The following is a 53,337-nucleotide window of genomic DNA, read 5'->3' on the forward strand; positions in this document are numbered from 1 at the left end:
GACGGACTGGGAGGATAGGGAGTTGCCAGTTTTATATCCGGTGATGTTGCCTGTATGGTTCCACCTGTTCCCATACCGAACACAGTAGTTAAGCATGCAGAGGCCGAAAGTACTTGCCTGGAGACGGGCTGGGAGGATAGGAAGTTGCCGGTTGTGATTCCTCGATAGCTCAGTCGGTAGAGCACCTGACTGTTAATCAGGCTGTCGCAGGTTCGAATCCTGCTCGAGGAGCCATTTTGTTAATACCCTGGGGTGATTGGGGTATAGCCAAGTCGGTTAAGGCACGGGACTTTGACTCCCGCATCCGCTGGTTCGAGTCCAGCTACCCCAGCCAGATACGGTTCACTAGCTCAGTTGGTAGAGCACCTGACTTTTAATCAGGGTGTCCCGGGTTCGAATCCCGGGTGAGCCACCATTTTTTAGATATCCACTTGATTGTATTGGCGCGTTGGTCAAGCGGTTAAGACACCGCCCTTTCACGGCGGCTTCATGGGTTCGAGTCCCATACGCGTCACCATTTTATCATGACTCACTAGCTCAACTGGCAGAGCAACTGACTCTTAATCAGTAGGTTCACGGTTCGATTCCGTGGTGGGTCACCATTTCATGGGCGATTAGCTCAGCTGGGAGAGCGCTTGCCTTACAAGCAAGATGTCAGCAGTTCGATCCTGTTATCGCCCACCATATCATGGCCCGGTAGTTTAGTTGGTTAGAATGCCGCCCTGTCACGGCGGAGGTCAGGGGTTCAAGTCCCCTTCGGGTCGCCATTTTGATTGTAACACCGTAAGGTGTTATATATATATAAGCAACTTGTGAAAATGCCTCTGTAGCTCAGTTGGTAGAGCAGGGGACTGAAAATCCCCGTGTCAGTGGTTCGATTCCGCTCGGAGGCACCATTTTTTCAAGCTGGTGTAGCTCAATTGGTAGAGCAGCTGACTTGTAATCAGCAGGTTGGGGGTTCAATTCCTCTCGCCAGCTCCACTTGCTTTTTATGCGGGTGTAGCTCAATGGTAGAGCTCCAGCCTTCCAAGCTGATCACGTGGGTTCGATTCCCATCACCCGCTCCAATTAAGATTATGTTACTGCCGGGGTGGCGGAACTGGCAGACGCAACGGACTTAAAATCCGTCGGTTGGAGACAACCGTACCGGTTCGATTCCGGTCCTCGGCACCACCATTTTAGTTGCACAAAAATCAAATAGCTATCATGCGGACGTGGCGGAATCGGCAGACGCGCTAGTTTCAGGTACTAGTGGTGGTGACATCGTGGAGGTTCAAGTCCTCTCGTCCGCACCATATATTTTCTAGCACATGGATTGTAATGCGGTTGTGGCGGAATTGGCAGACGCGCTACTTTGAGGGGGTAGTGTTCACAAGACGTATGGGTTCAAGTCCCATCAACCGCACCATTACTTCTTTGTGTGTTTTCTCTTAATTACATATCATGCGGATGTGGCGGAATCGGCAGACGCGCTAGTTTCAGGTACTAGTGGTAGTAATATCGTGGAGGTTCAAGTCCTCTCATCCGCACCATGTTTTCGCGGTCGTGGCGGAATTGGCAGACGCGCTACTTTGAGGGGGTAGTGTTCACAAGACGTATGGGTTCAAGTCCCATCGACCGCACCATTTGGATTCTAAGCTCAGACAGTTGTCTGAGCTTTTCTTGTATATGTAGAGCGTGAGAGGAGGATAGTCTATGAAGATAAAGAGAGTATTGTCTGCTGTGGTTTTCTTGTTGGTTGTCTGCTTGCCAGTTACCAATGCCCATGCAACAGAGGTAAATCGTGCCGACCTGTATCTGGCGACCAGCCTCGTTTCGATGGCATCCTATAACGATGAGATGAACGTCCTGACGCGGCAATGGCTGCAAGGTATCGGCTGGAATTTTGAAGCTCAGGAGAATATCAACAGTATTGCCGAAGGACGTTTCCAGCTGGCCTCACGGGAGTTGCCGGATCATACCAAGATGTATATCTTGGTCTTTCCGGGAACGGAGCGGCTGAAGGATGCCGAGGTGGATCTGCGCTTGTCGCGGGTGTACTTTGCGGGAAATACCCCGGAGGAATTCAGGAACGCCGCCAGGGAAAGCGGCCATAATGGTTCTGAGCCGCTGGTTCATCAGGGATTCAATGATTACACGCAGGTGGCTTTATTCCAAAAGAAACTGCCGGAGTTTGGCGACAGGACAGCTGGTGAGGTGATTGCTGAGGTGCTCAGGAAAAATCCCCAGGCGGTCCTTTACCTGACTGGTCACAGCCTAGGCGGCGCTGTGGCAACGCTTACGGCTGCGCGCCTGGCAGATATGGGGGTACAGCCGGCACAACTTCAGGTTGTGACCTTCGGGGCACCGGCTGTGGGCAATCGGGCCTTTGCCCGTGCCTATGAGCATAAAATGAATCTTACGCGTATCGTTATCGACGGGGACCCGGTAAAGAGTGTTTTGCAATCCATATCCGGTGGTTTTGTGCAGTTTGGCCAGCGCATCACCTGGGAAAAGAACCATAATTCCGAGCGGTTTTCCCATGATATGGTGGTCTATCTTGACCAGGCGCTGCGCAACTATCAGGATGCTTGCAAGGAGCCCTGTCCGGCTGCTGTGATTGGCGAGCGTGCCAAGCAGGTTGCTGGGGGAATCTACGTGACGCCGATCCAGTTCATGGTAGATGAGCATATTGATGACGATATCCCCTATATGCGGCGAGTCATCCAGCGGATGCTGCAGATGGAGTACAAGCCTGTGGTTTTTGGGGATAAGAAGGCGGCAGCCTTTGCTGATTGGCAAGCTGCGGCCCGACAGGCAGGCTGCCAGTATATCCTTGTGGAGCGTTTGCAGGCGCAGCGCATCCGCGATGAGCGCTATGCCTTTCGTTTGTCCTTAGAGGAGGAGCTTTATGACGGGCAGGGCAACCTGCTGACTATGCAGACTACCAGTGCAACGACACACAGCCTTACGCCAATAGAGGTGGTTGGCTATCTGCAATACAGGTCAGCAGCGCAGCGCGATCTATATATGCATTGATGGTTATTTTTTCGTGTACAGAATACATAAAAAAGTCTGAAAACTCATTGACAATTCCTTCCTAATCGGGTATATTATAAGTAAGCTGAAGGAAAGAAGTTCAGAGCTTTCCAATAGCAGCCGGCATGTCAATAACAAAAGGGAGGAGATTCCGATGGGCCGGTAAGTACCCCAGGGGAGACTTGTACATGGAGAAAGAATTGAAACACGAGAAATAACCGCCAGCTGGTGACGAGAAAGCCGCTGGTGGTTATTTTTCTGTGATGGATAGATTTTTCAGGTATTATAGGAGGAGCTAGTAGTGGAGAAAGCAAAGGTATACTTTACAGATTTTCGTGTGCAGGTCGGGCAGAGCATCCTGACCAAGCTCAAGACACTTTGTATTGCTGCCGGTATCAAGGATATCGATATGGAAGGCAAGTTCGTTGCCATCAAGATGCATTTTGGCGAGCTCGGGAATATGGCATTTTTGCGTCCGCAGTATGCCAAGGTCATCGCTGACATCGTCAAGGAACAGGGCGGTGTGCCGTTCCTTACGGATTGCAATACGCTTTATCCGGGCAGCCGCAAGCATGCGCTGGAGCATATGGATTGTGCGAATCTCAACGGGTTCAATCCGACCACGACAGGCTGCCAGATCATCATCGGCGATGGTCTCAAGGGCACGGATGATGTGGAAGTGCCAGTAAAGAATGGTGAGTTCGTCAAGGCTGCGAAAATTGGACGGGCTGTCATGGATGCGGATATCGTCATCAGTCTGGCCCATTTCAAGGGGCACGAGATGACGGGTTTTGGCGGCGCTATCAAGAATATCGGCATGGGCTGTGGCAGCCGTGCCGGCAAGATGGAGCAGCATTCTTCGGGCAAATGCGTGGTCCGCGAGGAGCTCTGCCGTGGCTGCCGCAAGTGCGCGAAGGAATGTGGTTCGGATGCCATCACGTATGTGAACAACAAGGCTGTTATCGATAAGGACATCTGCAAGGGATGCGGCCGCTGCATCGGCGCATGCAGTTTCTCGGCTATCCGCAATGAGCAGTGGGATGCTGGCGACCTGCTCGACAAGAAGATGGCCGAGTATGCCCAGGCTGTGGTTCAGGATCGTCCGTGTTTCCATATCAACATGGCCATGGATATCTCGCCAAACTGTGACTGCCATGGCGAAAATGATGCGGCTATCCTGCCGAATATCGGCATGTTTGCGTCATTTGATCCCATTGCCATCGATCAGGCTTGTGTGGATGCTTGCCAGCAGGCAGCACCGATTGCCAACAGCCAGCTGGGCGATCATCTGGCACAGCCGGATTGGCATCATCATCATGATGTCTTCATGGACAACAACCCCAATGTGCATTGGAAAGAAACCCTGGAACATGGCGAGAAGATCGGCATGGGCACAAGGGAGTATGAGCTTATAAAACTGAAATAAGACAATCAGCGAGCACGCCTCCATTCATGGCATATTTTCCATGGATGGAGGCGTTTTGCATGTAAAGGAAGGGGAAATATCGAATATTTTGACGAATAGTAGATAAATAAGGAAAATGTGTGCATTGATACTTCAAAGGGGCCTTGCAATATGAAAAAGATCTTCAGCCTGGGCATTGTCCTCATCTTGCTGATGGCGGGGGCCATCGTGGTGTGGGGGGCTTGGCTCAACTACAGCGATGAGAATCAGATAGCAAAGCGCATGGACAGCCGGGCTTTGGAACTGACGGCGGCCCGGGCGCAGGTGCGGGATTTTGCCCCAGTGGTGACCCTCGATGCGTTGCGGCTGTCCAGTGATGCCATCGCCGATGCGGTAGCCCTTACAGATGGGCGCATTGTCAGCTGGCATGTGGGGAAAAATGCTGCCGTGGCTAAGGGACAGATCTTAGTGACTATGATGAATGAAAACATCCCCTTGCGAATCCAGCAGGCGGAAAGCGCCATCAGCAGGGCAGAAGCTGTCCTGGCCCAGGCCAACAACGCCTGGCAGCGTCAGGGCAGGCTCCTTTCCCGCCGGGCGACATCCAAGGAGAAGTACGAAGAGGCAGAGGCCCAGTTCCTGGCGGCCCAGGGGGCACTTCGTGAGGCTCAGGCCCAGCGAGACCAGTGCCTGGTACAGCAGGAGTGGCTAAGCGTGCACTCGCCGGTATCGGGACAGGTGCTGATCATCTACCAGCGGGAGGGGGCCTATGTGCAGCCTGGAACCCCCATCGCTTTGGTGGGAAGCTTTGATTGGCTGAATTTTTCCGTGAATATGACTGACCAGGATGCCAGTCATCTGGAGCTGGGAGAGGCCAGTTTCCTGCATTTCCCGGACCGCAAGCTGGCAGGAAAGGTCTATGATACCGCCTATGGTGCTGGCAATAAGGGGGGCAGCATGGAGATTCAGGCCATCCTGAAGGAAATCGTGCCGCCGCTTTCGGAGCCTGCGGATATGCGCCGCACGGTGTGGGAGGTGGACAACCGTACGGGGCTTTTGGAAGCCATGGTCTACACGGACATCACCATGCGGGCAGGCACTCCCTATAAGGCGCTAACGGTACCCTTGGCTGCCATGGCGAACAAGGCCCATGACAAGGTCTACGTGGTGGATTCCGAGGGGATCCTCCATGTTCGCCAGGTAAGGGCCGGTGCCGATGACAATAAGTACATCGAGATCTACAACGGGCTGGAGCCTGGAGAAGTGGTGGTGGTTGGCAGCGTCGAGGGGCTCGAAGAGGGCATGAAGGTGAAAGCCGAGGTGGAAGGGGATGAGGACTGATGGCTGAGGAAAGGAAAAAGGAAGGGGCAGCAGAGCGCTGGAACCGCACTGGGGACCAGATCTTCAGCAAGGAAGCCCTGGACAAGATGCACTCGCCGGAAAAGCTCGACATGACCATGACCATCACCACTCCTATTGGCTGGATGGGACTTATTGCCGTGGCTGTCATGATGCTGGCGGTGGTGATCTGGTCGGTTTTCGGCTCTTTCACCGTGAAGGCCGACGGCATGGGGCTCATTATGGATCCTTCCGGGGTGGGAAAGATTTCCACCCTTTCCGGAGGGACTTTGGATGAGCTTTATGTCCATCCAGGGGACAGGGTGGAAAAGGGAGCTCTTATCGCCCATGTGAGCATGGTGCAGGAAGAGGCTGCCACCCGTATGGCCCAGATGGGGCCGGAGATGGCTAACTCCATGCGGGATGCTGCTGCCAGGGTGCGGGAATTCGATTCCCGCCGCTACCAGCAGGAAGCCACGGCCAATATCTACTCTACCTTCAATGGCATCGTAGACGAGGTGCTGGTGGAGGAAGGCAGTGTGGTGGGCAGCGGCACTCCCATTGCCAGTGTGAGGATTGACGAGGGCCGGGGCCATCTGAAGGGCATCCTCTACATTCCCGTAGACAAGGGCAAACGCGTGGAGAAGGGCCAGACGGTCCAGCTCGCTCCCAACGGGGCCGACGTTTCCCAGACCGGGAGTCTCCTGGGCACAGTGCGTTCGGTGTCCCAGTATCCCGTTTCCATCCAGAATATGCAAAAGACCCTGGGAAATGAGCAGCTGGCCCAGTGGATCCTGTCTTCCCAGCAAAGTTCCCTGGTGGAAGTGGATTTTGACCTGGTGAAGGATGAAGCGGATAAGTCTGGCTACCTTTGGACCTCCTCGGTGGGGGAGCACAAGCCCATAACTGCTGGCAGCTTTGTCACCGGTTCCATCATCATTGAGCGGCGTCCGCCTATTGAAAAGGTTTTCTATAAGCTGAGCCAGTGGCTGAGGGGCAGGTGAGGGGCTTGGAGTGGCTGGAAAAACTGAAAAACACCTTCCATTCCTCCCGATACAGGGTGAAAGTCCCCACGGTGCTGCAGATGGAGGCTACGGAGTGCGGGGCGGCGGCGCTGGGCATGGTGCTGGCTCATTTTGGCCTTTGGGTGCCCTTGGAAAAGCTCCGGGCTGAGTGCGGGGTGAACCGGGATGGCTCTAAGGCCAGCTGCGTGATAAAGGCTGCCCGGAACCGGGGCTGCGAGGCCGACGGCTACCGCTGGAGCGCCAATGACCTCTTGGAGCTATGCGAGGAGGATCAGCCGTTTCCCCTCATCATCCACTGGGAGTTCAACCATTTCGTGGTGTTGGAAGGGATCGAGAAAGGCAAGGCCTACTTGAATGACCCTGCCATGGGACGCCGCACTGTGCCCTGGGAGGAATTTCGCACCTCTTATACTGGCGTGTCTTTGCAGATCCTGCCGGGACCGGAATTTCAAAAAGAAGGTGCCCGCTACAACGTGTTCAAGGATATGGCCAGGAAACTCCTGCAGGATCGTTGGGCCTTGCTGTTCATCCTGATCCTGGAATTCTGTGCCATTATTCCGGGACTGGCGGGGCCGGTCATGAGCCAGATCTTTTTGGACGATATCCTGACCCGCAAGCATCCTGACTGGATGACGAATTTCATGCTGGCCATGACTGTGTCCTTCATCCTCTCGGGCATTATGACCTGGCTGCGGGCCGTAGTATTGACCCAGTGGCAGCGCAAACTGACTTTGGCAGATTCCTCCAGCTATTTCTGGCATCTGCTGAAGCTGCCCATGCAGTTCTTTCATCAGCGCTATGCTGCTGAGGTGGCAGGCCGCGTGGGGTTCAACCAGTCTATTGCCGGGGTCCTGTCGGGGCCTGCGGCCACGGCAGTGCTGGACTTCTTTGTGGCTGTGTTTTACCTGCTTTTGCTGCTGCAATACAATGTGACGCTTACCCTTATCGGCGTGGCCTTCAGCTCCGTGGAAATCGCCCTGTTCTTTGCCATGCGGCGTCATCTTACGGATCTCAACATGCGTATCCAGCAGGATGCAGGCAAGGCCTACGGTGTGGCCATGAACGGCCTGCGCATGATCGAGACTATCAAGGCCAGCGGGGACGAGGCAGATTTTTTCACCAAGTGGTCAGGCTATCAGACCAAAGTGCTGATGGCCTCTCAGGAAACGGCTCTCTGGGCCATGTCTGTGAAATTATTGCCCACTTTGCTGGCGGGAGTCAATGGGGCTCTCATCATGACCATTGGCGGTTTCTCCATCATGGAGGGGGCTATGACTGCAGGTATGTTCATGGCCTTCCAAAGTCTCATGGGCAGCTTCCAGGCCCCGGTGAATGCTTTGGTGGGCCTTGGATCCACCTTGCAGACTACGGAAATGCAGATGCAGAGACTCAACGATGTGCGCTGCTATGAAGTGGACAGCCTGAATTTCCCAGCGGAAGAAGGAGAGACGACGCTCACTCGTGACAGGCTCTCTGGGGATCTGGAATTGAAAGATGTGAGCTTTGGCTACAGCCCATTGGAAAAGCCACTGCTGGAGCATTTCACTCTCCATGCCCGCCCCGGTCAGTGGGTGGCTGTGGTGGGTGCCTCCGGCAGCGGCAAGAGTACCCTGGCCAAGATTGTCACAGGACTCTATGAGGAGTGGGGCGGCGAGGTGCTCTTTGATGGCATACCCCGGCGGCAGCTGCCCCGTAAGGTAGTGGTGGCTTCTCTTGCCGCTGTAGACCAGGATATCTTCCTGCTTTCTGGCACGGTGGCAGAAAATATCGCCCTTTTCGACAAGACCGCCCGCCGCAGTGATATTGTGGAGGCTGCCAAGGATGCCTGCATCCATGAGGATATCTTGAAACTCAACGGCGGCTATGAGGCCAATATCCAGGAGGGCGGCGTAAACTTCTCCGGGGGCCAGCGGCAGAGATTGGAGATAGCCAGGGCGCTGGCGGTGAATCCCTCCATCTTAGTCTTGGACGAAGCTACCTCTGCTCTCGATCCCATTACGGAGAAACAGGTGCTGGATAATATCCGCCATAGGGGCTGCACCTGCCTTATCGTGGCGCACAGGCTTTCCACCATCAGGGACTGTGATGAGATCATCGTGCTGTCCCAAGGCAAGATCGTGGAGCGGGGCACCCACAGGCAGATGATCGAGCAGGATGGGCCGTATAGCAGGCTCATTGAGGAAAGGGAAAACGAGGAATTGGAGCAGATGGAGTGACTCTATGGATAAGAAGAAATTACTCTCAGGCGAGCGCTTCTTCCTGACGGAGGACACAGGCTTCTGGCGCCTCCTCTCCGGACGGGCAGAGGTTTATGCCACTACCCGGCGGGAGGCGGACATTTCCTTTCACCAGTGCTACCTGATCGATAGGGAGCCAGGGGAAGCTGTTTTCCCTGCTTTGGACGAGTTTGGGGAAATCCGCATGCAGGTTTACGGCCTGGAGGATGGGGAGCTGGAATTCGTGCCCTGGAGGCAGGCGGGGGTGGAGGAACTGCGCGCCCTCATGCAGGATTGGTTTGCTGCCCTGATCAGGATCAACTGGCTGCGCCTCATGGCGGACAAGGGGGACGATATGCTCCAGTTGTGGCGCAAGCCTGGGCTCTTTGCCGAGGATGGCAGCCAGGAAAAACTGCTAGACTCCTTCCGGCAGCATGAAGAAATACTGGCCATGCTCATAGGCATCCGTTTCGGAGCCAGCGACAAGCGTCTTTCCCGGCATATCCGCAGGCGGGAAATGGCCAAGAAGATGCTGGTGGAAAACGGCATCAGAAGTCTTATGGGCGAGGAGCAGCTTTTCTACGGACAAAGCGAGCAGGAAAGGAGCAGCAAGTTCCTGCTGGATGCTACCTTTGCCGTGTGTCAGGCCGCGGAGAAGCTGAAGATGCCCACAGAGGCCATCACCCTTACGGAGGAAAACGCCCGCGGCCTTGATGACGTGGCTTTGCTGCGCCGCCTCATGCAGAAGGGCAATATGCAGATGCGGCTGGTAGACCTGCCAGAGGGCTGGTATAAAAAGGATACGGGGGTCATGCTTGGCTTCTACACGCCTCCCGGCAGCCAGACCAAGGAAATAGCCGCCCTGCTGCCTGATGATCCTGAGCATTACCGGCTGGTATATGCCGGGAGTCCTCAGGGTATTGAGGTAAATGAAGAAACTGCCAAAGCTATTGCCAAAGATGCGTTCCAATGCTTTGCAGGCTTTCCGGCCAGAGCCTTGAAGCTCTGGGATCTCATCAAGTTCATGTTCCGCCAGTGCTGGCTGGCGGATTACCGCACCATTCTGGTGTGCAGTCTTTTTGCAGGACTTATACCATTGGCTACGCCTATCATCACGGAAACCATTTTCCAGGATATCATTCCCATCCTGGACAGGCAGGGGTTGGCCACTGTCACCCAGGCCCTGATGGTCACCAGCTTCACTACGGCAGCCCTGTCCATTGTGCGCTCCATTGCGGTGCTGCGCATATCAAACCGCATTGAGGTGGCGGCAGAGGCGGCCATGTGGGGGCGGCTTATGAGCCTGCCGGCCAGATTCTTCCGCCGCTTCACCGTGGGGGAACTGGCCAGCCGTATGGGCGGCATCGGCATTGCCAAGGGCCTGGCCTCGGGCGAGTTTGCCACATCCATCCTCTCATTTATCTTCTCTTTCTGGAGCATTTTCCTCATGTGTTACTACAGCCTGAAGCTGACGGCGGCGGCCATAGGCGTCTGGGCAGTGTATTCCGTTTTCGTGGCCTTAGTGCTGCGGCGGGTGCTGTTCTTCCAGCGGAAGATCATCGAGGCAGGCAATAAGTCCGCCGGCACCGTCCAGCAGATCTTTGCCGGGCTGCCCAAATTCCGGGTTCAGGGGGCGGAGGAGCAGGCCTACAGCCTCTGGACCCAGACCTTCGGGGAGCATTGGAACTGGAGCCTGAAGCTCAGATGGCAGGACAACTACACCTCGATCATCGCCAGCATTCAGCCCTTTGTGCTCACCATGATCCTCTACTGGATTGCCGTTTACGGCATGAATGAAGTAGGGCCGGACGGCAGGACGGTGCAGAATGGTATTGGCTATGCGCAGTTCATCGCCTTCAACGCGGCCTATTCCAGCTTCAACGGAGTTATCGGCGGGGTGCTGGGCCTCATCAGCCAGTACTTTGCCATCCAGCCCCAGCTGGAGAATTTGCGGCCCATTCTGGAGGCGGTGCCTGAGACCACCGGGGAAAAGCAGGAGGCAGGACAGCTTTCCGGTTCCCTGGAGGTTAGCCATCTCTCCTTTGCCTACACTCATGTGCTGCCAGATCCCAAGGGCGACGTGGTGGAGGTGGAAGGAGATGAGGTTCTGAAGGATGTGAGCTTTTCCATTGCTGCCGGAGAGCATGTGGCCATTGTGGGCAAGTCCGGCAGTGGCAAGAGCACTCTGGTGCGGCTGCTCTTAGGCTTTGAGGTTCCCAAGCGGGGCAGCATCACCTTTGACGGACAGGATCTTTCCGAGCTATCCTTGCCCTCTGTCCGCTCCCAGATGGGAGTGGTACTGCAGAATGGCCAGCTCATGACGGGCGATATCTATACGAATATTGTCGGTACCAAGATGCTTACCCAGGACGATGCCTGGGAGGCTGCTGAGGCGGCAGGCATTGCTGAGGATATTGCCCAGATGCTCATGGGCATGCAGACGGTAATCAGTGAGGGCAGCAGCAATATCTCCGGTGGGCAGAGGCAGAGAATCCTTATTGCCAGAGCGCTGGCTGGAAAGCCTGCCATCCTTATTTTTGACGAAGCTACCAGCGCTCTGGACAACCGCTCCCAGGCCATAGTGACCCGCAGTCTTGATAAACTCAAGGCCACCCGCATCATCGTGGCCCATCGTCTGTCGACCATCAGGAAATGTGACCGGATCATCGTCATGGATGATGGCCGCGTGGCAGAGACAGGCAGCTTCGACGAACTGGTGGCAAAAGGCGGGCTCTTTGCAGATCTGGTAAAGCGGCAGGTAACGGGCAGGCAGCCCAGGAAGGTGAATCTTTCATGAAAAAATCCATACTTTTGATTCCGGTAATATGCACGGCACTAGCTTTTCCTTTTTCTACCGCCCAAGCGGAAACCGTGGGCCTTACGCTGGCTGACAGCATCAAGATGGCCCTCCATAGTGATGAAAGCATCGAAGGGGCCCAGGCGGGCAGGGCGGCAGCTCTGTATGGCTGGAAGGCTGCACGCCGGCAGAAAGGGCCTACGGTGAACTGGAATTCCCAAGCCTACCGCATCGGGGGACGCAATTACGAAGCGGCGAATGAAGCCCATAGCCGTTATGGCAATCCTCATGTGGTCACGAAAAAGACTGTCACAGGCTACGTTTTTGATAACGAAGGTTTTCCAGTGGTTTCCGAGCAGTCCAATACGGTGGGCTCTTACGCATACAAGAACACCTTTGCCAACAGCTGGAACCTCAGCATTCCTATCTATACCGGGGGGCAGCTGGAAAACCAGATCAAGGCGGGGGGCTACCAGTTGAACAGGGCTGACCTCACCGTGGAGAATGCTCGTCAGACCGTGCGCTATCAGGCAGCTGAGAGCTATGCCGAGCTCCTGCATTATGAAAACCTGGCCCAGGTGGCCAGGGAGGCAGTGGATATGGGCAGAAAGCAGATGGATATCATCCGGGCGCAGTTCGAGGAAGGGGCAGTGGCAGAGGCGGATATGCTCACCATGAATGTGAGCCTGGCCAATTACCGGCAGAATCTGGTACAGGCCGAGGCTCAGGTGGCCATAGCTAAATCGGTACTAGCCAGTATCGTGGGGCTTCCCCAGGACACGGATGTGGAGCCATTGGATTATTTTTCCTATGAGCCTTACGGCAAAGATTTGCCCGACTGTGAGGCCTACGCCCTGGCCCATCGGCCTGATGGGCTGGCCGCAGACTACGATATCAAGGCAGCCCAGGCCCGGAAGGCAGCAGCCAAGGCCGGTTGGAGTCCCCAAGTCACAGGGGTGGCCAACCAGGCCATTGCCAGCAATTCCCCCTTTGCCAGCGAGCGCAGCAATGCCTGGGAGGCAGGCATTGCTCTCAGCTGGAATATCTTTGATAACGGCGTTACCTCAGCGAATGTGCAGGCGGCTGCTTCGGCAGTGAACCAATACGAGGCCGAAGCCCGACGGACGAAAAAAGCCATCCGGCTGGAAACCCGCAGGGTCTACCTGCAGATGAAGGCGGCGGAGCAGAATATCAAGGAAACCGCTCTGGTCATCCAGCAGGCTGAGGACAGTTATAAGATTGCCCAGGTGCGCTATGAGGAGGGCGTGGACATCCTGCTTTCCGTGACCGATGCCCAGGACAAGCTCACCCAGGCCAAGTTCAACTACATGACAGCCCTTTATCAGTACAATCTCTACCGGGCTTCCCTGGAAAAGGCCATGGGGGTGCCTGTAGGTTTTGACGCGCTTGCCTATACGGAGGCAGAGCAGGCAGGTGCCTCTGCCGATAAGGCGCTGCAGGCTGCCGGGCTGAGAGAGGAGGCACCATGAGCAGGTTAACTGTCATGCCGGGAAAGATGGGCATTGACCCCTGGGGGCGGCTGGCGGTGCAGGCCGTCACCGATGAAGAGGCTTTCACCCGGCTCTATGAGCATTTCTTCCCCAGGGTCTATCAGTTCCTGTTGAAGAAGACCAGGGACAGCTATTTGGCTGATGAGCTGGTGGAGTCAGCCTTCCTTCGCATGTATGAGCACCTTTCCCAGTACGACCCAGAGAAGGGGGCCTTTTCCACCTGGCTGTTCCGCATCGCCAAGAATGTGGTTAGCTCTCATTTTGCCAGCAAGGCCGTTACCATGCAGGCCCCTTGGGATGATGCGTTCGACCCTGCTGCTCCGGCCGAGGAAAATCCGGAGAAGCAGGCACTGTCTAAAGAGCGGCAGGAAGAGCTGCATGAAGCCATCATGCAGCTGCCGGAGCGCCAGCGGCAGATCCTGGAGATGACCTACTGGCTGGAAATGAAGTCGAATGAGATCGCCGCCCAGCTGGGCATGGCTCCAAGCTCCGTGCGGGTGGCCTTGAAGCAGGCCCGGGAACGGCTGAGGGAACTGCTGAAGGAGTGAGCTCACGAGTCTTGAAAAACTTGTCTCCTAAACATAACACTTTCCCATCCTCAGGAGTATAAAGGATAAAGGGAAACAAGCGAGCTACAGAAGCGTATATGGAAGGAGAGAAATACCATGATGGAAGAAAAACTAACCCAGGAGCTGCAGTCCTTTGACTTTTCCGCTTGCCACCCCGTGAAAGAACGTCTGCTGGGAAAGCTCCTGCAAATGCACAGGCAGGACAACGCCAAGGGCAAGAGCAAATGGGCCGCCGCCAAAATGAGCGAAGAGGCCTTGGATTGGGTAGCTGCTGCTGGGACACCCACGAACCAGGAGCGGCAGGAACAGAGGAAAGACGAATGATAGGCATAAAAATACCGCCATGCCAGGTTGTGGAGAACCTGCATGGCGGTAATCTTATTTTTTATCACGTACATCCATCCAGTGGAGCCGGTGTCCTTTGGTGCGTTGGGCAGCACCAAGCTCTTTGCTGAGTTCTTTCATGCGTTCGCGGGATTTGGCGATTTCGTTCGAGTTGCGCAGTGCCTGGTTGAGCAGAGCAGCGCAAGCTGGACAGTAGATGCCATGCGAGATTGGTTTACGGCAGCGGCTGCAGGGATAGAGAACCTGACCGCCGTTGGCAAAGAACTGGCCGCGCTGTACCATGGTCGAAACGAGTTTGAACGTTGCTCCGGTTTCCTTACAGATTTTCTTGATGGTTGAATGGGGATGCTGGCGGACATACTCGATGACGAGTTTTTCGTTTTCCCGCTGTTTTTCGTAGCATTTGGGGCAGACAGTCATTCTGCCGGAATTATCAACAAACACTTTGCCACATTCTTCACAGTTGCGGAGTGTCGGCTTTTTCTTCATGATCATAGGGGACACCCTCCTTCCTTGGGTCGGTATAAACGAAAAAATTGTATTATTATTATTATAACATAAATGACAAGTAAATGCGATAGAATGAGAGAAAATATGAGGCAGGAATTTCTTTTGGACGGGGCGAATATTTATATATCAAGTATGCGCAAAAGCGCAGGAAAGAATGTGTGAGATATGATCGTATTATCAGAGTTAGCAGCAATCCTGCCCGCTGAGCAGGAAGTCGAAGTAAAGGACTATTGCGGCAAGGCCACAAGGATTCCCGAAAAATATCTGTGCCTGCCGGTTGGCAGCATGCATACCGAAGCGGAGGCTTTGGTCATTGAGATTGCCGACGTGGACAAGCTGTCCATTGAGGAGATGTGTTCGCTGCTGTTTACGGGCAAGGGCAAGGAATCCGAGCTGTTCAAGCGGCGTTTTTCGGATGAAGGCTAACGCGTCAGAGAAAAGTACAGGTGGAAATAGATGAAGATTGCAGCAACAGATTTTGACGGGACGCTTTGTCCCATTGGTGAGCCGATTCCAGCAGAGAACATCAAGGCAATCAAGGCCTGGCAGGCGGCTGGCAACAAGTTCGGCATCGCGACGGGACGCGGCCTGACGCTTATCCGGGAGGCGCTGGAGCGCTATGGGGACTGGCAGCCGGATTTCCTCGTCTGCAACAATGGGGCCGTCTCCGTGGATGGCGAAGGGCAGATGATCCACTGCAAGGCCATTGCGCCAGATGTCCTGCGCGGTGTGCTCTCTATGCCCATCATGCAGGAAGACAGCCATTCGTTGCTGGTATTCACGGCCCGCAGCGTGCGCAGCATCCGGCCCAATCCTGACATCCCGTCAGAGCTTATACCGCCGATAACACTGGCGGAGGCACTGGCGCTGCCAGATGTCGTACAGCTCAGCATAAAGCTGGCGACACCGGAGGAGGCCCAGCAAGTAAGCGCGGCTATCCATGCGGCTTATCCGGGGCTGGGAGGCAATATCAACCGCAGCTATCTCGATATCAATGCCGTGGAAGCCGATAAGGGCTGGGGCCTGCAGCAGATGCTGGCCGCAAGTGAATGGAAGGGCAGTGAGCTCCTGGTCATCGGTGATGACAAGAACGACTTGCCGATGATCGAGCGGTTCGATGGTTTCACCGTGGCCACGGCCAAGCCCTTCATGCATGAGGCTGCGAGCAAGGTATATCCTACGGTTGGCTCCATGCTGCTTGATAACCTGTGACATCATCAGACAAAAAGGACCGGCAGCCATAAGCAGATTGCTTTGGCTGCCGGTCCTTCATTCATTGTGGGGTTATTCTTTGCGTTCGCCCGGGATATCCTTGATGGCATCAGCTCCGCGCTGGCCTGTGCGGATGCGGACGGCATCGGAGAGCTCGGTGACAAAGATCTTGCCGTCGCCGAAGCTGCCGGTACGCAGCACTTTCTGGGCGGTGTCGAGGACCTTCTCGACCGGGACTTCGCAGATGACGGTCTCAATCTTGATTTTCGGTACGAGATTGATATCGTATTTCTTGCCACGGTAGACTTCTTCGTGGCCCTTCTGCAGGCCACAGCCAAATACCTGGCTGACGGTCATGCCGAGGACGCCGATTTCATTGAGGGCCTGCATGAGCTCATCAAGCTTGCTGGAACGGGTGATGATTTCGATTTTCGTTATTTTCATGACGCCACCTTATCCTTTCTGTGCATTGATGTTCATGACCGTGTTGGCGAGCATCTCGCTGGAATCTTCGAAGCTGCCGAGCATCGGGCTGCCAGTCATTACCGAACGGGCATAGCCGCGCTCGCCGTGTTCGACGATATCGAGACCAGTGAGCTCCTCGGCCTCCGAGGCACGCGTCTCCATCAGAGCAGCGACGACCTTGTAGAGGACATAGGTGCCGGCAACAGCCAGGGCGTAAGCGACGACAATCGAGATCAGCTGAGCGATGAACAGATGGGACTCACCATAGAGGAGGCCATTGGCGCCATCCGGATTGATTTCAGTCGTGGCCCAAAGACCCGTGGCTACAGCACCCCAGGTACCGCCGATGCCATGGACACCGAAAGCGTCAAGGGCATCATCATAGCCGAGTTTCTCTTTGAGGACGGCGACGGCGAAGAAGCAGACAACGCCGCCTACAAGACCGATGATGACTGATGGCAGCGGGGCAACAAAGCCAGCTGCTGGCGTGATGGCGACAAGACCAGCGACGCAGCCCGAAGCAGCGCCGAGAATGGTCGGCTTGCCATTGAACTTCCACTCAACGAGGACCCAGGAAACCGTAGCAGCGGCAGCTGCAGCCTGGGAGGTAACGAAAGCGTTAGCAGCGAGAGCATTAGCACCGAGAGCACTGCCGGCATTGAAGCCGAACCAGCCGAACCAGAGCAGCGTAGCGCCGAGAACAGTCATCGGCAGGTTGTGCGGGATCATGGCGGTGCGGCCATAGCCCTTGCGTTTGCCTAAGAGGATGCAGAGCGTGAGGCCAGAGACACCGGAAAGGATGTGGATGACAAGACCACCAGCAAAGTCAAGGGCACCGAGCTCGGCAAGGAAACCGCCGCCCCAGACCCAGTGAGCCATCGGGTTGTAGATCAGGATTGCCCAGAGCAGGATGAAGACGGCAAAGGCCGCGAACTTCATGCGTTCAGCGAAGGCCCCAGTGATAAGAGCCGGTGTGATGACGGCGAACATGCACTGGAAGGCGACAAACGCGAGCTCGGGAATCGTGCCATTCTCGAGGACGTTCATGCCAACGCCGGCAAGACCGATCTTATCGAGGCTGCCGATAAAGCCATTGATATCGGTGCCGAAGGTCATGGCATAACCGATAAGTACCCATTCGACGGAAATCATTGCGACGATGAAGAAACTCTGCATGATCGTCGTGAGAACATTCTTGCTGCGGACCATGCCGCCGTAGAAGAAGGCAAGTCCAGGAGTCATGATGAAGACCAGGGCTGCACTGATGAGGACCCAGGCCGTATCACCCGTATCAATCATGGAAATCAGTCCTTTCTGAATGAAAAAAGATAATAGCGAAAAGCAAATAACAAAAAGGCGCCACACAGCTCCAGCGTTAGAGCCGTGAGACGCCTTTGTCTCTAGCTGTATGCCAGCAGGAGCCGGCATACATTTATGATACTTGACAGACCATCAACAGCTAAGAGAACAGAAAAGCCCCGCAGGATCCGGTACCTGATCCTGCGGGGCGCCATTGCCTCGTATCTGTTGATGGCTTTTATTATAGTCATTCCTCTTTGACCTGTCAATATTGCTTGAAAATGTATACAAGGATACAGGAATCGGACAGTGGGCGGCTCAGGGATGAATGGCCTGGCTCCAAGCGTCAGCCAGCATATCCATGCGCCAGCGCGCGTTGGCGGGGCTCGTCGAGGGCAGGAAGTGGAACGCGATATCCGTGCGGGTGAGCAGCTCCTTGTTATAGCGCTTGAAGGTCTGGGCAGATTTGCCGCCGTTGCAGCAGATGGTCTTGATGCGCGGATATTCCTGCAGCAGGGCAGTGAAATCGTTGCCCTGCACATTCTTTATGGCAGAATCAAGGCTGCCGCTGCGCTCGCAGGTATCGATGGCATCCCAGAGGGCGATATGATGATGCAGCAGCATCTGCAGGCGCTGCTCATAATCTGCCGGTGCCGCAGGCTCGTTGAGCAGGCGCGCCATCAGCGGCCAGAAGCGGTTCTGGGGATGGGCATAGTATTGTTGTTGCTGAAGTGAAGTAACGCCGGGCATGGAGCCTAATATCAAGGTATGGCATCCTTGATCGATGCTCGGCGGAAATCCGGTACAGTTCATGGTTACCTCCTGTGTGTTCTTTTTCTCATTCTACCATCAGGTGCGGAAAAAGGAAAATACAGAGGAATAATGCTTGACGTCAGTGATTATTTTGCTATAATTGAATCAACGAATGAATCATTGTTCATATATTAATAAAAATAATCGAGGTGAGCGGAATGAATAACAAGCAGCGACGGAATCTTATCCGCATCGTGGCAGCGGCTGTCATGCTGGTGGGGCTGGCTTATGCGCCGCTGGCAGGAATGCCGCGCTTTGTTGCCTATCTGGTGCCCTATCTGGTGGTCGGCTATGATGTACTGGCCAAGGCGTTCAAGGGCATCAAGAACCGGCAGGTATTTGATGAGAGCCTGCTCATGGGCATAGCGACAATCGGCGCGATGGCCTTGGCCGTCTACGAGGATGGCGACTATACCGAGGGCATTGCCGTCATGCTGTTCTACCAGATTGGCGAATGGTTCCAGAGCTATGCCGTCGGCCGCAGCCGGCGCGACATCAGTGCGCTTATGGATATCCGGCCGGATTATGCCAATATCGAAGGGGAAAATGGCCAGCTGGCAAAGATCGATCCCGATGAGGTGGAGGTGGGCACGGTCATCGTCGTCCAGCCCGGTGAGAAGGTGCCTATTGACGGCCGTGTCGTCGCAGGTACGTCAAGCCTCGATACCATTGCCCTGACCGGCGAAAGCCTGCCGCGCGATGTGGCCCCAGGGGATGAGGTCATCAGCGGCTGCATCAATAAGAACGGCCTGTTGAAGATCCGCACGACCAAAGCGTTTGAGGAGTCGACAGCCTCGAAGATCCTGGAACTTGTCGAGGATGCCAGCTCCCGCAAGTCGCGTTCCGAGGCCTTCATCGCCCGTTTCGCGCGAGTCTATACACCAATCGTCGTCTATGCGGCGCTGGCGCTGGCCACCTTGCCGCCGCTCGGGCAGCTGCTGCTCGGAAATGCACCGGCCTGGGGCACCTGGTTTTACCGGGCACTGACCTTCCTTGTCATCAGCTGCCCCTGCGCCCTCGTCATCAGCATCCCGCTGAGTTTCTTTGCCGGTCTTGGCGGTGCAAGCCGCCAGGGCGTCCTCATCAAGGGCTCGAACTACCTGGAGGCCCTGGCTGAGGTGGATACGGTGGTCTTTGACAAGACTGGAACGCTGACCAAGGGCGTGTTTGCGGTGACGGCTGTTCATCCGGAAAAGCTTGACGAAAAGCAACTGTTGCATCTGGCCGCACATGTCGAGCGCTTCTCAACCCATCCGATAGCGGCGTCGCTCAAGGCAGCCTATAAGGATGAGGCCGATGGCTGCGCCGTCGAAGATATCGAGGAAATCGCTGGCCACGGCGTGCGGGCGCGCGTCAACGGCCACACGGTCTGTGTGGGCAACAGCCGCATGATGGCAGCCTTGGGGGCGGATTGGCATGAATGCCATCGCGTGGGCACGACGGTGCATGTGGCCATCGACGGCGAGTATGCGGGCCATATCGTCATTTCCGATGTGGTCAAGGAAAATGCGGCGGCAGCGATAGCGGCTTTGCGCGATAATGGCATCGGCAGGACCGTCATGCTGACTGGCGATGCGGCCAAGGTGGCTGCTGATGTGGCTGACCAGCTCGGGATTGATCAGGTGTACAGCGAACTGCTGCCGGCTGATAAGGTAGCCAGGGTGGAGGAGCTGCTGGCTGATGATGAGACTAGCGGCAAGCTCGCCTTTGTGGGCGACGGCATCAACGATGCGCCGGTGCTGTCGCGGGCCGATGTCGGCATCGCCATGGGAGCGATGGGCTCAGATGCGGCCATCGCGGCAGCCGATGTCGTGCTCATGGATGACAATCCGTTGCAGATTGCCAAGGCCCAGCGCCTGGCCCGTAAGACCATGGGCATCGTCCGGCAGAATATCTGGGGCTCGATCGGCATCAAGGTACTCGTGCTGCTGCTCGGTGCTGTCGGTATCGCCAATATGTGGGCGGCCATCTTTGCTGACGTGGGTGTCATGATTCTCGCGGTGCTCAATGCGATGCGAGCCATGATGCTGCCGAAGGATAGACTTGAGGATCAGAAAACCAGAAAGGAAAGTGAAACGATGAAAACCTATAAGATTGATGTCGACTGTGCCAACTGCGCCAACCTCATGGAGGAGGCCGCCAAGAATACGCCGGGAATCAAGTCGGCAGTGGTCAACTTCATGGCACTCAAGATGAAAGTGGAGTTTGAGGAAGGATATGAACCGCAGGCCGTCATGGAGCAGGTTCGTGAGAACTGCAAGAAGGTCGAAGACGACTGCGAAGTGTTTATCTGAGGATATGTCCTGAAATAAAAAGACCGCCAGCCAGGCAACGCGCATGTATGAACGTTGACTGGTTGGCGGTCTTTTTTATATTGCAGTTTGTCTGTCAGTTCGTGCGGAACGGAATCCCGATAGTACGCAGCTCGGGGTTCACGGGGTAGTACTTTTTCTGTTTCCGCTGAATGGACCGTACGACCAGAACTACGGACTTAGTTACCTGCTCCCGTCACCAGGTCGCGACGTACATAGTTCTTTCTAGGTTATGCGATTACGGCCCAGTCCTGCTGCGCAGGACAGTCGCTCCAGACAGAAAGAAGCACTACCCCGTTCGCCCCTTTGGTAACGGAAATCTGAGATTGTACGAACCGTTTCTCCCGTAACAAGCACATCGATGTAATTCGTGGCCTATCGCCGGAACAGAGCAGGATTATCCCAACATAACGGAGGGTAAGGGTGGGTACACTTTCTTCGTAGACGGAGCGATTGCCCGAACGCAGTGAGGGATGGCACGCGGTAGGTACCAGCTAGAACGTCAAGATGTATTGGCGCGCCGCCGGCCTGCCCGGCGCATGTAACTAAATACGTACTTAAACACCAGCGCGGGTCATTTAGCGGAGCGGAGAAAAAGTGCACCCACCCTCACCCAAGCTGAGATGTGTCAAGCTTATTGTAATCTCGCACTAACAGACAAATTGCAATTTGTTGTTGGTTCAAAGAAAAGTATCGATCCCCTCTTCTTGCAGGACTTGGATAAGTGGCTGCAGGGCCTCGGGGCGCAGGGCTTTTTGGCCTGTGTATTCATAGGGGCGGCCGAGCTCCTGGTATTTATTTTCCCCATAGGGATGAAAGGGCAGCAGCTGACAGCGGTCAGCGCCGACTTCGCGCAGCCGGCGGGCAAAGCCGTGGGCATCGTCCGTGGTGTCATTGAACCCTGGGATTATGGGGATGCGTGGCAGCACAGCTAGTCCATCGGCAATGGCTGTGCGCATATTGGCAAGCGGCAGCTCGTTGGTCACGCCGGTACCCCAAAGGTGCCGGTCACCATCCCAATGTTTCATATCGAAGAGCAGCAGGTCAGAGAGTCCTGCAACCTGCCGGAAAGTTGCCGGCTGGGCAAATCCCGAGGTCTCGATGGCTGTATGGATGCCTTTTTCCTGCAGGGCCTGCAGCAGGGCAATGGCAAAGTCTGGCTGGCTGAGGACTTCGCCGCCTGACAGGGTCACTCCGCCGCCGCTTTCTTCGTAGAAGGGCAGATCCTGCAGGCAGACGGAGATAACTTCGTCAACCGTGCGCCAGGTTCCAGTGGTTTCGGATTTTCCTGTCTCGGCATGGCACAGAACCTCGGGGGTGAAATCTTGGCTTTCAGGGTTGGCACACCAGCGGCAGCGGAGCGGGCAGCCCTTGAAGAAAACCGTAGTGCGGACGCCGGGGCCGTCGTTAGTGCTGAATTTCTGGATATTGAAGATAAGGCCGCACAATTCTTGGGCGGCAGCAGTTGTTTGCGATCCTGCCATGATGAGCCTCCTTTGTGTTGCTCCTATTTTAGCATGAAGTATGCGGCAGAAACAAGTAAAAATATTTCATTCGTAAGTAAAAGTGGTTTCAACTTGACTACGTAGCAATGGTATGTCATAATACTTACAAATGAAAGTTGTCGTATTACGAGAAAAGCCAAACGTAGGAAAGGATGCTTGACCATGGAACTTCTGATTGATGACGCTGACCTCAAGGCGATTGAACATATCTATGAATATTATCCGGTGGATGGTGTCACGACGAATCCATCTATCCTGGCCAAGGCCGGGCGGCCGCCCTTTGCGCTGCTGAAGGAAATCCGCGCGCTGATCGGCGAGCAGGCACAGCTCCATGTGCAGGCTGTGGCTAAGGATGCTGCGGGCATGGTCGAAGATGCCCAGCGCATCGTGACCGAGCTGCCAGGCAATACCTATGTCAAGATCCCGTGTGTTCCCGAAGGCTTCAAGGCCATCCGGCTGCTTAGCGAGAAGGGCATCAAGACGACAGGCACAGCCATCTATACGCCGCTGCAGGCCTTCCTGGCGGCTAAGGCCGGTGCTGCCTATGCAGCCCCCTATATCAATCGCATCGATAACTTCGGTTATGACGGCATCGCCGTTGCTGAGACGATACAGGATATCTTTGTGAAGAATCAGCTGCCCACTAAGATATTGGCTGCTAGTTTCAAGAACTCTGAGCAGCTGCTGCGGCTCTGCCGCCGCGGTGTCGGGGCGGCGACGGCGGCACCGGCTGTCATTGAGGGTCTCGTGAAGAATGTTGCCATCGATGCAGCTGTGGATGCGTTTGTGGATGATTTCACGAGTCTCACGGGCAAGACGGCCATGAGCGAGTTATAAGCAGAGGTCAAAGGAAAGGAGAGCAGGCTGCTATGGAAAATACGAAACTCTTTGGCAAACTGACGCCGCGCATGCAGGCGTTTCGCGAGGAAGTGCTGGATGAAAAGCCATATATCGATGCGGAGCGCGCGCTGCTGGTTACGGAAGTCTATCAGAAGCACCGCGAGCAGCCGCCAGTCATGCGCCGGGCCTTGATGCTCGCACATATCCTGGAAAAGATGACCATCTATATTGAAGATAAGACCCTGCTGGCGGGCAATCAGGCTACGAAGAACTGCAATGCGCCGATTTTCCCTGAGTATACGATGGGCTTTGTCATCGATGAGCTCGACAAATTCGAGAAACGCGATGGCGATGTGTTCTATATCACGGAGCAGACCAAGGCCCAGCTGCGGGAAATCGCACCGTTCTGGGAGAACAACACCTTGCGGGCTCGTGGCGGTGCGCTGCTGCCTGATGAGGTGGCCGTCTTCATGGAAACGGGGCTTTTCGGCATGGAGGGCAAGCTCAATGCCGGCGATGCCCATCTGGCCGTCAACTACCCGCGCATCCTGAAGGAAGGACTGCGCGGCTATGAGGCGCGCACGCGGGCGGCTAAGGCTGCCCTTGACCTCACGGACCCGGAAAGCGTCGATAAATATGTCTTCTACAAGGCGGTACTGATCGTGCTGGAGGCTGTGCGCGGCTTTGCGCAGCGCTATGCCGCTCTGGCTAAGGAACTTGCCGCACAGGAAAAGGATGGGCAGCGCCGCGCTGATCTGAAGGAGATGGCTCGTATCTGTGCCAAGGTGCCGTATGAACCGGCAGAAAGTTTCCCTGAGGCGGTGCAGGCGGTCTGGTTCATCCAGCTGATCCTGCAGATCGAGTCGAATGGCCACTCGCTTTCCTATGGCCGCTTTGACCAGTATATCGCGCCGTATTATCAAAAGGATCTGCAGGCTGGGAAGATCACGAAGGAACAGGCTCTCGAGCTGTTGGCCTGCCTTTGGATCAAGACACTGACGGTGCAGAAAGTCCGCTCGCAGGCGCATACGCTCTCGTCGGCTGGCAGCCCCATGTATCAGAATGTCACCATTGGCGGCCAGACCCCTGATGGTCAGGATGCGGTCAACGATTTTTCCTTTGTGGTCCTGCAGTCGATTGCCCAGACGCGGCTGACGCAGCCGAACCTCACGGTGCGCTATCATAAGGATATCAATCCGGCGTTCTTTGACCTCTGCATCGAGGTCATGAAACTCGGCTTTGGCATGCCGGCCTTCAACAACGATGAGATCATCATCCCGTCTTTCATCAACTGGGGGGTCAAGCCCGAGGATGCCTATAACTACAGTGCCATCGGCTGTGTGGAAACCGCAGTGCCAGGCAAGTGGGGCTATCGCTGCACGGGCATGAGCTATCTGAACTTCCCGCGGCTGCTGCTCTGTGCGATGAACGGTGGCATCGACCTTACGACAGGCCGCCGCTTTACGGAGGATTTCGGTCATTTCACCGAAATGAAGAGCTATGAGGAGCTGTTTGCGGCCTGGGACAAGACTATCCGGCAGATGACGCGCTGCAGTGTCATCGTCGAGAATGCCATCGACTGTGCCTCGGAGCGCGATGTGCCCGACATCCTGTGCTCCGCGCTGACCGATGACTGCATTGGCCGCGGCAAGACCATCAAGGAGGGCGGTGCAGTCTATGACTTCATCTCAGGCCTGCAGGTCGGCATTGCCGACATGGCTGATTCGCTGGCAGCCATCAAGAAACTCGTCTTCGAGGAGAAACGCTTGACGCCGCGGCAGCTTTGGGATGCCCTGCTCGATGATTTCACGACGCCGGAGAATCAGCGCATCCAGGCCATGCTGCAGGAGGAGGCACCCAAATACGGCAATGATGATGACTATGTCGATGAGCTTGTGGTGGCGGCCTATGACTGCTATCTCGATGAGATCAAGAAATACCGCACGACGCGCTATGGCCGCGGCCCAATCGGCGGCATCCGCTATGGCGGCACCTCGTCGATCTCGGCTAATGTCGGTCAGGGCATGGGCACGATGGCCACGCCCAACGGGCGCAAGGCCCATGCACCGCTGGCGGAGGGCTGCTCCCCTGAGCATAATGCTGACCGCCATGGCCCGACAGCTGTCTTCAAATCCGTGGCGAAACTGCCGACGGACAAGATCACAGGTGGCGTGCTGCTGAATCAGAAGATGACGCCGACGATGCTGGCGAATGATACCAACAAACAGAAACTCATGATGATCATACGGACCTTCTTCAACCGTCTGCATGGCTATCATGTCCAGTACAATATCGTCTCCCGGGAGACGTTGCTCGATGCACAGGCGCATCCCGAAAGACACAAGGATCTCATCGTCCGCGTTGCTGGCTACAGTGCTTTCTTCAATGTTCTGTCCAAGGCTACCCAGGATGACATCATCGGCCGTACGGAACAGGCCGTCTGATATGATACAAAGCCTTCCCTGGCATTACCTGCCCGGGGAGGCTTTGTGTTATAATGAAAGGCAAAACACGGAAGGATGCGATCATGTGAAACAGGAAATGACGAATCTGACGAAGACCCAGCAGTTTATCGTCGAGTTCTATCATAAGAATCCCTTTGTCGAGTACTTGCAGGCTGAGGTGGTGCCGACGCCAGACGGCGGCGTGCAGCTGGAGCTGACCGTCGAGGCCGAGCATACGAACCTCTACGGCATCATCCATGGCGGCGTGCTGATGTCGCTGGCTGATACGGCCATGGGGGCGGCCGCCCTGGCCCATAACAAGAAGGTCGTCACGATGAACCTCAGCATGGATTTCATGCACTCGGTGCCGCTGACGACGCGGCTGATTGCCACAGGCGCTGTGCTCCACGATGGCCGTCATACGATGACCCTTGAGAGCGAGATCCGCAATGCTGATGGCAAATTGTTTGCCAAGGGCCATGGAACATTCTATGTGCTAGGACTTGTGCATGAATGAGGGCTGGATCCTTTTAGATAGGCGCTTATTTGACGATGAGCCGGCAGAAACGGTATAATGATTCTTGGATGTGTGTGATATGAATGGTTGGGAGGGGATTGCATGAGTAAGCTTACGTTAGACCGGGCTAAGGAAATCCTGGCGAAACATACGACCGAGGAACATCTCTTTACCCATGCGGCTGCGGTCAGTGCAGCGATGGGAGCGATGGCGGATCATTTCGGTGCGGACAAGGAGCACTGGGAAGCCATCGGCTATCTGCATGATGTGGATTACGAGAAGTACCCCGACGAGCATTGCCATCATGTGCGCGAGCTGTTGGCGCCCGAGGGGATTGACGAGGAGGATATCCAGACAATCATCTCGCATGGCTGGGGCATCACGACCGATGAGGCCGAGCCGGTGACGGATATTGCCAAGAGCCTGTTCACGGTAGATGAGCTCACGGGCATCGTGCAGGCTTATGCACTCATGCGTCCCGAGAAGATGGAGGGAATGGAGCTCAAATCCCTCAAGAAGAAATTCAAGGATAAGCGCTTCGCGGCCAAGTGCAGCCGTGACATCATCAAGCAGGGCATCGACATGCTGGGCATGGAGCCGGGAGTGGTCATGCAGTGCTGCATCGATGGCATGACGGCGCATAGGGAGGAGCTTGGTCTTTGATTGACGAACATGAATGGCGCAGCGTGTTGCAGGTGGCCGAGGACGGTACATTTTCGGCGGCGGCAAAACATCTTTTTGTCTCGCAGCCATCGCTGTCGCAGTGTATCAAGAAGATAGAGACGGAGCTTGGGGAGCACCTTTTCGACCGCAGCCAGACGCCGCTGCAGCTGACCCCGGCAGGCGAGGTCTATGTGGACAAAGCGCGGCGCATCCAGCGTCTCAAGCAGGAGATCATCAAGGAGACGGCTGACCTTTCGGAGCTGCGTTCGGGCAATCTCTGCATCGGCAGCTCGCGGACGCGCTCGTCCTGCTATCTGACGAAACCCATCATCGAGTTCCATCGCAATTATCCGGGCATCCATCTGCAGGTATGCGAACACAGCCTGCATGAGCTCAAGGAAGATGTGCTCGCAGGTACTGTTGATTTTGCGCTGCTCTATGAGCCACTGCCTGATGCGAGCTTTGCTGCGATTCCGCTGCTCAAGGAGCGGACGCTGCTGGCAGTGCCCATGGACCATCCGCTGGCCAAGAAATATGGCGGCAAGCAGGTGCTGCCGTATCCGACCTTGTCCTTTGCGCGTCTGCATAAGGAGCCGTTTATCCGCTTGCAGAGCACGCGGCGCATGTCGAAGATATTCAGTGAGCTTTGCCAGCAGACCCAGTGCGAGCCTGATGTGGTCTTTGAGGCCAACAGCATCATCGATGCGGCTGAGCTCTGCACGGCGGGACTCGGCATCACGCTCGTGACCGATATGCTCGTGCGCGGCTGGCATTGGCGGCAGGCGCCGTTCTTCTTCGAGCTTGAGGAACAGGTGGAGGAGCGGCAGCTCGTAGCGGCCTACGGGCGCAACCAGCATTTGTCCCATGCGGCAAAATCGTTCATTGCGCTGCTCAAGCGCTAATAAATAGAAAACAATAAACCCAAGAGGAGCGATTGCTCCTCTTTTTTCGTTATTGGAATTTCGAATAGCCAATATAAGCAGTATGTATTTCCCCGATAGCTTTTTTTTATGTAAAATAACCCTAGTTAATGAATTCTTGTAATTCGTTGTGTATTAAGGGAAGCTTTAGGAGGGGAAACATTATGTCGAAGGAGATTTCACGTCGTACCTTCATAAAAGGCGCGGCAGCAGCCGGTGTCGTACTGGCAGCAGGCTCTTACTTCACGTGGAATGGCAAGAACATTCCGGAAAAAGTCCAGAAGGGAGAGGTCACGTACGATGTACTGATCATCGGCAGCGGTGGTGCAGGCATGCGTGCAGCATTGGCTGCGGCTGAGAACAAGAATCTCAAGGTCGCTGTCATGACGAAGCTCGTCCCGACGCGTTCGGCTTCGACGATGGCACAGGGCGGCATGAACGGTGTCACGGCTGTTACCGATACGGCAGATACGGTCGAGTCCCATGTGTTCGATACGATCAAGGGCGGCGACTATCTCTGCGACCAGGATGCGGTCGAATACTTCGCTGAGCGTGCTGGTGCCAACATCTATGAGATGGATTATATGGGCTATCCGTACAACCGCCAGAAGGACGGCTGCTTCCATCAGCGCAAGATGGGCGGCCATTCGCATGCACGTGCTTCCTACTTCGAGGACCGCGCTGGCCATGCAATGGTGCACACGCTGTTCGAGCAGTGCCTGGACAAAGGCATTGATTTCATCTCCGAGTGCCAGATGCTTGAGATCAGCATGGGCGGCGAGAAAAATGACCAGCTCAACGGCGTTATCGCTATGGATATGCGCACAGGCAATCTCATCGGCGTTCCGGCTAAGGCTGTCATCATCGCGACGGGCGGCTATGGCCGTGTCTACTGGATCCGTACGTCCAATCCGTACAGCTCCACGGGTGACGGCATCGTGGCCGGCATGAATGCTGGTATCCCGTTCAAAGATCCCGAGATGGTGCAGTTCCATCCGACGGGCCTTTCGGCTAATGGTGTCCTGCTTTCCGAGTCCAGCCGTGCCGAGGGCGCGCAGCTCAAGAACAAGAATGGCGAGCGCTTCATGGCTAAATATGCACCGGAGAAGATGGAGCTGGCAACGCGTGATATCGTAGCGCGTGCTATCGCTACGGAGATCGAGGAAGGCCGCGGTATCGGCGAAGGCATCCATGCCGGCGTCTACATGGACTTCACGGTCATCCCGGCCGAGCGTATCCGCGAGCGTCTGGGACAGGTTGCTGACCTTTCCAAACGCTTCGCCGGTGTCGATATCACGAAAGAACCGGTTCCTATTGCACCGACCTGCCACTATTCCATGGGCGGCCTTGAGATGGCTGACTTCCATACGGGCGAGTCGCGCGTACCAGGCATCTATGTCGCTGGTGAGTGCAGCTGCGTATCGGTACATGGTGCAAACCGCCTCGGCGCAAACTCCCTGTCTGAGGTACTCGTCTTTGGCCATACGGCTGGCGATGGTGCAGCAGCTTACGCAAAAGATCATAATTATGCTGGCAGCCAGGACAAACTCGCTCAGGATTGCCAGAAATGGAAAGATAAATTCGAAGAAGTCACGAACCGTCCGGAAGGCTGCGGCAAGACCGTACCGGAGATCCGTGATGCCATGGTCAACACGATGTGGTACAAAGCTGGCGTATTCCGGCAGGAAGACCAGCTGAACCAGGCAACGCAGGAGCTCAAGGCTCTTGAGGAAGAGTATAAGCATTGCTATGTCGGCGACAGCTCGCATGTCTACAACACGGCTTTTGAGCAGTACGTCGAGCTCGGCAACCTGCTGCAGATCTCCCATGCCATCGTACAGGGCGCACTGGCTCGCAAAGAGAGCCGTGGCGGTCATTCTCGTCGTGACTATCCGAAACGTGATGATAAGAACTTCCTCAAACATACGCTTATCTTCAAAGATCAGAAGACGGGCGAGTATCGTGCGGAATATAAAGACGTCGTTATCACGAAATATCAGCCGAAAGAAAGGAAGTATTGATCATGGACGTAAAGCTTAGAATCCATCGCTTCGTTGAAGGGAAAAAATGGGTACAGGATTACACGCTTCCGGTTACGGTCGGCATGACGGTACTTGAGGCACTGACGCAGGTCAAAGAGCATCAGGACCCGACCCTTTCGTTCACTTGCTCCTGCCGTTCGTCCATCTGCGGCGCTTGCGCTGTCCGCGTCAACGGCAACGCAGAGCTTTCTTGCGAGATTCTCGTTGAGAACCTCATGAAACGTTACGATACGGATGAGCTCACCATTGAGCCGCTGGGCAACTTCCGTGTCATTCGCGACCTCATCGTCGACTGGGATCCGAAATATGCCCGCATCAAGAAAATCAACCCGACGGTACATCCGAAGGATGAGTTCTCCGCTGAGAAAGGCTGCAAGCAGTCGCCGGAGGACTTCAACAAATACAAGAAACTCGCCGGCTGCATTCTCTGCGGCTCCTGCGTATCCGAGTGCAACAAGAATGCGCTGAGCCAGGATGACTTCCTCGATCCCTTCGTTTTCGTCAAGGCTGCGAAAATCACGCAGGATTCCCGCGACAAAGATCCGAAGGAACATCTCAAAGCTGTTGTCGATGCTGGTCTCTGGCGCTGCTTCAACTGCCAGGAGTGCACGGCAAAATGCCCGAAGGGCCTCGATCCGGCTGGTGCCATCGAGAAGCTCAAGGAAGCTACGTTCAAGATGGGCCTCGATGACAACGTCGGTGCCCGCCATGCCAAGGCAATCTATGACGATATCAGCGAGTCCGGTACGCTTGACGAGTCGAAGCTCAACATCAAGTCGGAGGGCTTCTTCGCCGCTGGTCTGCGTGCACCGATGGCCCTGCGTCTCATGCGTGTCGGCAAGATGAATCCGCTCGACAGCCATCCGGTCAACAAAGAGATTGAAACCATCCGCAAGGTCGTCAAGAATGCGGAAGCGGCAGCGAAGGAGGAGAACTGACTATGAAGTACGCATTATTCCCGGGCTGCGTCCTCGAAGGCGCTGCAGCTGAGGCTTATACGTCCCTGAAGAAAGTCTGCGAGAAGCTCGGCATCGAAGTAGAAGAAATCCCGAACTGGACCTGCTGTGGTGCGTCGCACGCACAGGGTGTCAACGATCTGGCTGCACTGGCTGTCAACGCCCGCAACATCTCGATTGCCGAGAATATGGGCCTCGATATCATGACGGTCTGCAATACCTGCACGCTGCAGCTGCGCACGGCTAAAGCTCGTCTCGACAAGGACGAGAAGCTGCGCGCCAAGGTCAACCAGATCCTCAAGGATTCTGGTCATCCGTATGAATACAAAGGCACGAGCCAGGTTACGCATTTCCTCTGGATCCTTGATGATCATCCGGAACTGCTCGATGGCAAGATCACGAATCCGCTCAATGGCTACAAAGTCGCTGGCTACTATGGCTGCCATATCCTGCGTCCGCAGGAGGTCATGGATCATGGCGATGGCAAACATCCAGAGTACTTGGAGCGTCTGATCCGCAAACTTGGTGCTGAGCCGGTATGGTTCAGTGCTAACCGCAAATGCTGCGGTTTCCATGCGCAGCTGGCTGCTGAACACGATGTGCTCGTCGCTACGGGTCAGATTGTCGACAGTGCCGATCAGGCTGGTGCTGGCGCTATCGTCACGCCGTGCCCGCTCTGCCAGATGCAGCTCGATATGTACGAGCCGGAGGGCCGTGAGGCCGTCCACTCGCAGGCTGAGGTTCCTATCCTCCACCTGCAGCAGCTCGTCGGCCTGGCACTGGGCATGACGAAAGCCGAGGTCGGCTTTGACCGTCACGTCTCGGCACAGGAAAAGCTCAAACTGGGCTGATGAATCAACGTACCCTTTCCTAAATTATATAAACACACATCACAACGCAAAGGTGACAGGCTTACAGAAAGCCTGTCACCTTTGTGCTATAATGGGGCAAACTGATAACCAAGCAGGGGGAAGGAGTGCTGTTCATGGCAAGAGTTGTGGTGATTGGTTCAGGGCCGGCCGGCGTGTCGGCGGCACTTTACGCACGGCGGGGAGGTGCGGAGGTCACAGTGGTCTCCCGCGGGGAGCAGACCGGGGCGCTCGCCAAGGCGCATCTCATCGAGAATTACTACGGGCTGGAAGAGCCGGTGTCCGGTGCAGAGCTGCTGCGCCGGGGAATCGCTGGCGCCCGGAAGCTCGGGGTGGAATTTACCGAGGATGAGGTACTGTCGCTGGCCTTTGATGATTCGTTCACAGGATTCCTTGTGGAGGGCCGTAAGGCGAAGCTGGCGGCTGACAGTGTCATCCTAGCTGCCGGTGCGGCGCGCAGCAGCTTGAAATTGCCGGGCATTGCCGGATTTGAAGGCAAGGGAGTCAGTTACTGTGCCGTCTGCGATGCCTTTTTCTATCGTGGCAAGACGGTGGCTGTCATCGGTGCCGGCGAGTATGCCCTGCATGAGGCGCAGGCGCTGCTGCCCCATGCGGCCCGGGTTGTCCTGCTGACCAATGGGGCAGAACCAGCCGTGGCTGTCCCGGCGGACATCGAGGTGCAGACAGGCGCCTTGGCGGCGATAGAAGGGGAAACGCGCGTGGCGCGTGTGCGGTTTGCTGATGGCAGTGCGCTGGATACGGATGGTGTATTCCTGGCCTTGGGGACAGCCGGCAGCACGGAGCTGGCACGCAAGCTTGGCATCATGCTGGCGGGCAATAACATCAAGACCGATGCGCATATGGCGACGAATGTGCCGGGCATCTTTGCGGCTGGCGACTGCACGGGCGGTCTCCTGCAGGTAGCCAAGGCTGTCTATGAGGGCGCAGAGGCGGGCCTGGCGGCTGTGAAGTTCCTGCGCGAAAAACAATAGACGGAAAATACCTGATTGTGATAGAATCGAATAGTGGTTACGAATGATAGTCTAAGCAGAGATTAAGAGGTGCACGATGATTAAACTGATCTTATCGGATATGGACGGTACGTTGCTCGATGAAGCGGGTAACATGCCGGCAGGCTTTGATGATGTGATGGCACAGCTGCATGAGCGCGGCGTGATGTTTGCGCCGGCCAGCGGCCGCCAGTATCAGTCGCTGGTCGAGAGTTTTCCCGAGTATGCGGATAAATTCCTGTTCATCAGCGATAATGGCACAATGGTGCGCCAGCATGGTCAGGAAATCTTTTCCGATGTCATCGAGCGCCAGAATGCCCTGCGGTTGATCAACAGCGTCAATGATATGGACGGGATCTACAATGTCTTCTGCGGCAAGAAGAAGGCGTATATGCTCAAGGGCAAGCATCCGGAGAAATATTTTGATGAATTGCAGAAATATTTCCGGGAGCTTGAGCTGGTTGATGACTTTGCAGCTGTTGATGACGATCCCATCAAGGTCTCGTTCTTTACGGCTGCTGGCGATGCCGATACGAAGATTTTCCCGTTATTTGCGCAGGAACAGGCAGAGATGCAGGTGGTGCTCGCCAGTGCCTACTGGGTGGATATCACCAATAAGGGTGCCAACAAGGGCATGGCCGTGCGCAAGGTTCAGGACCGTCTGGGTATCCGCTTTGAGGAATGTGCTGCATTTGGCGATTATATGAATGACAAGGAAATGCTCGAGTCGGTCTATTACAGCTATGCCATGGACAATGCGTATCCCGACATCAAGGAAATCGCGCGGTTCACGACGAAGAGCAACGCCGAGAACGGTGTCCTCTGGCAGATTGAGCAGCTTATTGCTCAAGGCTTGTGCTGAGCAATATGAAATAAGGCAACAAAAAAACCTCCGCGTGGAGGTTTTTTTGTTGCCTTATTTGCTGTTTTGCGAATCGGCCTTGCGTTCCCATTCAGCCGGCAGGTTCTGCAGGAACTCGAAATTATGGCATTTCTGGCAGGCTGCCTTGGATTTCTCGTGACTGTAATGGCAGTCCGAGCAGACGAGATCGCCGAGATGTGAATCGTGCGGATTGCCCTCCGGATAGTTTGTCTTGGCGACGATGTCGCTGACGGAATGGCATTTGGTGCACATCTCGTTGTCGAAAGCGCGCTTCTGCGGTGGATCGTCAAAGTCGTCGGTGATGTACCAGACGGTTTCCTGAACCTTGTCTTCAATGCCGTTGTCATGGCAGTCGATGCAGGCGACACCGGCCTCGGCATGCTTATGGGCAAGGATGTCGCCATCGTGGTAGCCCTGGACGTATGGTTCCATGACGTGGCAGGGGGAGCAGGCAACCTGCGGAACGGCTTCGACCTGATGCATGAGGACGATTCCGAGGACGCCGGCAACGAACAGCCCAGCCAGTGAGGCCAGCGGGCGTTTCTTGATAAAGCCCAGGATTTTCGCGAACCGGGATTTCATGGATAGACCCCTCCTTGTTATTTGGTAGTTCCGTTAGTCTTTTTACAGTATAAGCGGGATTGGACGTTTTGCCTTTACGGGAATCACTGAAAGTATCTGGGAATGTTTTGTGCTTTCCTACAAGGGCAGCAAAAGCTGGCTGCGTTAGAATGGATATAGATTGATTTTCGAATGGGGGAAAAAACGATGGATGAAAACAAGCACAGCGGGATTTCCCGCCGGAATTTCCTGAAGACAGGAGCACTGGCTGCCGCCGGAATCATGACGGCTGGCTTTATGGCAGGCTGCGGCAATGGACGCAAGAGCAATCTGCGCAAGGATAAAGAGGGGGGCGTTGCCGCTGGTGAAGAGCCAGCATTCATGAAGGCGCCGGCGCCGATTGATGACAGCAGCATAAAGGAAACGAAAGAAACGGATATCGTCATCGTTGGTGCTGGCATGTCCGGCCTCTGTGCCGCTGTTTCGGCCGCTGAGGCCGGCGCCAAGGTCATGGTCATCGAGAAGGGGCCGACGGTCAATTTCCGCAGCTTTGATTATGGCTCGGTCAACTCGAAGGCACAGCTGTCGGTCGGCAACAAGCTCGATCCGCTGGCCGTGACGCGTGAAATCATGCGCTGGGGCGGCTACAAGGCTGACCAGCGTGTCGTCAAGCTCTTTGCCGAAAAGAGCGGCATGGTCAATGACTGGATCGTTGAGCATGCCGAAAAGCTTGGCTGCAAAGTGAAGTCCGTATGGACGAAGGAAGAGCAGATGTCGCCGAATGCGACAATCCCGAATATCCCGACGCTGTCCTTTGTCCTGGAGCCGCCAGAGGGCGCCGCTGAGGCGACGCCAAAAGGCATGATTGGCGGCAACCCGGTCATCGCGATGGCGTACACGCTCAAGACTTCGGCTGAGAATCTTGGCTGTGAGATTTTCTATGAGACGCCGGGCGTCCAGCTGGTGCGTCCGAATAATGAAGGCCGCGTCACGGGCGTCATTGCCAAGGACAAGGATGGCAATCATATCAAATTCAATGCCAAGAAAGGTGTTATCCTGTGCTCGGGCGACTATGGTCATGACAAGGAGATGCTGCATTACTTTATCCCGGCGGCGGAGAAAGTACAGAAAATCCTGTATCCGAACTCCTTCAATACCGGCGATGGCCAGAAGATGGGCATGTGGGTTGGTGCTGGCATCGATGAGGGGCCGCATGCGCCGATGCTGTTTGATAATGCCCTGCTTGATCCCGATGGGAATCCGGGCGGCCGCATGGATGCTATCCCGCGTCAGCCGTGGCTGGCAGTCAACCACAAGGGCGAGCGCTATGCCAACGAGGATCTGCCCTTTGCCTATATTTCGAACCAGGTGCGTCAGCAGGTCGGTTTGACGCGCTGGACAATCTTCGATGCGAAATGGGAAGAGGAGGCACCGCGCTTCCATCAGAGTGCCTGCAAGGCCCTCAAATACCATCATCGCAAGAAGGAATTCGATCAGCTCGTGGAAAAAGGCGTCGTCGTCAAGGCTGACACCATCGAAGAGCTGGCCGACAAGGCTCATCTGCCGGTGGAGGCTCTGAAAGCTACGATTGCGCGCTACAATGAGCTCGCGAAAAAAGGTGTCGACGAGGATTTCGGCAAGGATAAGGTCTATCTGACGACGGTGGAGAAGGCACCGTTCTATGCCGGACACATCGGTACATCGCTGCTGGTTACCCTGGGCGGCCTTACCATCAATGACAAGCTGCAGGTTCTCGACAAGGAGCGCAATGTCATTCCGGGACTCTATGCAGCCGGCAATGCGTCGGGCAGTTTCTTTGCGACGGATTATCCGATTGTCGTAACGGGCTGCAGCCATGGCCGTGCGTATACGTTTGGCTATCTGGCAGGCAAGAGCGCTGCCGGGGCTGAGGCCTGAGGAGGGAAAAAGGGATGAAAAAAGGATTTCTCGGGCTGGCTATGGCTGGCATGATGACGTTATCTATGGGGGCAGCCAGCGCTGCTGCCAATCCGTTTGCTGATGTACCTGCTGAACATTGGTCGTATGATGCGGTCAGCCAGCTGGCCAAAGACGGCGTAATCGAAGGTTATGGGGATGGAACCTTCCGTGGCGATAAGAGCATCACGCGCTATGAGATGGCGCAGATGACAGCGCGGGCAATGAGCCGGCAGGATCTGAAGGACAGCGATAAGGCTCTCGTCGATAAGCTGGTCGCTGAGTATGCTGCTGAGCTCAAGAATCTTGGTGTCCGTGTGGCTGAGCTTGAGCGCAATGCGGACAAGGTGAAGTTTGACGGGTTCTTCCGTATCCGTCAGGAAAATTTTGGCAAGCAGAACAAGATTGACGATACGCTTAAAGCGTATATCGAGGCCTATGTTCATGCTGCTGTCGATGAGCATTGGACCGTAGAGTCCAAGCATAAGATCACTTGGGATATGAAGAATGATGAAGGCAACGATGGAACGGTAAAGACCAGCAATATCTATAGCTATGGCCGTTATAAGGATCTGGCGGTCAAAATCGGCAAGTTCGATACGGTGGACGGTTATGCCTACACCCATGAAGATCCGATGCGCGGCGTGCAGGTGAAGTTCGGCGGCAAGCTCAAGACGCAGCTTTCCTGGGGCCGCATAGCGAATCCGAACAACAACTTTGACGCAGATTATGGCTCGGTCGTCCTGACGTATCCATTGAGCAAGCGGGCAAATCTCTATGGTGCTCTGCATCATCTGCAGCCGCTGACTACCGGTCGTAAGAATGTTGGCGATGCAACCTATAACATTGGCAATATCGGTTTTGATACGCTGCTGGGCAACAATTTCCGCTTTATCGCACTCTATGCCCGCAGCAATGCCGAGACGCGGCTTAACCGCAACGGCTACTTCCTGGAGCTTGATTACAAGCGCATGCAGGTGCAGAATCCGGGATCGTACATGATCATGCTGCGCAACTTCCGCGTGACAGATGCCACGGCAATTTCTTCCCGTTATGAGGCCTATACCCATGGCAACCATACAAGCCTCATGACGACGCTGCAGGCGCTGATGGCCAACGATTTCAACTGGAAGCAGACGGCAGAAGCATTGTTTGTTCATGTCAACACCCTGCGCTATCGCTATGAGAAGATCCAGCAGGTACTGGAATGGGAGGGCAGCGGCATGGAGATGCGGACGAATCTGTTTGCCGCTGTCCGGGCCGGAGCAATCCTTGATATCCTGGATGCTGATGAGCAGATAGAGGAGATGCTCGTAGCGAATTGATGCCAGGGGAATAGGAGTGTAGCCGATGCAGATCCGCAAGCGTTTGTTCCTGTCGAACTGCATGATGTTCGTGGTTCCGTTCTGTGTCATCCTGTTGATGGCGGGAGCTTTTTATACGTCATATCAGGACATGAAACTGCGGGATCTTGGCAACCGTGCCTCGGACAAGCAGGTTATCCATGAGATTGAGGCTGACATGCGGCAGGTGTTGACGAGCCTGCCTTCTGAGCAGCGTGAATGGACGGCGGTGTTCGAGTCGTTGGCGGCACGCATGGCAGAGGAAAACTATCACCTGATGGTCATGGATGGCAGCCGGCGGAAGATCTTCAGCAACTGCACGCCGCTTGATGAGCAGCTGCTCGGGGAGGAACTGGAACCGGCTGCTTTTGAGCAGGATTCGTCGGTCTATATCCTGCGGAGCAGCAATGTGGTCAAGTATATGTTCCAGCATGAAGGGAAAGAGTATCATGCGGTAGCTATCCTTTCCCGTGATGTCGATGCGGTGGAGGGACGGCTTTGGTATATCTATCATAGCTATACAGGGCTTTTGATCCTGGTGGGGCTGTTGGTGTTCCTGCTGGTGGATTCTTATCTGGCCCATCGTTTGGCGCAAAAGATCATACGGCCCCTTGATGCGCTGCAAGCTGGTGCGAGGTCAGTGGAAAACGGCGATCTGTCCGTGCGGATCTGTACCGATGGCGATGAAGAGTTCCAGTCCCTCTGCGGACATTTCAATGCCATGGCCATGCGTCTGCAGGCTTCGCGGCAGTCCCGGGAAACGGCGGAGAATGACCGCAGGATGCTGCTGGCGGGTATCTCGCATGACTTGCGGACGCCGCTTACGGTTATCCGTGGCTATATCGAGGGACTGCGCGATGGTGTGGCTGTGACGCCGGAGATGCAGCAGCGTTATCTGCAGAAGATCCATGAACGCACGGTGCAGATCGAGAGCCTCGTCGACAGGCTGTTCTTGTTTTCGAAGATGAATCTGGGCGAGTATCCGTTTTCCTTCCAGGTAATCGGTCTTTCTGCCTGGCTGCAGGAAGTCGCGCGGCGTTGGCAGCAGACTGCTGGTGCTGAGAGGATGGATATCCGGCTGGTCTTGCCAGAGCAGGCGGAGCGTCTGCGGATCCGGATAGACCGTGTGGAAATGGAACGGGTACTTGATAACCTGCTGAGCAATGCACGCAAATACCATGGAGCGGGAAGACTGGCTGTGGAGATTGCGCTGCGGGAGCAGCGTAAGGAAATATGGCTGCAGGTTACTGACAATGGACCGGGGGTAGCGGCTGAGGAACTGCCGCGGATATTCCTGGAATTCTACCGCGGCGACCAGGCGCGCACGGCTACGGCCAAGGGAAGTGGCCTGGGGCTTGCTATCGCGGCGAAGGTCGTGCAGGCACATGGCGGCAGGATATGGGCGGAGAATCATGGTGGGTTGCGGGTAATCGTGGCATTGCCTAAGGGGGAACTGACGAAATGAAACGCATTCTGATCGTGGAAGACGATCCGGATATTGCCGAGCTGGAGCGCGACTATCTGCAGCTGAACGGCTTTGCTGCTGACATTGCTGCCGATGGGCAGGAGGGCATGGACAAGGCGCTTGGCGGTGCGTATGATCTGTTGGTGCTCGATATCATGCTGCCAGGAGTCAGCGGCCTTGAAATCTGCGCAGCTGTGCGCCGGGAACAGGAGATACCCATCCTGCTGGTCACGGCCAAGAAGGAGGATATCGATAAGATCCGCGGTCTCGGGATGGGGGCTGATGATTATGTGGTCAAGCCTTTCAGTCCTGGCGAGCTCGTGGCCCGGGTGCGAGCGCACCTGGCACGCTATGAGCGGCTGCTGGCGGGAAGTAAGGGGGGGCAGCAGCGTGACGGTGGCTTGCGTCATGGTGATTTATGCCTGCTGCCAGAAGAGCATCGGGTGTTCCTGGCGGATGAAGAACTGCATCTGTCCCTCAAGGAATTCGAGCTGCTGGCATATTTCTTGAACCATCCGCACCGCGTCTGCACGAAGGAGGAGCTGTTTGAAGCCATCTGGGGCCAGGAGGCTCTTGGGGATATCTCGACGGTTACTGTGCATATCAAGCGCCTGCGGGAAAAGATCGAACCGCCCTGCCGGATCGAGACGGTCTGGGGGGCCGGCTATCGTCTCAAGACGATGGAGTGTTGAGTTAATATAATACTAATGCATTTATAATGGAAAAACGCGCAGGCTTTAAGGCCTTTCCAATTTGTGGCTCCTATACTAGCAACTGTGAAGATAAAAGATTTGAGACAAAGGAGTCTGAAGTTATGAAAGCAAGCATGAAAAAGATTACGGCCCTCGCATTGGCCGGTATGATGAGTTTTGGCGTGACCAGCGTTTCCCTGTCCAGCATTTCTGAGGCGCATGATAGTGATGTGCAGCAGGAAGAGTACGCAGATGGTACGTCGAACAAATACAGCCATCGCATCCATGAAGAAGAGACGACGCATCGTCAGAATGTCCGCTCTATCCGTTACGAACATCGCAAGGGCATGATCGATGACAAGGAGCATGACAAGAAGCTCAAGGAAGAGCAGGAGCGTCACGACAAGAAGATGCAGCAGATCAAGGATGACTATGAGACGCACAACCATCATAAAAGCAGATGAATGACAGGTGAGAGAGACCGTTTGGCGGAGGCCGGACGGTCTTTCTTTGTATTGCATATTGTCAGGCGAAACGGTATAATCAATAATAGGTAATTATGGGTAAGTGTGCCCTTTTTTCGGTATTATGCAATCCAAAAGCAAAGCAGGTGACAGATCATGCCAATGAAAATCGATAATATGACGGCGCAGGGGCCGTCTGTATCCGTGAGCCGCAGCACGGAGGATGAGCGTGTCCGTGAGGCGGATGCCGATTTCAGCACGGAACTTCGCAATCAGGAGGAATCGGTAACGACGGAACAGCTTGACAAGCTGCTCAAGCAGATTGATGAGCAGGGGGCACGTCTTTCCCGGACGCCGACCTATGATGAGCTTAAATCATATCGCACGCTGATCAAGAATTTCGTCGGCGAGGCAGTCAATCACATGTATGAACTGCATACCCAGGCGGGCTGGGATCGCATGGGCCGCCAGAAGGTCTATACGACGGTGCGCAAGATCGACAAGAAACTCGAGGAGATGGCGGAAAAGATCCGTCTGGGGCAGTCGAGCCAGCTTGACATTGTTGCAAGTCATGATGCCATCCGCGGCATGCTCGTGGATCTGTATATGTGATGGAGATCAGCTGGGATAAGATTATCGGGCACACGGCACAGAAGCAGCAGCTCCAAACGATGCTGGCTGAGGGCAGGCTGCCCCATGCGCTGCTGTTTTCAGGTCCGGATGGCATCGGCAAGAAGATGACTGCCCGGGCTTTGGCGGCTGCGCTCCTGTGTGGCTGCCGTACGGAACAGGGGCTGCCCTGCGGCCACTGTGAGTCGTGCCAGGCGATGCGGCTTGACAGCCATCCGGATTATTATGAGGTACTGCCCGAGAGCCGCGGCAAGGCAGCTAAGGTCATCCGCATCGAGCAGATCCGCGAGATGCAGACGGTGGCTTCGCGCTATCCGATTCTCTCGGCGGGCCGGGTGGTGCTCATCGACGAGGTCGAGCGCATGAATGAAGCGGCTGCCAACAGTCTGCTGAAGACACTGGAGGAACCGGCGGGCCAGGTCACGTTTCTCCTGATTACGAGTGCGCGCAGCTCGTTGCTCGACACCATCGTTTCGCGGTGCATGCCGATGGCTTTTGGCATGCTGCCGTCTGAGGAGATGGCGCAAGCGCTCAAGGGCAGGGGCATACCCGAGGCTGCGGCTGCAGAGCTGGCGGCTTTGGCCGATGGCAGTCTGGGCAGGGCCGTGACGCTTTATGAGAACGGCGGGCTCGACCTTCGCGATGACGCGCTGCTGTTCCTCGAGCAGCTCGATGGACTGGAGCTGGAGCTGGTCTGGCAGCAGGCGAAGGCCAAGGGGGCCTGGGAGCGGGAGAAGCTTTCCGAGTGGTTCCTGTATCTTAACATGCTGCTGCGGGATATGCTGGTGCTCTACGAGGATGGCGCCAGTCCCCTGCTTTATCATCAGGACAGCCGGCAGCGGCTGGCAGGGCTCCTGCCCCGTTTTCCGGAACCGCGCATCTTTGCGCTGCTCGGACTGGTGCGGGACTTGCAGCGGCGCCTGCAGGCCAATGTGAACCTGCCGCTGCAGATGGAAGGATTCTTATTGCGTATACGCGATTTGACATAGATCATTAGGAGGAAAACAGTGCAGACAATCATAGGTGTCCGCTTCAAGAAAGCGGGAAAGATATATTATTTTGGGCCGGGGAATCTGGAAATCGAGCCAGGTCAGCATGTCATCGTCGAGACGGCGCGGGGCATGGAATGCGGCTTGACCGTCCTGGGGCCGCGTGAGGTAGAGGATCACGAGATTACGCAGCCTTTGAAGATCGTTCATCGCATCGCCAATGCGTCCGATCTTCAGCGCATCGAGGAAAACAAGAAACGTCAGGTTGAGGCCTTTGCCATCTGCGAGAAGAAGATCCAGGAGCATAAGCTGCCGATGAAGCTTGTGGAGGTGGAGTACACCTTCGACATGAACAAGATCATCTTCTACTTCACGGCGGATGGCCGTATCGATTTCCGCAATCTGGTCAAGGATTTGGCGGCGGTATTCCGCACGCGCATAGAGCTCAGGCAGATCGGCGTGCGTGATGAGGCCAAGCTCATGGGCGGCATTGGCTGCTGTGGGCGGCCGCTCTGTTGTGCGTCGTTCCTCGGTGACTTCGAGCCGGTATCGATCCGCATGGCCAAGGAGCAGAACCTTTCGCTGAATCCGACGAAGATCTCGGGCATCTGCGGGCGCCTGATGTGCTGCCTCAAATACGAGAATGACTGCTACTGTGAGAACTGCCATAAGAAGCAGAAGAAAGTCATGGCACCGGCCCAGGGCAGCCGCGTGGTATCCGTCGAGGGCGAGGGCAAGGTCATCTCGCTGAACCAGCAGCGCCGGACAGCGACGATCCTGCTCGACAACAGCCGCACGATCGTTGCGTCTTGGGAAGATGTCATCGAGAAGGATGAGGATGACATCGATACGGCAGCTGCTATCCCGGCAGAGCCGGTGGTGGACGAAGTCCTTGCTGGCATGGAGGCGGAAGAGACGCGTCAGGAGCGTCCGCGCCGTGAGCGCAGCCGTCGTCCGCGCGGTGAGCGGAAACAGGATGGTCATTCGCGTGACAAACGTGAGTCCCGCGATAAGGAGAAGGAAACGCGCAATGCCGGTTCCCATGGCCGCCGCCGTCCGCGTGGCGATCATGAGAAGAGCCGTGAGGGCGGCAACAACCGTCCGCGGCGTGACCGCCGTCCGCGCGGCAATCGCGAGAAGAACGGCAATAACGGCGGAGGCAAGGAAAACAAAGAATGAGAGACGTCAGCCTGAAGGAAAATGAACGGCTCGACGATTTGATGAGGAGCGGGCGGCACATCATCCAGAATACGCAGGAATTCTGCTTTTCGCTGGATGCGGTGCTGCTCGCCCACTTTTTATCGTGGAAAAGCCGGCAGAAAGTGTTGGAACTTGGCACGGGGACAGGCGTTATCCCGCTGCTTATTGCCGATGAGGTAGCCCGAGTCGATGCTGTCGAGCTCAGTCCGGTCATGGCCGATGTAGCGGCCCGCAATGTCTGGATGAATGAGCTGGAAGACAAGATTTTCGTCCGGGAGGGTGATTATCGTGGGATTCGGGAGCTCTATGCCCCCGAATCTTTTGATGTGGTGGTGGCCAATCCCCCATATCGGCCTGTAGCCCATGGGCAGGTCAACAAGGTGTCTGGCGTTGCCCGGGCGCGCCATGAGTTCACGGCAACCCTTGAGGATGTGGTGCGTGCGGCCCGCTACGCTCTGCGGTTCGGCGGCCGCTTTGCGATGGTGCATCTGCCCGAGCGGCTTGGGGAAATCATCGTATGCCTGCACGAGCATCAGATGGAGCCGAAACGCCTGCAGATGGTACAGCCGAAGGATGGCAAGGCGCCGAACATGATGCTTATCGAGGCTGTAGTTGGTGCGGCTCCTGGCGGGCTCAAGGTGCTGCCGCCGCTTATCGTCCATGAGGCGGATGGCAGCTACACGCCGGAAATCCTGCGAATCTATGGCATGGAGGAAGATTGATGACAAACGAATCAGCAAATGGTGCTGGCACACTGTATCTTTGTGCGACGCCTATCGGCAATCTTGAGGATATGACTTACCGCGCGGTGCGCATGCTGGGCGAGGTTGAGCTGATTGCGGCCGAGGATACGCGTCATACGCGCCAGCTGCTCACGCATTTTGATATCCATACGAAGCTCACGAGCTATCATGAGCACAACAAGTTCACGAAAGGGCCGGAACTCATCGAATACATCCAGCAGGGGCATGACCTTATCTGCGTCAGCGATGCGGGGCTGCCTGGCATCTGCGATCCGGGCAGCCATTTAGCGGAGCTTGCGATTGCTGCCGGTATCCGTGTCGCACCTCTGCCAGGCTGCAATGCCGGGCTGTCGGCATTGATCTGCTCGGGCCTTGATACGACATTGTTCACCTTTGTGGGGTTCCTGCCCAAGACGGCCAAGAAGCAGCAGGAAACGCTCTTGCGCATCAAAGGCTACGAAGGGACGCTGATCTTCTATGAGGCGCCGCATCATCTGAAGGCGACGCTCAAGCAGCTGCTGGCGGGCCTTGGCGACCGCCGGGCGGTGCTGGGCCGTGAGCTCACGAAGAAGTTTGAGGAGTTCCGCCGCGGTACCTTGTCAGAACTTATGGAGTACTATCAGCAGAATGACCCGCGCGGTGAGTATGTCATCGTCGTCGAGGGAGCTGGCGAGGAGGAGCTGCAGGCTGAGAAAGAGGCTGTGCCGGAAGATCCAGTCGAGCTTTGCCGGCAGTTGATGGCAGGCGGCCTCGATAAGAAGTCCGCCATGCGTGAGACGGCGAAAAAGCTTGGCCTCAGCCGTCGCGATGTCTATCAGGCCATGCTGACAGCGCAGGAATAATGCGTTATAATAAAAAAGTTAGAGTAAAATCCGAATCATTAGCGGGTTTATTATAAGGAGGATCATTTTCCATGACAGAGAAAAAACCGTTTTATATCACGACGCCGATTTATTATCCGAGTGCCAAGCTGCATATCGGTCATGCATACTGCACGACGATTGCTGATTCGATTGCCCGTTTCCATCGCCTGGCCGGTGATGACGTATTCTTCCTGACGGGCTCTGATGAGCACGGCCAGAAAATCCAGCAGAAGGCTGAGGAAGAGGGCGTAACGCCAATCGAGTACACGGATAAGATCGTCGCCGGGTTCCAGAACCTCTGGCAGCGTCTGAGCATCAGCAATGATGACTTCATCCGCACGACCCAGAAACGTCATGAGAAAGTGGTCCAGGAAATCTTCCGCCGCATCTATGCCAAGGGCGATATCTATAAAGGTTCCTACAAGGGCCTCTACTGCACGCCGTGCGAGAGCTATTGGACGGAGCATCAGCTCGATGAGAACGGCTGCTGCCCGGACTGTCATCGCCCGGTACAGGAGGTTGCCGAGGAGGCATACTTCTTCAAGATGAGCAACTACCAGGACAAGATCCTGGCGTATATCGAGGAGAATCCGGACTTCATCCAGCCGGCATCGCGCCGCAATGAGATGATCAACTTCATCAAGCAGGGCCTTGAGGATCTCTGCATTTCGCGCACGTCCTTTGACTGGGGCATCCCGGTGCCTATCGATGAGAAGCACGTCATCTATGTCTGGTTCGATGCCTTGACGAACTATCTGACGCCTATCGGGTTCCTCGATGATCCGGAGAAATTCAACAAGTTCTGGCCGGCTGACCTGCACCTCGTCGGCAAGGAAATCGTCCGTTTCCATACAATCATCTGGCCGTGCATCCTCATGGCCCTCGACTTGCCGCTGCCGAAGAAGGTCTATGGCCATGGCTGGCTTATCGTCGATGGCGACAAGATGTCGAAGTCGAAGGGCAACGTCGTCGATCCGATTGCCCTGATTGACGAGTTCGGTGCTGACGCTATCCGCTACTTCCTGCTGCGCGAGATCAATCTCGGCCAGGATGGCAACTTCTCCCGCGACGCGCTGATCCAGCGCATCAACAGCGACCTGGCCAATGACCTGGGCAACCTGCTGCACCGCACCCTCAACATGATTGGCAAGTTCCAGGATGGTATCGTGCTGGCACCGCAGGGGGAAAGCGAGATCGATAAGTCCCTCAAAGCCGATGCAGCGGAGACGGTACAGTTCTTCGACGAGAACATGCAGAAGATGGAGCTGTCGCTGACCATCAAGAAGGTCTGGGCGTTCATCAGCCGTGCCAACAAATACATCGACGAGACGGCTCCCTGGGCACTGGCCAAAGAGCCGGAGAAGAAGCAGGAGCTGGCCAATGTCATGTATAACCTCGTCGAGTCGCTGCGCCATATCAGTGTGCTGATTGCGCCCTTCATGCCGACGACGGCTGAGCGCATCTGGCAGCAGCTCAACCTGCCGCAGGCCTTTGCCGAAGTGCAGCTTGATGATATCCGCGAGTGGGGCGGCACGCCGGCTGAACTCAAGGTTGGTACGCCGGAGCAGCTCTTCCCGCGCATCGAGGTGGAAAAGGAAGAGCAGCCGGCTAAGCAGCCTAAGGCTAACAAGCAGAAAAAAGAGAAGAAAGCCGATAAGAAGGATGACAGCGGTGAGGTAACCTTCGATGAGTTCAGCAAACTGCAGCTGCGTGTCGCGAAGGTTCTCGCAGCTGAGAAGATCCCTGAGACGGATAAGCTGCTCAAACTCAAGGTGGACCTCGGCAGCGAGCAGCGTGAGCTCGTATCGGGCATTGCCAACCACTATGAGCCGTCGGAGCTCATCGGCAAGAATGTCGTCATGGTGGCGAACCTCAAGCCGGCCAAGATACGTGGCGTGGTTTCCCACGGCATGGTGCTGGCGGCCTCCCAGGGCGATGATCTCAAGGTCGTATCTGTCGACATGCCGGTCGGAGCTGTCGTCAAATGATGGAGCTTGTCGATACGCATACGCATCTCAATGATGTGAAATTTGCCGGTCACGAGCAGGAGGTCATCGAGCGTGCCCGTGAAAACGGCGTGACGCGGCTTATCAATATGGGCGATACCTTGGCTTCGTCGGCCAAGGCCGTCGAGCTTGCCGTAGCGTATGAGGGGGTCTATGCCGGCGTCGGCATTCATCCCGAGGAGGCGTTCCCGATGACGGGGCAGGATGACGCACAGCTTGCAGCCTGGACGGAGCAGCCGCGCGTCGTGGCCATTGGCGAGATTGGTCTCGACTATTACTGGGAAAAAGACCCGGAAAAGCGTCAGCTGCAGCAGCAGATCTTCATCCGTCAGCTCGACCTGGCCCGCCAGCTGCATCTGCCGGTCTGCATCCATGACCGTGATGCGCATGGCGATACGCTGGCTATCCTCAAGAAAGAGGGGAAAGGCCTGCGCGGTGTCATGCACTGTTTCTCCGGCAGCTGGGAAATGGCCCAGGAGCTTTTGAAGATGGACTGGTATATCGGTGTGGATGGGCCGCTGACATTCAAGAATGCGGCCAAACTGCCGGAAATCGTGCAAAGGTTTCCGTTGGAGCGCCTTTTGGTGGAGACTGATGCGCCGTATCTGGCTCCGGTGCCGATGCGTGGCAAGCAGAATGAACCGGCTTTTGTACGCTATGTAGCCGAGAAAGTCGCCGAAATCAAGGGGATTTCCGTGGATTCGGTGGCAGAACAGACTTCACGCAATGCGGAGGAGCTATACGCGCTCTGAACCCTGTAAATCATGAAAAAATAGCAAAAGTGGTGGACAAAGTCATGAAAGTGGCGTCCACCACTTTTCTTGTCCCATTTTTCAGCCTGTTTTCAGCTAAAAGTGGGAGAATTGGACATGTGGGTTTGACAGGGTCATGACTCACATGGTATACTTCATAAAGTTCTTCACAAGCAATAAAGGGGGCTTTTAATGAGTTTAACCAAACTTGTGACATTCAATAGCAAAGAAAAAAAGATGATGCTGTGCCTGATGCTCGCAGCACTCATGATGATGACGACAGGTTTCACACGCAATACGATTCCGTCGGCAATGCATCAAGTGTCAATCCTCGTGGATGGACGCACGATTACCCTGAATACGACCCATACGAGCCCGGACTACATCCTTATCCGGGCTGGCGTGAAACTCAGCGCCAACGATGAATTCCGTTTGGAAAAGATCGACGATAAGAACACGAAAATAACGGTTTACCGTGCGGTCCCGGTAACCGTCTCGTACAATGGTCAGAAAAAGGAAGTCATGACCAGCAAGCAGACCGTAGGCGACGCCCTGATCGAATTGGGCTATAATCTGGATGACGTGGAAGCGGCTCCAGGACTGGATACGAAAATTCAGGAAAACTTGGATATAGTGGTAAAAGACAGTGCCGCTAAACTTCAGGCACTGGCTCGGCAGCGTGAAGAACAAATGAAGCCGAAAGTACAGACTGAGATGGGCCAGCGTGCTTATCGCAACGTCTATACGATGGAGGCAACTGCCTATCTGCCAAGTGATGGCGGCGGCAGCGGCATCACGGCAACCGGCATCGCGGCAACCCGCGGTGTGGTAGCCGTCGATCCGAATGTGATCCCATTGGGGTCGCGCGTGTATATCCCCGGCTATGGCGTAGCCATTGCCGCCGATACGGGCGGAGCAATCCGCGGGGAGCGCATCGACCTTTGCATGGAGTCGTATGGCGAGGCCATGAACTTTGGCCGCCGCTATGTAGAGGTCTATGTATTAGACTGATGCGGACATGAAGAACATGTTATGAGAGAAAGCCTTTCCGGTTTACGGAAGGGCTTTTCTTGTATCAGGAATTATTTTGTGCTTTGAACAACATTCGTTCACAAATCTAAATCAATTATGCTATAATTAATGGTAATTAATAGCATCCGCGAATGGAAACGGTATGCGAGTGGTAAAACCCGTGAAAGGACGAGTATTGATGGAGCAAAGCAAGACAGTTGCCTTGACGAAGAAACTGCTGCGTGATTACTACGAATACGGCGACATTGTCGAGATGGAGACAATGTTTTCGGAGGACGTGATTGCGTTCGGTATTCATTCAGACAGCTATGCGACAGGGAAGGATAAGGCCGCACAATGCCTGCGTCAGATGTATTATGACTTGAAGTCCTGCCGGGTTACCAAACTCAAATGTGTGGAGAAGGCCACTGGCACGGGCTGGACAGTGCGGGCAAATATCGTGTTCTCGACTGAGAACCGCATGCGCAATATGCATCAGGTGTTGGTGATATATACAGATACTGCGGAGGGCAGGAAGATTGGTGGCCTGCACTTCCAGCACGATGTGCGTCATGAGCTGCTCTATCAGTCGGTAAGCTCACGATTATTGAACCGTGGCGAGATAGAGGATGGCTCCATGGATGAGGTCATGGATATGGTGGCCTCGTATGTGAATTGCGCCTATGTCCAGTATCGTCCCGATCAGAACCTGCCCATCGATTATTACAGCGAAGAGCTCTGGCGTATGCTGGGCTACAAGTCTGGTCCCGACTTCGGGAAGCAGTTTGAGTGTCGGGGCGTACAGCTGGAGCGACTGATTCATCCGCATGACCTCGGGCCCAGCCGCGAGGAAATCAAGCGACAGCTGCTGAAATCGGACAGCTATCAGGTGGAGTACCGACTGCGGCGCAGTAACGAAAGCTATATCTGGTGCATCGAGTGCGGCCGCTACGTGCTTGATCGGAAGACGGGCATCGGAACCTTCAATGCTGTGGTCACGAACTTGTCGCCGCTGAAGCAGACGCATGCGTCTTTTCTCTACAACCTGCGTCATGATCGGTTGACGAACCTTTATAATAAGAAGGCTTTCTGCCGCCGGACAGCCGAGGTGCTGGCCGATAACCCCGATACTGAGTTCGAGATCATGCGCTTCAACATCGCCAGGTTCAAGGTCATCAATGACCTGTTCGGTGAGGAGACCGGAGATAAGCTGCTTCGTTATATCGCCCATTTCCTCAAGAGCATCAAGCTGGAGCCTTGCGTTTATGGGCGGCTCTATGCCGATAATTTCCTGCTCTGCTATCCGACGCGCAACGATATGCGCAATCATATGATAAGTTCGCTGCAGATGCTGGCTGAGACATTTGCGCTCGATTATCGCATCGACTTCTATTTCGGTGTCTATACGATCCGTGATACGGCCTTGTCGGTGACGACGATGATCGATCGGGCGTCGATGGGCCTGGCGAAGGCGGCCTATAATGGTGTGGTGTCTTGTGGCGAATACGGTGAGGATATGCGCGACAGCATCGTCAACGAGCAGGTTATCGTCAACAACATGCATAGTTCGCTGGATCGTGGCGAGTTTCTTGTCTACATCCAACCGAAGTATGAGCTCATGGGGGAGAAGATCGTAGGCGGCGAGGCGCTGGTGCGTTGGCTGCATCCGCAGCTCGGCTTTATCCCGCCATCGCGGTTCATCCCGATCTTTGAGAAGAATGGTTTCATCTATCGGCTCGATAAATACGTCTGGGAGCGTGCCTGCCAGATCCTGCGCGAAGATATGGACGCAGGGCGGCCGGTGTTGCCGATTTCCGTCAACGTGTCCCGTATTGATTTCTACAGTCCCAATATCGTACAGGTCTTTGAGCAGCTCATCGCAAAATACGATATCCCGCCGCGGCTTTTGGAGTTGGAGCTCACGGAGAGTGCCTATGTCGAGAATCCACAGCAGATCATCGAGATTACCAAAGAGCTGCAGCGCAAGGGCTTTCCAATCCTCATGGATGACTTTGGCAGTGGCTATTCCTCGCTCAACATGCTCAAGGATATGCCGGTCGATATCCTGAAGATCGACCTGCAGTTCCTGTCAGACAGTGACAAGGAGGACAACGGCCGGGGCGGCAACATCCTGAATTCGGTAGTGCGCATGGCTAAGTGGCTGCATATACCGGTCATCGCTGAAGGCGTGGAGAAACAGCAGCAGGTGGACTTCTTGCGGACAATCGGTTGTGAGTGTGTGCAGGGCTACTTCTTCTCCAAGCCAGTGCCACTCGATGTCTATCGTGAGATGACTGTCAAGGGCTTCAATGATACGGCGGTGCCGGTGCATCTGGGGCCGGAGGATACCGTGGACATGATGACGATGTCGGCGCAGCTCACGGTCCTGTTCAACGGTGCCGGTGGTGCCATTGGCCTCTACGAGCTGGTGGGCGGTGCGCTGGAACTTTTGCGGGCCAACGATGGCTATTTCAAGCTGTTTGGCGATTCCCGAGACAATGTCTATGGGCCGGATAGTTCTATCATTGACCGCATCGATTATCGGGACAGGGAGCTATTCTGGCAGACTGTCAAAGATGCGGAGGCCTCGAAGGGCGTTTGCGAATGCGAGCTGCGCCGTTACTGTTCTGATGGCCGCCTGCTCTGGATACGCGTGCGGGTCAGTATCATCTATGTGGAACAGATGCGCACGCTGCTGTATCTGGTCATGGAGGACGTCACGCCACTGGCTGAGGAACGCGAACATCTCCAGCGGATGCTCGAGCGTCTGCGGGCTATCAATCCGCAGGAAGTCGCGGCGCTTGAACAGGAGTTCAAGGATATTCCCTGAGATATGCCAAAAGGCTGCAAGAGGGTACGAGATGTACCTTCTTACAGCCTTTTTGTACGTGGTCTCAGTTCTTGACGATGGTCATATCGGCGTGGTCAGCTTCGGCCTTCTGGATCATGACCTTGAGGCGTTCAATGTTCTTCTTGTGCCGGTTGATGGCAAAGCCGATGCGGATATGTTCTTCCTCGGTAAAGGCAGGATTCTCATAGGATTTCTCGATGCGTTTGAGGCGCTCTTCGACTTCGTGCAGCTCATCCTTCATCGGCTTGACATGCTCGAGGGCCAGACCGTAGACAGCACGGATCTGCTCTTCTACGTATTTGGCGTAGCCAGGCTCGCCGGAGATGTTTTCGAGACGTTTGGCGACGTGATAGATGATATCGAAAGGGCTTTCGCCACTGTGGATCATGCGGACGATTTCCATCTTGACCTGCTGCTGGATACCGTGCGGCTGGGTAATGATGGGATCGAGTTCCTGCTCGTTTGTATCTGATGACGGGACGTTTGCGGAATTTCCTTGTTCTTCGGCCATGGATGTCTTCCTCCTTTGAAGCAGTGTAATCTTTCTCTATAGTATAGCACAGGATAGGCAAAAAAGAAAAAATGTGTAAGTTTACACATTTACAGTGGACAAACGATTGAGATGTTGCATTGTAAAGTACATTTATGCTATAATACAGCTATCGTTTTAGAAAGGCAGGGCCTTTAGTCATGTTCGGTCGGCTGGAACATGCTTTTTTTGTGTCCTGCGATGTTTACTGTAAAAGGACAAATTGTTCTTTACATGGGAGAAGGGTGTTTCTTATGAATCAAATGTCTAAGGGAGAAATCTTGACCGTTGGTTTCATGATGTTCTCCATCTTTTTTGGAGCAGGCAACTTGATCTTCCCGCCGGCGCTGGGCCAGGCGGCTGGAGACCATGTATTCACGGCTATGCTGGGTTTCTTGACGACGGGCGTAGGCTTGCCGCTCTTGGGCATCACGGCCATCGCGTTGCAGGGGGGAAAATATATCGAGTTCATCCGCAAGATGACCTATCCGTGGATGGCCACGATGCTGCTCGTTATCCTCTATCTGACCATTGGGCCGCTGTTTGCGATGCCGCGTACTGGTGCTGTCTCCTTTGAGATCGGCATCCGCCCGTTCCTGTCCGCAGAAAACCTTACGCTGGGACAGGCTGTCTATACGGCAATCTTTTTTGCAGCGTCCTACTATCTGGCGCTGAATCCCAATAAGCTCATCGATCGCGTCGGCAAGATGCTCACGCCGATTCTGCTGGTATTCCTGGTTATCCTGTTTGCCAAGGCGTTTGCGACGCCGCTCGGTGATATCCTTGATGCGACGGGGGCCTATATAGGCACACCCTTTGTCCAGGGATTCCAGGACGGCTATCAGACGATGGACCTGCTGGCCTCGCTGGCTATCGGCACGCTGGTCGTCAATGCCATCCGCATGCGCGGGGTTACGACGAATCGGGCAATCGGTGAGGTTTGCCTGATTGCTGGTATCATCACGGTATTCCTGATGTCGCTGGTTTATGGCTCGCTGGCTTACATCGGTGCGACGAGCGCCAGTGTCCTCGGTCATTCGGAAAATGGCGGCCAGCTGCTTGCCGCTGCCATCGATATGTTCTTTGGCCCGGCTGGCAACGTGCTGGTGGCAATCATCATTGCTCTGGCCTGCCTGACGACCTGCTGCGGCATCACTTCGGGCACGGCCTGGTTTTTCAACAAGCTGTTCAAGAATCAGATTTCCTATGAGCGTCTGCTGCTCATCAGCATCCTGTTCAGCTTTGTAGCCTCGAACATCGGCCTGACCCAGATCATCGCGCTGACCATCCCGTTCCTCGTCGGCATCTATCCGCTGGTCATCGTTTTCGTATTGCTGTCATTATTTGACCGTGTCATCGGCTGGCGCCGCAGCATCTACCGCGGAGCCATGAACTGCACGCTGGTCTTTGCCATCATCGATGGACTCAATGCTGCCGGCATCCAGATCCCGGGGCTCAACGAACTCCTGACGGCTTACTTGCCGTTCTATACGATTACGATGGGCTGGGTAGTACCGGCACTCGTCGGTGCAGCTGCTGGCCTGGTATATTCCTTTTTTCAGGAAGAACCAGCTGAGGAAGTAGCCTTAGCACATAACTAAACAAGGATGAGATCCGCTGTCTTTAGGGGCAGCGGATTTTTGTCAAATTGCAGTTTGTCTGTCAGTGCGAAATCACAATAAGCTTGCTACAGCTCAGCTTGGGTGAGGGTGGGTGCACTTTTTCTCCGCTCCGCTAAATGACCCGCGCTGGCAGGTTGTATGTATCTAGGTACATGCGCCGGGCAGGCCGGCGGCGCGCCAATACATCTTGGCGTTCT

At 55.3% G+C, this 53,337-nt stretch carries 44 protein-coding genes, 15 tRNA genes and 1 rRNA gene; 53 read left to right on the top strand and 7 right to left on the bottom strand.

Annotated features, from left to right (window positions below):
* Nucleotides 1-36: 36 nt before the first annotated feature.
* The 25 genes from rrf to BM322_RS10725 all read left to right on the top strand — a co-directional run bounded on the left by rrf (nt 37) and on the right by BM322_RS10725 (nt 14,203).
* Nucleotides 37-153 (top strand): 5S ribosomal RNA (gene rrf / locus BM322_RS10605).
* A 5-nt stretch (nt 154-158) separates the two neighbouring features.
* A tRNA-Asn gene (locus BM322_RS10610) sits at nt 159-234 on the top strand.
* A gap of 23 nt (nt 235-257) precedes the next feature.
* A tRNA-Gln gene (locus BM322_RS10615) sits at nt 258-334 on the top strand.
* A 5-nt stretch (nt 335-339) separates the two neighbouring features.
* A tRNA-Lys gene (locus BM322_RS10620) sits at nt 340-415 on the top strand.
* Between the two features lie 27 nt (nt 416-442).
* Nucleotides 443-517, top strand: a tRNA-Glu gene (locus BM322_RS10625).
* A 9-nt stretch (nt 518-526) separates the two neighbouring features.
* Nucleotides 527-602, top strand: a tRNA-Lys gene (locus BM322_RS10630).
* Nucleotides 603-608: 6 nt separating this feature from the next.
* Nucleotides 609-684: transfer RNA gene (locus BM322_RS10635), tRNA-Val, on the top strand.
* A gap of 6 nt (nt 685-690) precedes the next feature.
* Nucleotides 691-767: transfer RNA gene (locus BM322_RS10640), tRNA-Asp, on the top strand.
* Between the two features lie 53 nt (nt 768-820).
* Nucleotides 821-896, top strand: a tRNA-Phe gene (locus tag BM322_RS10645).
* Nucleotides 897-905: 9 nt separating this feature from the next.
* Nucleotides 906-981, top strand: a tRNA-Thr gene (locus BM322_RS10650).
* Nucleotides 982-993: 12 nt separating this feature from the next.
* Nucleotides 994-1,067: transfer RNA gene (locus BM322_RS10655), tRNA-Gly, on the top strand.
* A gap of 17 nt (nt 1,068-1,084) precedes the next feature.
* Nucleotides 1,085-1,173: transfer RNA gene (locus BM322_RS10660), tRNA-Leu, on the top strand.
* Nucleotides 1,174-1,208: 35 nt separating this feature from the next.
* A tRNA-Leu gene (locus BM322_RS10665) sits at nt 1,209-1,295 on the top strand.
* Between the two features lie 27 nt (nt 1,296-1,322).
* Nucleotides 1,323-1,408 (top strand) — tRNA-Leu (locus BM322_RS10670).
* Nucleotides 1,409-1,445: 37 nt separating this feature from the next.
* A tRNA-Leu gene (locus BM322_RS10675) sits at nt 1,446-1,532 on the top strand.
* Nucleotides 1,533-1,539: 7 nt separating this feature from the next.
* Nucleotides 1,540-1,625: transfer RNA gene (locus BM322_RS10680), tRNA-Leu, on the top strand.
* A gap of 70 nt (nt 1,626-1,695) precedes the next feature.
* Nucleotides 1,696-3,018: a lipase family protein gene (locus tag BM322_RS10685; RefSeq protein ID WP_075430302.1), complete on the top strand. Its 1,323-nt coding sequence runs from the start codon at nt 1,696-1,698 to the stop codon at nt 3,016-3,018.
* Between the two features lie 301 nt (nt 3,019-3,319).
* Nucleotides 3,320-4,444 carry a DUF362 domain-containing protein gene (locus tag BM322_RS10690; protein WP_075430304.1) on the top strand — a complete coding sequence of 375 codons (1,125 nt, stop codon included), beginning with the start codon at nt 3,320-3,322 and terminating at the stop codon, nt 4,442-4,444.
* A gap of 150 nt (nt 4,445-4,594) precedes the next feature.
* Nucleotides 4,595-5,764, top strand: coding sequence for an efflux RND transporter periplasmic adaptor subunit (locus tag BM322_RS10695; protein WP_075430306.1), 1,170 nt, complete (start codon nt 4,595-4,597; stop codon nt 5,762-5,764).
* A complete protein-coding gene (locus BM322_RS10700; protein ID WP_075430308.1) occupies nt 5,764-6,765 on the top strand; it encodes an HlyD family efflux transporter periplasmic adaptor subunit in 1,002 nt (333 codons plus the stop codon). Before BM322_RS10695 ends, BM322_RS10700 begins: the two co-directional genes overlap by 1 nt.
* Nucleotides 6,766-6,770: 5 nt before the next feature.
* Nucleotides 6,771-9,002 (top strand): NHLP family bacteriocin export ABC transporter peptidase/permease/ATPase subunit, encoded by a 2,232-nt coding sequence (locus tag BM322_RS10705; protein WP_218154618.1) that lies wholly within the window; start codon nt 6,771-6,773, stop codon nt 9,000-9,002.
* A gap of 4 nt (nt 9,003-9,006) precedes the next feature.
* On the top strand, nt 9,007-11,799 hold the full coding sequence (locus BM322_RS10710) for an NHLP bacteriocin export ABC transporter permease/ATPase subunit (RefSeq protein ID WP_075430310.1): 2,793 nt from the start codon (nt 9,007-9,009) through the stop codon (nt 11,797-11,799).
* Nucleotides 11,796-13,289, top strand: a complete 1,494-nt coding sequence (locus BM322_RS10715) for a TolC family protein (protein WP_075430312.1) — start codon at nt 11,796-11,798, stop codon at nt 13,287-13,289. Before BM322_RS10710 ends, BM322_RS10715 begins: the two co-directional genes overlap by 4 nt.
* On the top strand, nt 13,286-13,858 hold the full coding sequence (locus BM322_RS10720) for an RNA polymerase sigma factor (protein WP_082334466.1): 573 nt from the start codon (nt 13,286-13,288) through the stop codon (nt 13,856-13,858). The genes BM322_RS10715 and BM322_RS10720 overlap by 4 nt, the downstream gene beginning before the upstream one ends.
* Before the next feature lie 117 nt (nt 13,859-13,975).
* Complete coding sequence (locus BM322_RS10725; RefSeq protein ID WP_075430315.1) at nt 13,976-14,203, top strand: hypothetical protein; 228 nt, start codon at nt 13,976-13,978, stop codon at nt 14,201-14,203.
* Between the two features lie 54 nt (nt 14,204-14,257).
* On the opposite strand, the gene BM322_RS10730 is transcribed toward BM322_RS10725, so the two are convergent.
* Nucleotides 14,258-14,719 carry a hypothetical protein gene (locus tag BM322_RS10730; RefSeq protein ID WP_075430318.1) on the bottom strand — a complete coding sequence of 154 codons (462 nt, stop codon included), beginning with the start codon at nt 14,717-14,719 and terminating at the stop codon, nt 14,258-14,260.
* 180 nt (nt 14,720-14,899) lie between these two features.
* Between BM322_RS10730 and BM322_RS10735 the strand changes: the two genes are divergently transcribed.
* Together BM322_RS10735 and BM322_RS10740 are read left to right on the top strand one after the other, a co-directional pair.
* A complete protein-coding gene (locus BM322_RS10735; RefSeq protein ID WP_075430321.1) occupies nt 14,900-15,160 on the top strand; it encodes a hypothetical protein in 261 nt (86 codons plus the stop codon).
* Nucleotides 15,161-15,190: 30 nt separating this feature from the next.
* A complete protein-coding gene (locus tag BM322_RS10740) occupies nt 15,191-15,946 on the top strand; it encodes an HAD-IIB family hydrolase (protein WP_075430323.1) in 756 nt (251 codons plus the stop codon).
* Between the two features lie 72 nt (nt 15,947-16,018).
* Here the strand turns inward: BM322_RS10740 and BM322_RS10745 are convergent, their stop codons facing one another.
* The 3 genes from BM322_RS10745 to BM322_RS10755 all read right to left on the bottom strand — a co-directional run bounded on the left by BM322_RS10745 (nt 16,019) and on the right by BM322_RS10755 (nt 18,523).
* Nucleotides 16,019-16,390: a P-II family nitrogen regulator gene (locus BM322_RS10745; RefSeq protein ID WP_075430325.1), complete on the bottom strand. Its 372-nt coding sequence runs from the start codon at nt 16,388-16,390 to the stop codon at nt 16,019-16,021.
* Nucleotides 16,391-16,399: 9 nt separating this feature from the next.
* Nucleotides 16,400-17,710 (bottom strand): ammonium transporter, encoded by a 1,311-nt coding sequence (locus BM322_RS10750; RefSeq protein ID WP_143102233.1) that lies wholly within the window; start codon nt 17,708-17,710, stop codon nt 16,400-16,402.
* A gap of 318 nt (nt 17,711-18,028) precedes the next feature.
* Nucleotides 18,029-18,523, bottom strand: a complete 495-nt coding sequence (locus BM322_RS10755) for a DNA-deoxyinosine glycosylase (protein WP_075430327.1) — start codon at nt 18,521-18,523, stop codon at nt 18,029-18,031.
* Between the two features lie 158 nt (nt 18,524-18,681).
* On the opposite strand from BM322_RS10755, the gene BM322_RS10760 reads away from it, so the two are divergent.
* On the top strand, nt 18,682-20,817 hold the full coding sequence (locus tag BM322_RS10760; protein ID WP_075430329.1) for a heavy metal translocating P-type ATPase: 2,136 nt from the start codon (nt 18,682-18,684) through the stop codon (nt 20,815-20,817).
* A 698-nt stretch (nt 20,818-21,515) separates the two neighbouring features.
* Here the strand turns inward: BM322_RS10760 and BM322_RS10765 are convergent.
* Complete coding sequence (locus tag BM322_RS10765) at nt 21,516-22,319, bottom strand: glycyl-radical enzyme activating protein (RefSeq protein ID WP_075430332.1); 804 nt, start codon at nt 22,317-22,319, stop codon at nt 21,516-21,518.
* Nucleotides 22,320-22,502: 183 nt separating this feature from the next.
* Here BM322_RS10765 and BM322_RS10770 point away from each other — a divergent pair, with 183 nt between their 5' ends.
* The 10 genes from BM322_RS10770 (at nt 22,503) to BM322_RS10815 (ending at nt 33,463) form a co-directional block, all read left to right on the top strand.
* The gene (locus BM322_RS10770) at nt 22,503-23,177 is read left to right on the top strand and encodes a transaldolase family protein (protein ID WP_075430334.1); all 675 of its coding nucleotides are present in this window, start codon (nt 22,503-22,505) and stop codon (nt 23,175-23,177) included.
* A gap of 32 nt (nt 23,178-23,209) precedes the next feature.
* Nucleotides 23,210-25,624: a glycyl radical protein gene (locus BM322_RS10775; protein WP_075430335.1), complete on the top strand. Its 2,415-nt coding sequence runs from the start codon at nt 23,210-23,212 to the stop codon at nt 25,622-25,624.
* An 85-nt stretch (nt 25,625-25,709) separates the two neighbouring features.
* The gene (locus BM322_RS10780) at nt 25,710-26,141 is read left to right on the top strand and encodes a PaaI family thioesterase (protein WP_318254599.1); all 432 of its coding nucleotides are present in this window, start codon (nt 25,710-25,712) and stop codon (nt 26,139-26,141) included.
* Nucleotides 26,142-26,243: 102 nt separating this feature from the next.
* The gene (locus tag BM322_RS10785; RefSeq protein WP_075430337.1) at nt 26,244-26,804 is read left to right on the top strand and encodes an HD domain-containing protein; all 561 of its coding nucleotides are present in this window, start codon (nt 26,244-26,246) and stop codon (nt 26,802-26,804) included.
* The gene (locus tag BM322_RS10790; protein WP_075430339.1) at nt 26,801-27,706 is read left to right on the top strand and encodes a LysR family transcriptional regulator; all 906 of its coding nucleotides are present in this window, start codon (nt 26,801-26,803) and stop codon (nt 27,704-27,706) included. Before BM322_RS10785 ends, BM322_RS10790 begins: the two co-directional genes overlap by 4 nt.
* A 182-nt stretch (nt 27,707-27,888) precedes the next feature.
* On the top strand, nt 27,889-29,745 hold the full coding sequence (locus tag BM322_RS10795) for an FAD-binding protein (protein ID WP_075430341.1): 1,857 nt from the start codon (nt 27,889-27,891) through the stop codon (nt 29,743-29,745).
* 2 nt (nt 29,746-29,747) lie between these two features.
* A complete protein-coding gene (locus BM322_RS10800) occupies nt 29,748-30,704 on the top strand; it encodes a succinate dehydrogenase/fumarate reductase iron-sulfur subunit (protein ID WP_075430343.1) in 957 nt (318 codons plus the stop codon).
* A gap of 2 nt (nt 30,705-30,706) precedes the next feature.
* On the top strand, nt 30,707-31,573 hold the full coding sequence (locus BM322_RS10805) for a CoB--CoM heterodisulfide reductase iron-sulfur subunit B family protein (protein ID WP_075430345.1): 867 nt from the start codon (nt 30,707-30,709) through the stop codon (nt 31,571-31,573).
* Between the two features lie 134 nt (nt 31,574-31,707).
* A complete protein-coding gene (locus BM322_RS10810; RefSeq protein ID WP_075430348.1) occupies nt 31,708-32,583 on the top strand; it encodes an NAD(P)/FAD-dependent oxidoreductase in 876 nt (291 codons plus the stop codon).
* Between the two features lie 76 nt (nt 32,584-32,659).
* Nucleotides 32,660-33,463: an HAD family hydrolase gene (locus BM322_RS10815; RefSeq protein WP_075430350.1), complete on the top strand. Its 804-nt coding sequence runs from the start codon at nt 32,660-32,662 to the stop codon at nt 33,461-33,463.
* Between the two features lie 54 nt (nt 33,464-33,517).
* Here the strand turns inward: BM322_RS10815 and BM322_RS10820 are convergent, their stop codons facing one another.
* Entirely contained in the window at nt 33,518-34,066 is a 549-nt protein-coding gene (locus BM322_RS10820) for a cytochrome c3 family protein (RefSeq protein WP_075430352.1), read from the bottom strand.
* Nucleotides 34,067-34,252: 186 nt separating this feature from the next.
* Here BM322_RS10820 and BM322_RS10825 point away from each other — a divergent pair, with 186 nt between their 5' ends.
* The 14 genes from BM322_RS10825 to BM322_RS10890 all read left to right on the top strand — a co-directional run bounded on the left by BM322_RS10825 (nt 34,253) and on the right by BM322_RS10890 (nt 50,968).
* The gene (locus tag BM322_RS10825) at nt 34,253-35,962 is read left to right on the top strand and encodes an FAD-dependent oxidoreductase (protein ID WP_143102234.1); all 1,710 of its coding nucleotides are present in this window, start codon (nt 34,253-34,255) and stop codon (nt 35,960-35,962) included.
* Between the two features lie 14 nt (nt 35,963-35,976).
* The gene (locus BM322_RS10830; RefSeq protein WP_075430356.1) at nt 35,977-37,305 is read left to right on the top strand and encodes a helix-turn-helix domain-containing protein; all 1,329 of its coding nucleotides are present in this window, start codon (nt 35,977-35,979) and stop codon (nt 37,303-37,305) included.
* 25 nt (nt 37,306-37,330) lie between these two features.
* Nucleotides 37,331-38,788: a HAMP domain-containing sensor histidine kinase gene (locus BM322_RS10835; protein ID WP_075430358.1), complete on the top strand. Its 1,458-nt coding sequence runs from the start codon at nt 37,331-37,333 to the stop codon at nt 38,786-38,788.
* On the top strand, nt 38,785-39,480 hold the full coding sequence (locus tag BM322_RS10840) for a response regulator transcription factor (RefSeq protein WP_075430360.1): 696 nt from the start codon (nt 38,785-38,787) through the stop codon (nt 39,478-39,480). Before BM322_RS10835 ends, BM322_RS10840 begins: the two co-directional genes overlap by 4 nt.
* Before the next feature lie 122 nt (nt 39,481-39,602).
* Nucleotides 39,603-39,944, top strand: a complete 342-nt coding sequence (locus tag BM322_RS10845) for a hypothetical protein (RefSeq protein WP_082334468.1) — start codon at nt 39,603-39,605, stop codon at nt 39,942-39,944.
* 156 nt (nt 39,945-40,100) lie between these two features.
* Entirely contained in the window at nt 40,101-40,556 is a 456-nt protein-coding gene (locus BM322_RS10850) for a YaaR family protein (RefSeq protein ID WP_075430362.1), read from the top strand.
* A complete protein-coding gene (gene holB, locus BM322_RS10855; protein WP_075430364.1) occupies nt 40,556-41,563 on the top strand; it encodes a DNA polymerase III subunit delta' in 1,008 nt (335 codons plus the stop codon). The genes BM322_RS10850 and holB overlap by 1 nt, the downstream gene beginning before the upstream one ends.
* Nucleotides 41,564-41,581: 18 nt before the next feature.
* The gene (locus BM322_RS10860) at nt 41,582-42,742 is read left to right on the top strand and encodes a stage 0 sporulation family protein (RefSeq protein WP_075430365.1); all 1,161 of its coding nucleotides are present in this window, start codon (nt 41,582-41,584) and stop codon (nt 42,740-42,742) included.
* Entirely contained in the window at nt 42,739-43,485 is a 747-nt protein-coding gene (locus BM322_RS10865) for a tRNA1(Val) (adenine(37)-N6)-methyltransferase (RefSeq protein ID WP_075430367.1), read from the top strand. Before BM322_RS10860 ends, BM322_RS10865 begins: the two co-directional genes overlap by 4 nt.
* A complete protein-coding gene (rsmI, locus tag BM322_RS10870; RefSeq protein ID WP_075430369.1) occupies nt 43,485-44,348 on the top strand; it encodes a 16S rRNA (cytidine(1402)-2'-O)-methyltransferase in 864 nt (287 codons plus the stop codon). Before BM322_RS10865 ends, rsmI begins: the two co-directional genes overlap by 1 nt.
* A gap of 71 nt (nt 44,349-44,419) precedes the next feature.
* On the top strand, nt 44,420-46,357 hold the full coding sequence (gene metG / locus BM322_RS10875) for a methionine--tRNA ligase (RefSeq protein WP_075430371.1): 1,938 nt from the start codon (nt 44,420-44,422) through the stop codon (nt 46,355-46,357).
* Nucleotides 46,357-47,127, top strand: a complete 771-nt coding sequence (locus tag BM322_RS10880; protein ID WP_075430387.1) for a TatD family hydrolase — start codon at nt 46,357-46,359, stop codon at nt 47,125-47,127. The genes metG and BM322_RS10880 overlap by 1 nt, the downstream gene beginning before the upstream one ends.
* 192 nt (nt 47,128-47,319) lie before the next feature.
* Nucleotides 47,320-48,138, top strand: coding sequence for a G5 and 3D domain-containing protein (locus BM322_RS10885; RefSeq protein WP_075430373.1), 819 nt, complete (start codon nt 47,320-47,322; stop codon nt 48,136-48,138).
* A 199-nt stretch (nt 48,139-48,337) separates the two neighbouring features.
* Nucleotides 48,338-50,968, top strand: coding sequence for an EAL domain-containing protein (locus tag BM322_RS10890; protein ID WP_075430375.1), 2,631 nt, complete (start codon nt 48,338-48,340; stop codon nt 50,966-50,968).
* Nucleotides 50,969-51,032: 64 nt separating this feature from the next.
* Here the strand turns inward: BM322_RS10890 and BM322_RS10895 are convergent, their stop codons facing one another.
* The gene (locus BM322_RS10895; protein ID WP_075430398.1) at nt 51,033-51,392 is read right to left on the bottom strand and encodes a hypothetical protein; all 360 of its coding nucleotides are present in this window, start codon (nt 51,390-51,392) and stop codon (nt 51,033-51,035) included.
* Between the two features lie 380 nt (nt 51,393-51,772).
* Here BM322_RS10895 and brnQ point away from each other — a divergent pair, with 380 nt between their 5' ends.
* Nucleotides 51,773-53,119, top strand: coding sequence for a branched-chain amino acid transport system II carrier protein (gene brnQ / locus BM322_RS10900; protein WP_075430377.1), 1,347 nt, complete (start codon nt 51,773-51,775; stop codon nt 53,117-53,119).
* Nucleotides 53,120-53,337 lie beyond the last annotated feature (218 nt).

It is taken from the genome of Selenomonas sp. GACV-9 (assembly GCA_900116485.1).
Taxonomy (GTDB): Bacteria; Bacillota; Negativicutes; order Selenomonadales; family Selenomonadaceae; genus Selenomonas_A; species Selenomonas_A ruminantium_G.

Excerpts from the sequence above, each read along its gene's own strand:
- BM322_RS10760 (WP_075430329.1), top strand. The coding sequence starts at position 18,682 with ATGAATAACAAGCAGCGACGGAATCTTATCCGCATCGTGGCAGCGGCT.
- BM322_RS10830 (WP_075430356.1), top strand. The coding sequence starts at position 35,977 with ATGAAAAAAGGATTTCTCGGGCTGGCTATGGCTGGCATGATGACGTTA.
- BM322_RS10825 (WP_143102234.1), top strand. The coding sequence starts at position 34,253 with ATGGATGAAAACAAGCACAGCGGGATTTCCCGCCGGAATTTCCTGAAG.
- BM322_RS10895 (WP_075430398.1), bottom strand. The coding sequence starts at position 51,392 with ATGGAAATCGTCCGCATGATCCACAGTGGCGAAAGCCCTTTCGATATC.
- rsmI (WP_075430369.1), top strand. The coding sequence starts at position 43,485 with ATGACAAACGAATCAGCAAATGGTGCTGGCACACTGTATCTTTGTGCG.
- BM322_RS10865 (WP_075430367.1), top strand. The coding sequence starts at position 42,739 with ATGAGAGACGTCAGCCTGAAGGAAAATGAACGGCTCGACGATTTGATG.
- BM322_RS10840 (WP_075430360.1), top strand. The coding sequence starts at position 38,785 with ATGAAACGCATTCTGATCGTGGAAGACGATCCGGATATTGCCGAGCTG.
- BM322_RS10725 (WP_075430315.1), top strand. The coding sequence starts at position 13,976 with ATGATGGAAGAAAAACTAACCCAGGAGCTGCAGTCCTTTGACTTTTCC.
- BM322_RS10795 (WP_075430341.1), top strand. The coding sequence starts at position 27,889 with ATGTCGAAGGAGATTTCACGTCGTACCTTCATAAAAGGCGCGGCAGCA.
- holB (WP_075430364.1), top strand. The coding sequence starts at position 40,556 with ATGGAGATCAGCTGGGATAAGATTATCGGGCACACGGCACAGAAGCAG.
- BM322_RS10800 (WP_075430343.1), top strand. The coding sequence starts at position 29,748 with ATGGACGTAAAGCTTAGAATCCATCGCTTCGTTGAAGGGAAAAAATGG.
- BM322_RS10715 (WP_075430312.1), top strand. The coding sequence starts at position 11,796 with ATGAAAAAATCCATACTTTTGATTCCGGTAATATGCACGGCACTAGCT.
- BM322_RS10820 (WP_075430352.1), bottom strand. The coding sequence starts at position 34,066 with ATGAAATCCCGGTTCGCGAAAATCCTGGGCTTTATCAAGAAACGCCCG.
- BM322_RS10880 (WP_075430387.1), top strand. The coding sequence starts at position 46,357 with ATGGAGCTTGTCGATACGCATACGCATCTCAATGATGTGAAATTTGCC.
- BM322_RS10850 (WP_075430362.1), top strand. The coding sequence starts at position 40,101 with ATGCCAATGAAAATCGATAATATGACGGCGCAGGGGCCGTCTGTATCC.
- BM322_RS10835 (WP_075430358.1), top strand. The coding sequence starts at position 37,331 with ATGCAGATCCGCAAGCGTTTGTTCCTGTCGAACTGCATGATGTTCGTG.
- BM322_RS10700 (WP_075430308.1), top strand. The coding sequence starts at position 5,764 with ATGGCTGAGGAAAGGAAAAAGGAAGGGGCAGCAGAGCGCTGGAACCGC.
- BM322_RS10770 (WP_075430334.1), top strand. The coding sequence starts at position 22,503 with ATGGAACTTCTGATTGATGACGCTGACCTCAAGGCGATTGAACATATC.
- BM322_RS10890 (WP_075430375.1), top strand. The coding sequence starts at position 48,338 with ATGGAGCAAAGCAAGACAGTTGCCTTGACGAAGAAACTGCTGCGTGAT.
- BM322_RS10775 (WP_075430335.1), top strand. The coding sequence starts at position 23,210 with ATGGAAAATACGAAACTCTTTGGCAAACTGACGCCGCGCATGCAGGCG.
- BM322_RS10695 (WP_075430306.1), top strand. The coding sequence starts at position 4,595 with ATGAAAAAGATCTTCAGCCTGGGCATTGTCCTCATCTTGCTGATGGCG.
- BM322_RS10810 (WP_075430348.1), top strand. The coding sequence starts at position 31,708 with ATGGCAAGAGTTGTGGTGATTGGTTCAGGGCCGGCCGGCGTGTCGGCG.
- BM322_RS10765 (WP_075430332.1), bottom strand. The coding sequence starts at position 22,319 with ATGGCAGGATCGCAAACAACTGCTGCCGCCCAAGAATTGTGCGGCCTT.
- BM322_RS10750 (WP_143102233.1), bottom strand. The coding sequence starts at position 17,710 with ATGATTGATACGGGTGATACGGCCTGGGTCCTCATCAGTGCAGCCCTG.
- BM322_RS10720 (WP_082334466.1), top strand. The coding sequence starts at position 13,286 with ATGAGCAGGTTAACTGTCATGCCGGGAAAGATGGGCATTGACCCCTGG.
- BM322_RS10885 (WP_075430373.1), top strand. The coding sequence starts at position 47,320 with ATGAGTTTAACCAAACTTGTGACATTCAATAGCAAAGAAAAAAAGATG.
- BM322_RS10845 (WP_082334468.1), top strand. The coding sequence starts at position 39,603 with ATGAAAGCAAGCATGAAAAAGATTACGGCCCTCGCATTGGCCGGTATG.
- BM322_RS10785 (WP_075430337.1), top strand. The coding sequence starts at position 26,244 with ATGAGTAAGCTTACGTTAGACCGGGCTAAGGAAATCCTGGCGAAACAT.
- BM322_RS10735 (WP_075430321.1), top strand. The coding sequence starts at position 14,900 with ATGATCGTATTATCAGAGTTAGCAGCAATCCTGCCCGCTGAGCAGGAA.
- BM322_RS10745 (WP_075430325.1), bottom strand. The coding sequence starts at position 16,390 with ATGAAAATAACGAAAATCGAAATCATCACCCGTTCCAGCAAGCTTGAT.
- BM322_RS10805 (WP_075430345.1), top strand. The coding sequence starts at position 30,707 with ATGAAGTACGCATTATTCCCGGGCTGCGTCCTCGAAGGCGCTGCAGCT.
- BM322_RS10755 (WP_075430327.1), bottom strand. The coding sequence starts at position 18,523 with ATGAACTGTACCGGATTTCCGCCGAGCATCGATCAAGGATGCCATACC.
- BM322_RS10740 (WP_075430323.1), top strand. The coding sequence starts at position 15,191 with ATGAAGATTGCAGCAACAGATTTTGACGGGACGCTTTGTCCCATTGGT.
- metG (WP_075430371.1), top strand. The coding sequence starts at position 44,420 with ATGACAGAGAAAAAACCGTTTTATATCACGACGCCGATTTATTATCCG.
- BM322_RS10710 (WP_075430310.1), top strand. The coding sequence starts at position 9,007 with ATGGATAAGAAGAAATTACTCTCAGGCGAGCGCTTCTTCCTGACGGAG.
- brnQ (WP_075430377.1), top strand. The coding sequence starts at position 51,773 with ATGAATCAAATGTCTAAGGGAGAAATCTTGACCGTTGGTTTCATGATG.
- BM322_RS10815 (WP_075430350.1), top strand. The coding sequence starts at position 32,660 with ATGATTAAACTGATCTTATCGGATATGGACGGTACGTTGCTCGATGAA.
- BM322_RS10685 (WP_075430302.1), top strand. The coding sequence starts at position 1,696 with ATGAAGATAAAGAGAGTATTGTCTGCTGTGGTTTTCTTGTTGGTTGTC.
- BM322_RS10730 (WP_075430318.1), bottom strand. The coding sequence starts at position 14,719 with ATGATCATGAAGAAAAAGCCGACACTCCGCAACTGTGAAGAATGTGGC.